The organism is Frankia sp. AgB1.9 (assembly GCF_016786355.1).
Taxonomy (GTDB): Bacteria; Actinomycetota; Actinomycetes; order Frankiales; family Frankiaceae; genus Pseudofrankia.
Genome location: NZ_JADWYX010000074.1, coordinates 1 through 45,610 on the forward strand (window position 1 = coordinate 1; position 45,610 = coordinate 45,610).

General features: G+C 73.7%; 36 protein-coding genes and 1 pseudogene. 15 read left to right on the forward strand and 22 right to left on the reverse strand.

The window, feature by feature from the left end; all coding sequences use genetic code 11:
- Together I6A60_RS26030 and I6A60_RS26035 are read left to right on the forward strand one after the other, a co-directional pair.
- The coding region (locus I6A60_RS26030; RefSeq protein WP_307873876.1) for a SpoIIE family protein phosphatase at nucleotides 1-3,367 on the forward strand (3,367 nt) is incomplete at its 5' end.
- 160 nt (nucleotides 3,368-3,527) lie between these two features.
- Entirely contained in the window at nucleotides 3,528-4,349 is an 822-nt protein-coding gene (locus I6A60_RS26035) for an ABC transporter ATP-binding protein (protein WP_203021822.1), read from the forward strand.
- 55 nt (nucleotides 4,350-4,404) lie between these two features.
- Here the strand turns inward: I6A60_RS26035 and I6A60_RS26040 are convergent, their stop codons facing one another.
- A complete protein-coding gene (locus tag I6A60_RS26040) occupies nucleotides 4,405-4,914 on the reverse strand; it encodes a hypothetical protein (protein ID WP_203021823.1) in 510 nt (169 codons plus the stop codon).
- Between the two features lie 1,036 nt (nucleotides 4,915-5,950).
- On the opposite strand from I6A60_RS26040, the gene I6A60_RS26045 reads away from it, so the two are divergent.
- Entirely contained in the window at nucleotides 5,951-6,295 is a 345-nt protein-coding gene (locus tag I6A60_RS26045; RefSeq protein ID WP_013422363.1) for an Lsr2 family protein, read from the forward strand.
- Nucleotides 6,296-7,240: 945 nt separating this feature from the next.
- Here I6A60_RS26045 and I6A60_RS26050 read toward each other — a convergent pair.
- Nucleotides 7,241-8,653: an aminopeptidase P family protein gene (locus I6A60_RS26050; protein ID WP_203021827.1), complete on the reverse strand. Its 1,413-nt coding sequence runs from the start codon at nucleotides 8,651-8,653 to the stop codon at nucleotides 7,241-7,243.
- Nucleotides 8,654-9,523: 870 nt separating this feature from the next.
- On the opposite strand from I6A60_RS26050, the gene I6A60_RS26055 reads away from it, so the two are divergent.
- Complete coding sequence (locus I6A60_RS26055; RefSeq protein ID WP_307873878.1) at nucleotides 9,524-10,648, forward strand: LCP family protein; 1,125 nt, start codon at nucleotides 9,524-9,526, stop codon at nucleotides 10,646-10,648.
- Here I6A60_RS26055 and I6A60_RS26060 read toward each other — a convergent pair.
- The 4 genes from I6A60_RS26060 to ppgK all read right to left on the reverse strand — a co-directional run bounded on the left by I6A60_RS26060 (nucleotide 10,615) and on the right by ppgK (nucleotide 16,913).
- Nucleotides 10,615-11,970 carry a YihY/virulence factor BrkB family protein gene (locus I6A60_RS26060; protein WP_203021825.1) on the reverse strand — a complete coding sequence of 452 codons (1,356 nt, stop codon included), beginning with the start codon at nucleotides 11,968-11,970 and terminating at the stop codon, nucleotides 10,615-10,617. The genes I6A60_RS26055 and I6A60_RS26060 overlap by 34 nt on opposite strands.
- Before the next feature lie 266 nt (nucleotides 11,971-12,236).
- The gene (locus tag I6A60_RS26065) at nucleotides 12,237-12,440 is read right to left on the reverse strand and encodes a hypothetical protein (protein ID WP_013422367.1); all 204 of its coding nucleotides are present in this window, start codon (nucleotides 12,438-12,440) and stop codon (nucleotides 12,237-12,239) included.
- 316 nt (nucleotides 12,441-12,756) lie between these two features.
- On the reverse strand, nucleotides 12,757-15,612 hold the full coding sequence (gene sepH / locus I6A60_RS42025) for a septation protein SepH (protein WP_238436266.1): 2,856 nt from the start codon (nucleotides 15,610-15,612) through the stop codon (nucleotides 12,757-12,759).
- A 485-nt stretch (nucleotides 15,613-16,097) separates the two neighbouring features.
- Nucleotides 16,098-16,913, reverse strand: a complete 816-nt coding sequence (ppgK, locus tag I6A60_RS26075; RefSeq protein WP_203021899.1) for a polyphosphate--glucose phosphotransferase — start codon at nucleotides 16,911-16,913, stop codon at nucleotides 16,098-16,100.
- Between the two features lie 251 nt (nucleotides 16,914-17,164).
- On the opposite strand from ppgK, the gene moaA reads away from it, so the two are divergent.
- Nucleotides 17,165-18,151: a GTP 3',8-cyclase MoaA gene (gene moaA, locus I6A60_RS26080; RefSeq protein WP_203021900.1), complete on the forward strand. Its 987-nt coding sequence runs from the start codon at nucleotides 17,165-17,167 to the stop codon at nucleotides 18,149-18,151.
- Between the two features lie 39 nt (nucleotides 18,152-18,190).
- Nucleotides 18,191-18,445 (forward strand): DUF6457 domain-containing protein, encoded by a 255-nt coding sequence (locus tag I6A60_RS26085; protein WP_203021901.1) that lies wholly within the window; start codon nucleotides 18,191-18,193, stop codon nucleotides 18,443-18,445.
- 45 nt (nucleotides 18,446-18,490) lie between these two features.
- On the opposite strand, the gene I6A60_RS26090 is transcribed toward I6A60_RS26085, so the two are convergent.
- Nucleotides 18,491-19,663: a hypothetical protein gene (locus tag I6A60_RS26090; RefSeq protein ID WP_203021902.1), complete on the reverse strand. Its 1,173-nt coding sequence runs from the start codon at nucleotides 19,661-19,663 to the stop codon at nucleotides 18,491-18,493.
- Nucleotides 19,664-20,193: 530 nt separating this feature from the next.
- Here I6A60_RS26090 and I6A60_RS26095 point away from each other — a divergent pair.
- Nucleotides 20,194-20,853: a hypothetical protein gene (locus tag I6A60_RS26095; protein WP_203021903.1), complete on the forward strand. Its 660-nt coding sequence runs from the start codon at nucleotides 20,194-20,196 to the stop codon at nucleotides 20,851-20,853.
- A gap of 82 nt (nucleotides 20,854-20,935) precedes the next feature.
- The gene (locus I6A60_RS26100; RefSeq protein WP_203021904.1) at nucleotides 20,936-23,449 is read left to right on the forward strand and encodes an AAA family ATPase; all 2,514 of its coding nucleotides are present in this window, start codon (nucleotides 20,936-20,938) and stop codon (nucleotides 23,447-23,449) included.
- Nucleotides 23,450-23,557: 108 nt separating this feature from the next.
- On the opposite strand, the gene I6A60_RS26105 is transcribed toward I6A60_RS26100, so the two are convergent.
- Entirely contained in the window at nucleotides 23,558-25,021 is a 1,464-nt protein-coding gene (locus tag I6A60_RS26105) for an MFS transporter (RefSeq protein ID WP_203055721.1), read from the reverse strand.
- A 512-nt stretch (nucleotides 25,022-25,533) separates the two neighbouring features.
- On the opposite strand from I6A60_RS26105, the gene I6A60_RS26110 reads away from it, so the two are divergent.
- Nucleotides 25,534-26,220, forward strand: coding sequence for a DUF222 domain-containing protein (locus I6A60_RS26110; RefSeq protein WP_203021905.1), 687 nt, complete (start codon nucleotides 25,534-25,536; stop codon nucleotides 26,218-26,220).
- Between the two features lie 585 nt (nucleotides 26,221-26,805).
- Here I6A60_RS26110 and I6A60_RS26115 read toward each other — a convergent pair.
- The 6 genes from I6A60_RS26115 to I6A60_RS26140 all read right to left on the reverse strand — a co-directional run bounded on the left by I6A60_RS26115 (nucleotide 26,806) and on the right by I6A60_RS26140 (nucleotide 34,089).
- Nucleotides 26,806-28,209 (reverse strand): acyl-CoA carboxylase subunit beta, encoded by a 1,404-nt coding sequence (locus I6A60_RS26115; protein ID WP_203011717.1) that lies wholly within the window; start codon nucleotides 28,207-28,209, stop codon nucleotides 26,806-26,808.
- 403 nt (nucleotides 28,210-28,612) lie between these two features.
- On the reverse strand, nucleotides 28,613-29,842 hold the full coding sequence (fabF, locus tag I6A60_RS26120) for a beta-ketoacyl-ACP synthase II (protein WP_203011723.1): 1,230 nt from the start codon (nucleotides 29,840-29,842) through the stop codon (nucleotides 28,613-28,615).
- Entirely contained in the window at nucleotides 29,839-30,087 is a 249-nt protein-coding gene (locus I6A60_RS26125; RefSeq protein ID WP_013422379.1) for an acyl carrier protein, read from the reverse strand. Before I6A60_RS26125 ends, fabF begins: the two co-directional genes overlap by 4 nt.
- Before the next feature lie 171 nt (nucleotides 30,088-30,258).
- Nucleotides 30,259-31,200, reverse strand: coding sequence for a beta-ketoacyl-ACP synthase III (locus I6A60_RS26130; protein WP_203011725.1), 942 nt, complete (start codon nucleotides 31,198-31,200; stop codon nucleotides 30,259-30,261).
- Nucleotides 31,200-32,198 carry an ACP S-malonyltransferase gene (locus tag I6A60_RS26135; RefSeq protein ID WP_203042732.1) on the reverse strand — a complete coding sequence of 333 codons (999 nt, stop codon included), beginning with the start codon at nucleotides 32,196-32,198 and terminating at the stop codon, nucleotides 31,200-31,202. The genes I6A60_RS26130 and I6A60_RS26135 overlap by 1 nt, the downstream gene beginning before the upstream one ends.
- Nucleotides 32,199-32,502: 304 nt before the next feature.
- Nucleotides 32,503-34,089: a CdaR family transcriptional regulator gene (locus tag I6A60_RS26140; protein WP_203042731.1), complete on the reverse strand. Its 1,587-nt coding sequence runs from the start codon at nucleotides 34,087-34,089 to the stop codon at nucleotides 32,503-32,505.
- Between the two features lie 124 nt (nucleotides 34,090-34,213).
- Between I6A60_RS26140 and I6A60_RS26145 the strand changes: the two genes are divergently transcribed.
- The gene (locus tag I6A60_RS26145; RefSeq protein ID WP_203021945.1) at nucleotides 34,214-34,759 is read left to right on the forward strand and encodes a lytic transglycosylase domain-containing protein; all 546 of its coding nucleotides are present in this window, start codon (nucleotides 34,214-34,216) and stop codon (nucleotides 34,757-34,759) included.
- A gap of 6 nt (nucleotides 34,760-34,765) precedes the next feature.
- Nucleotides 34,766-35,278: a DinB family protein gene (locus I6A60_RS26150; protein ID WP_203021946.1), complete on the forward strand. Its 513-nt coding sequence runs from the start codon at nucleotides 34,766-34,768 to the stop codon at nucleotides 35,276-35,278.
- A 34-nt stretch (nucleotides 35,279-35,312) separates the two neighbouring features.
- Here the strand turns inward: I6A60_RS26150 and I6A60_RS26155 are convergent, their stop codons facing one another.
- The gene (locus I6A60_RS26155) at nucleotides 35,313-35,831 is read right to left on the reverse strand and encodes a DinB family protein (protein WP_238436268.1); all 519 of its coding nucleotides are present in this window, start codon (nucleotides 35,829-35,831) and stop codon (nucleotides 35,313-35,315) included.
- Nucleotides 35,832-35,956: 125 nt separating this feature from the next.
- Between I6A60_RS26155 and bcp the strand changes: the two genes are divergently transcribed.
- The gene (bcp, locus tag I6A60_RS26160) at nucleotides 35,957-36,442 is read left to right on the forward strand and encodes a thioredoxin-dependent thiol peroxidase (RefSeq protein ID WP_203021948.1); all 486 of its coding nucleotides are present in this window, start codon (nucleotides 35,957-35,959) and stop codon (nucleotides 36,440-36,442) included.
- A gap of 50 nt (nucleotides 36,443-36,492) precedes the next feature.
- On the opposite strand, the gene I6A60_RS26165 is transcribed toward bcp, so the two are convergent.
- The 4 genes from I6A60_RS26165 to I6A60_RS26180 all read right to left on the reverse strand — a co-directional run bounded on the left by I6A60_RS26165 (nucleotide 36,493) and on the right by I6A60_RS26180 (nucleotide 39,757).
- The gene (locus I6A60_RS26165) at nucleotides 36,493-37,257 is read right to left on the reverse strand and encodes a dienelactone hydrolase family protein (protein ID WP_307873879.1); all 765 of its coding nucleotides are present in this window, start codon (nucleotides 37,255-37,257) and stop codon (nucleotides 36,493-36,495) included.
- 183 nt (nucleotides 37,258-37,440) lie between these two features.
- Entirely contained in the window at nucleotides 37,441-38,250 is an 810-nt protein-coding gene (locus tag I6A60_RS26170; RefSeq protein ID WP_203021949.1) for a thioredoxin domain-containing protein, read from the reverse strand.
- Complete coding sequence (locus tag I6A60_RS26175; protein ID WP_203021950.1) at nucleotides 38,247-38,999, reverse strand: MauE/DoxX family redox-associated membrane protein; 753 nt, start codon at nucleotides 38,997-38,999, stop codon at nucleotides 38,247-38,249. The genes I6A60_RS26170 and I6A60_RS26175 overlap by 4 nt, the downstream gene beginning before the upstream one ends.
- A complete protein-coding gene (locus tag I6A60_RS26180) occupies nucleotides 38,996-39,757 on the reverse strand; it encodes an SCO family protein (RefSeq protein ID WP_203021951.1) in 762 nt (253 codons plus the stop codon). The genes I6A60_RS26175 and I6A60_RS26180 overlap by 4 nt, the downstream gene beginning before the upstream one ends.
- A 349-nt stretch (nucleotides 39,758-40,106) precedes the next feature.
- On the opposite strand from I6A60_RS26180, the gene I6A60_RS26185 reads away from it, so the two are divergent.
- Complete coding sequence (locus I6A60_RS26185) at nucleotides 40,107-40,466, forward strand: DUF3618 domain-containing protein (RefSeq protein WP_203021952.1); 360 nt, start codon at nucleotides 40,107-40,109, stop codon at nucleotides 40,464-40,466.
- 94 nt (nucleotides 40,467-40,560) lie between these two features.
- A complete protein-coding gene (locus I6A60_RS26190) occupies nucleotides 40,561-41,310 on the forward strand; it encodes a histidine phosphatase family protein (protein ID WP_203021953.1) in 750 nt (249 codons plus the stop codon).
- On the opposite strand, the gene I6A60_RS26195 is transcribed toward I6A60_RS26190, so the two are convergent.
- Nucleotides 41,305-42,711 carry a lysylphosphatidylglycerol synthase transmembrane domain-containing protein gene (locus tag I6A60_RS26195; RefSeq protein WP_238436270.1) on the reverse strand — a complete coding sequence of 469 codons (1,407 nt, stop codon included), beginning with the start codon at nucleotides 42,709-42,711 and terminating at the stop codon, nucleotides 41,305-41,307. The genes I6A60_RS26190 and I6A60_RS26195 overlap by 6 nt on opposite strands.
- A 363-nt stretch (nucleotides 42,712-43,074) precedes the next feature.
- On the opposite strand from I6A60_RS26195, the gene I6A60_RS26200 reads away from it, so the two are divergent.
- Nucleotides 43,075-43,569 carry a glutathione peroxidase gene (locus I6A60_RS26200; protein ID WP_203021954.1) on the forward strand — a complete coding sequence of 165 codons (495 nt, stop codon included), beginning with the start codon at nucleotides 43,075-43,077 and terminating at the stop codon, nucleotides 43,567-43,569.
- 124 nt (nucleotides 43,570-43,693) lie between these two features.
- Here the strand turns inward: I6A60_RS26200 and I6A60_RS26205 are convergent, their stop codons facing one another.
- Both I6A60_RS26205 and I6A60_RS26210 read right to left on the reverse strand, forming a co-directional pair.
- Nucleotides 43,694-44,137 carry an ATP-binding protein gene (locus I6A60_RS26205; protein ID WP_203021955.1) on the reverse strand — a complete coding sequence of 148 codons (444 nt, stop codon included), beginning with the start codon at nucleotides 44,135-44,137 and terminating at the stop codon, nucleotides 43,694-43,696.
- A gap of 182 nt (nucleotides 44,138-44,319) precedes the next feature.
- Nucleotides 44,320-45,610 (reverse strand): annotated as a pseudogene (locus tag I6A60_RS26210) (hypothetical protein); the annotation flags it as partial.

A 45,610-nucleotide genomic window follows, 5' to 3' on the forward strand; every position in this document is an offset into this window, starting at 1 on the left:
GGGGGGGGCGGCCCCCCCCGGCGGCGCGCCCGGGGCAGGCGGGGCGCTGCCGACGTCGGCAGCCGTCGCCGAGACGCTGTTCACCCGGGCGCCGATCGCGCTCGCGTTCCACGACGCCGCCGGCCGGTACGTGCGGGTCAACGACGTGCTGGCCCGGCTGAACGGCCGGGCCGTCGCCGAACACATCGGGCGCACCGCGCCCGAGCTGCTCGGCGAGATCGGCCACGAGCTGGCCAACCTGCTCGGGCGGGCGCTGCGCAGCGGCGAGCCGGTCGGCGACCTCGAGATGAGCGTCGCGACCGGCACCGGCGGTCCGACCCAGACCTGGCAGGCGAGCTGGTACCCGGTGCCGGGTCCCGGTGGCGCTCCGCTGGGCGCGGTGTTCGTCGCGATCGACGTCAGCGCGCGCCGGGACGCGGAGCAGGACGCGGCGCGCGAGCGGGACCGCACCCGGATGCTGGCCGAGGCCGCCGGCGCGGATGTCCTGCGGGCCGGCCCGGATGGCACGTTCGACGCCGACCTGCCGCGCTGGCGGGCGTTCACCGGACAGCGGCGGGCCCAGTCCGACGGCTTCGGCTGGATAGACGCGGTGCACCCCGCCGACCGGGACGCGGTCCGCCGGGCCTGGCAGACCGCGCTGGACCGCGGCGAGAGCTTCGAGGCCGAGTTCCGGGTGCTCGGCCCGGATGGCGCGGAGCGGGTGCTGAGCGCGCGGGCGCTGACCGGCACGACCGGTGGCGAGTGGGTCGGTGCCCTCACCGACGTCACCGACCTGCGGGCCGCCGAGGCGGCGGCCGAGGCCGCGGCTGGGCGGGTCCGGGCCGCCACCGACCGCGTCGAGCAGATCCAGCGAGTGACCAGCGCGCTCGCCCGCGCGGTGACCAGCGAGGACGTCGTCTCCGTGGTCATGGAGGCCGGCCGGGTGCTCGGCGCGTCCGGTCGCGGCGTCGCCCTGATCGACGACGCCCGCGAGACGCTGGTCTTCCGCGCCCTGGCGGGCTACTCGGCCGAACACACCGCGCGGTGGTCGCGGATCGGCCTGGGCGCCGTGCACCCGGCCGCCGAGGTGGTCCGGGGCCGCCGGCCGTTGTTCCTGACCACCCGGGAGGAGCTGACGGCGCGCTGGCCGGTCCCCGATCTCGTCGCGGCCGTCAACGCCGCCGACGACCGGTCCTGGGCGCTGCTGCCGCTGGCCACCGATGACACCCCGGTCGGGGTGCTGCTGTTCGGCTTCCCGACCGCCCGCGAGTTCAGCCTCGACGAGCGTGGCTACCTGGAGCTGCTCGCCGACCAGTGCGCGCTCGCCTTCGAGCGGGCCGAGCTGTTCGAGAGCGCGCTCGCGCAGGCCGCCGCCGGTCGGGTGGCCCAGGAGAACACCGCCGCCGCCCGCGCCGCCGCCGAGCGGGCCGCCCGCCGGCTGGGCGTGCTCGCCACCGTGAGCGCCGCCCTGGCGGCCGGAGCAGGGCCCGCCCCGGCCAGCACGCCGGACCGGGCGTTGCGGGCGCTGTCCGAGGCCGCCGTCGGCGAGCTTGCCGACGCCTGCGTCGTCTACCTGCTCGCCGACCCGACCGCCGAGCAGCCGGCCGCCGCCGACGGGTCGCCCGGACGAGCCGATGGCTCGGGCCCGCGGGACACCGAGCCGGAGGAGGGCGAGGAGTCCGCCCCCGTCGCGGCGGCGCCCGAGCTGGTCCGCGTCGCGGCGACCGTCCCGACGGGTGCCGCCGCGCTGCCCCGGCCGCGGCCGCTGCGCTGGCCGGCCGCCAGCGCCGTCGGCCGTGCGCTCGCCACCGGCCAGCCCCAGCTCGCCGTCCTGCGTGACGGGGCCGCCGACCCGGCGGCGACCGGACCAGGGGACGGTCCGGTTTCCGAGCGGGTCCTGTCGTCGGTACAGACGCTGGCGGCGCCGGCCACGGACGAACTGCGCTGGGCCCGCCGGGCCGGCGCGAGCACGCTCGCCGTAGCCCCGATCCTGCGCGGCGGCCGGGCGGTCGGCGTCATCACGCTGGCCGCGCTCGGCGACCGGCCGCCGCTGGCCGAGGCCGACCTCGCGATGGTCGGTGAGCTGGCGGCCCGCGCCGCGGACGCCGTGGACCGGGCCGAGCTCGCCGCCGCCGCGGCCCCGGCGGCGCTCGCGGCCAGCCGCCGGGCCGCCGCGCGCTCGCTCACGCCGGCCGGGCTCGCCGTGGTCGCCCGCCACCGTCCCGGTGAGGGCGGCGTCAGCTGGGACTGGTTCGACGTGATCGACCTCGGCGCCGGCCGGGCGGCCCTGGCGATCGGCAACATCGCCGGCGGGGACGCCGCGGCCGCCGTGATGGACGCGCTGCGGGCCTCGGTGCGCGCCTGCGCCCGGCTCGACCTGCCGCCGCACGAAGTGATCACCTTGCTGGACGGCGTGCTCGGCGACCTCGCCGTCGAGGGACGCCCGAACGACGGCGCCGGCGAGCCCGATCAGGCCGGCGGTTCGCCCGGCGTCGGCGGGCCGGTCCCGGCTGACCTGCCCGTGCAGCTGGCCACGTGCATCTACGCGATCGTCGAGACCGACTCCGGGCGGGTGACGCTGGCCAGCGCCGGGCACCCGCCGCCCCTCGTGGTGGCGCCCGACGGGCTGGTCTCCCGCCTCTACATGGAGGTCGGTCCCGCGTTGGGCTCGCGACGCGACGACGTCAAGGAGTACGTCGTCCGGCTCGGGCCGGACTGGCTGCTCGCGTTGTTCACCGACGGGCTGGTCGCCGCCGGTGGCCGCGAGCTGGACGCGGGGGTGTCCCAGCTGGCGGGAGCGCTGGCCCGGTCCGGCGTGCCGCTGCCAGAGCTGGCCGACGAGGCGTTCGCGCTGCTCGGTCCGACAGCGGGCGCCACCGTCGAGACCGTCACCCGTGCCGGCGCGGAGCCGGTTGGCAACCAGGCCGACGATCTGCTGACCGTCGACGCGGCCCTGCTGGTCGCCCGGCTGCCCGCGGCCCCGCCGCCCGGCGCGACCGTGGAGATCCCGGTGGACGGCGGCGCGGCCGACCTGGCGACGGCCCGGGCCGCCGCCAGGGCCGCGCTGGCCGACTGGGCGTTGCCCGCCGACGCGCTGGAGACGACCGTCCTCGTGCTGTCGGAGCTGGTCGGCAACGCGGTCGCGCACGGCCGGGCGCCGATCGACGCCCGGGTCCGCCGGCTCGCCGACCGGGTCGTCGTCGAGGTCGCCGACGGCGGCGGGCGGCTGCCGCGGCGCCGGCACGCCGGCGTCGACGACGAGGCCGGCCGCGGCCTGGACCTGGTCGCCACGCTCGCGGACCGCTGGGGTGCCCGACCGTCCGCCGACGGCAAGGTCGTCTGGGCCGAGATCGGCCCGGCAGCGTTCACGGCCGGCCAGTCCGGCTGAGCCGCCGCGTCACCTCGGCCGGGAGCGATCACCTTGCTCCCGGCCCGGTCCGCCGTGTCAGGCCGCCGTCCAGGGGCCGGGCAGGAACGCCGCCCCGGTGGCGGTCTCCGCGGCAAACGCCGCTCCGGTTGCTCGCTTCCCGACCGGTAACGTGAGCGCCATGGCGGACACGATCGTGAGCCTCGACGCGGTCAGCGTCCGGCGAGACGGGGCGGCGTTGCTGTCCGACGTGAGGTGGACGGTCACGGCCGGGCAGCGCTGGGTCGTGCTCGGGCCGAACGGCGCGGGCAAGACGACGCTGCTGCTGGTCGCGGCCGGCCGGCTGTTCCCCACCGCGGGCGCGGTCGACCTGTTCGGCTCCCGGCTGGGCTCCGTCGACATGCGTGAGCTGCGCTACCGGGTCGGGCTGGTCAGCTCGGCGCTCACCGAGACGCCGCCGCCCGAGGAACGGGTGCTGGACGTGGTTCTCACCGCCGCCTGGGCGGTGTTCGGCCGGGGCTATGAGCGGTACGACGAGATCGACGTGGCCAGGGCCGCCGGGCTGTTGCGCCAGTTCGGCTGCGGCGCGCTGGCTGACCGCCGGTTCGGCACCCTGTCCGAGGGCGAGCGCAAGCGGGTCGCGATCGCCCGCGCGCTGATGACCGACCCCGAGCTGCTGCTGCTCGACGAGCCGGCCGCCGGCCTCGACCTCGGTGCGCGGGAGGCCCTGTTGCGCCGGCTCACCCGGTTCGCCGCCGACCCGACCGCGCCCGCGCTGGTGATGGTCAGCCATCACGTCGAGGAGATCCCGGTCGGCGTCACCCACGCCCTGCTGCTGCGCGACGGCCGGGTGGTGGCCGCCGGGCCGGTCCAGGAGACGGTGACCGCCGGGCCGCTGTCCGAGTGCTTCGGCATTCCGTTGGACGTCACGGTCACCGCGGGCCGTTTCGCCGCCCGGCTGGCACCGCGTCCGCCGCGCCCCCGGGTCGTCGCGCCGGCCTGAGCGGGCCGCTGCGGCCGTGTGGACGGCTGTGCCGACAAATCAGGTGCCGTATTGGCTAAACACGGTCCAGAAGGGCCCACAGGCTTCCTGCGCCGTGAACCTGGGCGCCGTTCGCCGTGACGCGGGCGCGCAGGGCCCGATCCGAGGTGAAGACGAGCACGGGTGGTGTCGCGGCGAGCGCCGCCGCCACGATCGCGTCGTCGCCGGAGCCGGGCGCGTGCACCACGGTCAACGACCGCGCTGAATCCGACGGCCGATCGGCATTCTCGGCGAGCCCGGACTGGGTTACGGCAAGCACCGTGCCGGGCTCGACGCCAGCCCTGGCCGCTCCTTCCAGGACGAGCACGACCCACTCCGGCGGGCCGAGCGAGCCGCCGTCCTCCGTGGTGCCGGCTGGCCCCGCGGGCGGCCCCGTCGACGGCTCGGCGGGCGGCTCGGCGTAGGTGAGCAGGCGCAGAATCCGCGCGTGCAGCCGGGCGGCGGCGCCCGGGCGATCACGCCACCAGCCGTCCGGACGTGAACCGACCACGTTTGCCGCGTCTACCACCCAGGTTCGCGCGGTCATCACGGGGTGCCAACCGGGCGGGGCGGAATGACAGCGCTGATCCGCGGGGTCACCGGACGGACGCCGAGCGGCCACCGAAAGACCGGCGGGTGGACCGTTCCGGCGGACCATCGGTCAAGGTTTCCCATTCGTGCTGCCGGCTCGTGCCGGCCTCGCGCTGGCGAAAGGTTGCCCCATACGGGAGACAGCGGCCGCCGGATGCCGACCGTAGCGAGTCCAAAGCCCGCCGACACCGCGTGGCTCTGTTTGCTGAGCAATGGCGCCCCACCGGCCGCTGACCGTCGCGTAGGGCTGGCTCCAGGCCTCGCGGCACCCGTGCGTCGTCGTGGCCCATCTGTCCCCAAGGGCGTGAAGTTCCGGGTCCGGGCGGGTGATTCCGTTGACACGATGGGCCTCCTATCATGCCGGCGGCGGTGGACTCTTTAGGTTCCGCTGACAGATCCACCGGTGCGACACCGTTCCGCGGACGCGGGCATCGCCGGACGGCAACCGGGGCGAACGCGGAAGCCCGCCATCAGGGTTCCGGCCTCGCCCCACCCTTGATGGACATCACACCCATAGGCGAACCAGCAAACCACCGTGCCCGCCGATTCGTCGGGCTGCCGTAGGCTCGGCCCGGTCCGGAGCGGCGGAGGCTGAATCGGCGGGGAACCGCACGAAGCGGCGTGCCACAGCCTTGATCGCGCCATTGTCGCGGCGTCGCTTCACCACTGGCACTCTTGGCACGCGGTAGCTCCAGATGCCGACGGGAGCTCCCGGGCAGACATTGCGGCGCGCCGGAAGCCGAGCCGAAGCGCCATGTGGTCGATTCGGGGATCTCGCCCGTAGGCCCGCGTCCGCGCGTAGCGGAGTCCGCACGGATCTGCGTCGACAGATCTGCGTGCAGCGCTGAATCGTCGGTAGCCAGGCGAACAAGGTCGGCCACCCGGCTCGCCACCTCGAACCAGTCGCGAACGTTCCCCGTGTTCTCGTGGTAATACTAGACGCGTGAGTTCTGGGGTCCGCTGACCTGAACCGCTGACCTGAAGGAGTTGACATGGCCCAGAAGACCATCGTCTCGTTGATTGACGATCTCAGCGGCGAAGAGGCCGACGAGACCGTCCGGTTCGGCCTCGACGGCGCGCAGTATGAGATCGACCTCTCCGAGAAGAACGCGACCAAGCTTCGTGAGTCGCTGGCCCCGTTCGTCGGCGCCGCTCGTCGTTCGGGTGGTCGTGCCTCGGGTGGCCGCCGTGCCGCCGCTCGCGTCACTTCTCGCCGTGGCGGCGGAACGGACCGTACCGCCGACATTCGTGAGTGGGCGCGCAGCAACGGCTACACCGTGAGTGACCGCGGCCGTATCGCCTCCAACATCGTCGAGGCGTACGAGAAGGCCCACTAGTTCGAGGCGGGTTCGCCTGCTCGCCGGTCTTCGGCCGGCTTCGCCGGAGGCGGCGAACGAGAGGTCTGCCACGGGGTCATCTCCCCCGACAATCCGCAAGCGCGGCTTGCCGGGGACCCCGGGTCCACCGGAACCCCCGTTGTCGAGGTTCTCTCGGCCCGGGGGTAGGCAGATTGTTGGCCTTCGGTCGGGCTTCGCCGCCGGCCGCGGACTGGATCGCCACCCGGCGCTCCAGCTCGTGGAACCGGTGCTTCGAGGTGGGGTAGGGGTGGCCGTTCCGGCGTTTTTCGGCCGGCTTCCCGTTGGCCCGCAATGTTCGTCCAGGGGATCTCCCCTGATGGCCCGCCAGCGTGGCTCGCGGGTGATCCTGGTCCCCGGAACCCCGGCAGTCGAGCATCGCTCGACCCCGGGGCAGCCGGATTTTCGCGTTCGGTCGGCTTCGTCGGCGGGACCAGACCAGATGTCCGCCGAACGGGCGGTTCCTCGCTATCCGCGGTGTCCGCCGGCGAGTTCCACCTGGTCGAAGTTTGTCGGCCAGGCGCCGGGCGGGGCGGTCGTTGCGTGCTCGTGGTTGGCCCGGGATTGGTGGCCGGCCGGTCGAGGATTGTCGTCGAGTCAGCGAGGTCCGCGTCGGCGCGGTCTCCCGGTGCCGGCCCGGCGGGGTGTTCGGCTGGTTACGGGATGACCGGTCCGAGTTGTCGTTTTCGCATTTTTCCAGTGACTTCGAGGTCCGGCCGGATTTGGCGACTGCGTCGCGTCAGGCTGGTTGCCCGGACGGTGAGACCGACGGGTACCTTCGTCAGCCTTAGGTGAATCTGTGTCACCGCACGGTGACGGAGAAGGCCGGCTGGCTCCCGAACGGGGAGCCAGCCGGCCTTTTTTGCCGGAAACCAGCGCTTGCGGGCGCCGATGTGCGGGCCGGTCGGGCTGGTGTCGTGCGCTCGATCAGACCGGACGGTGCTGACGCATCCAGGTCTCGATATCTCCGACTGTCCGGGGGAGAGCGGTCGACAGGTTGCGGGAGCCGTCCGAGGTGACGAGGATGTCGTCCTCGATGCGCACGCCGATGCCGCGCAGCTCCGGTGGGACCGTCAGATCGTCGGGCTGGAAGTAAAGCCCGGGCTCCACGGTGAGCACCATGCCGGCGGTCAGATCCGCGTTGCGGTACGTCGCATCCCTCGCCTGCGCACAGTCATGAACATCCAGACCGAGCATGTGCGAGGTGGAGTGCAGGGTGTAGCGCCGGTGTACGCCGGCGCCCGGCGCTTTCGTGTCCTCGGAGAGTGACTGCTCGACACTCGCCGGCAGCAGGCCCCAGTCGTGCAGTGCGGTGGCAATCACCCGCATGGCCGCCCGATGCGGGTCCAGGTACGCCGCTCCGGGCCGGACGGCGTCAATTCCGGCCTGCTGCGCGGCCAGCACCACCTCGTAAACCCTGCGCTGCACGTCGCTGAACTCGCCGCTGATCGGCAGTGTGCGGGTCACGTCCGCGGTGTAAAGCGAGCGGCTTTCCACCCCCATGTCCAGAAGCGCGAGCTCCCCGGGGCGCACCGGGCCGTCGTCGCGCCACCAGTGCAGTGTGGTCGCGTGGTGTCCGCAGGCCACGATCGAGCCGTATCCCACATCGTTGCCGTCGACCCGGGCCCGCCGCCAGAACGTTCCCTCCAGCCAGCGTTCGCCGTTGGGGAGCCTGGCCGCCGTCGGCATCTCGACCACGCATTCGGTGAAGCCACGCACCGTCGCGGCGACCGCCTCCTCCATCCGGGAGATCTCGTAGTCGTCCTTGAGCAGTCGGAGCTCCGACAACGCCTCGGCTAGTTCACCGTCCCGACTCGGCGCATCCGCCCGGGCGGCGCGCCGGCCAGGATAGGTAAGCACCGCCTCGTCGACCTGAGCGTCCAGCCCGCGCAGCACCCGCGTGTTACCGGGGGCGAGCCGGCCCAGCGCGGCCGGGAGTTCCGTGAGCGGTCGGCATTCGATCTCGAGTGCTTCGGAGGTCTCCCGGACACCAGGCCGCGGGCCGACCCACAGCTCGCCGAGACGGTCGGTGTAGAAGGCCGGCGTCGACCGGTCGGACCGGTCGGCCACGTACAGCACGGTGTCGTGCTCGCCGGCTGGATTCGGCAGCAGCAGCAGAACCGCGTCCGGATCATGGCAGCCGGTCAGCCAGAAAAAGTCGCTGCCTGGCCGGAATGGGTAGTCGGTGTCGTTTGCCCGTACCCGCGGCCCACCGGTCGGAATCACCAGGGCCTCGGCCGGGAATCGGGTCCCGAGCAGCGCGCGTCGTTTCGCGGCGTAGGGAGCGACGTCGTCGCGGGTCCCGGAGAGATCCGCCGGCGGCGCCCACCCCGTCGCCATGAACTGCCGGAACGCGGCGTGCGGTTCCTCGTCATGGCTCACCTGCCCGGCGGCGCGGCCACCGGTCGTCTCAGGTTCGTCGGTGGCCTCCGTGGGCGCCGCGGCGTCTTCGGTGGGCTCAGACGTTTCGGTGGTGACGGGTGTTTCGGTGGTCACGGCCGGCCGGTCTCCCGGCACGGTCGGCGAAACGTCGGCTCGGTCGGTGAACGCGCCGCTCCCCGGCGGCGACGGTGAGCTTTCGGCGGGCTGAGCACTCATGCGTCAACGGTAGGCCGAGCGGTTGGGACAGCGCGGCCGGCCGTGAAAGTCGAGGTACCCGGCGTCTGCCGGGCCCGGTGGTTCGCCCCCGCCGGCCGCGCGACACCGCCGCTGAAAAGGCGCGACTGGCTCGAAGGCGCCACCGTCGTACCGGTCTGACCGGGGACGGACGATCTTCGTCCGCCGGTCCGGTCGGGAGTATCGGGCCGCGTCGTCGACCGAAATGTCGAAACGACGCATCGGCCGACCGAGCCGAGCGAAGCAGGAAAATCCGCGAGCGCCCCGCAGTCGGCAGGCCGACGCCGGGGGCGAGGCCCGATCCGTCCCGAATCGTGATACGCAAGGTGGTGGACCCGCCAGTCGGGTCGAACCTCCACGACCGGGATATCTCGGCGCATCCGCGGGGAGGCCTCCAGCATGACGTGGCCAGACGAGCCGCGACCGCGCGGCGGGCAAGAGAGGACACCGCGGCCTCGCGACGAGAGCAGCCCGCGCTACCAGGGGAGCCCTCGTTACCAGGGGAGCCGGGCCGTCGGTCCGGGCGGGTATCCCGACGAGGACCAGCCCGTCCCGGTGCCACCGCGGCGGAGAGCCGATGGCACCCGCCGGCTGGTGACGGCGGTCGCGGCGCTCTGCTCGCTCGGCGTTCTGCTGCTCGCGGCCTGTGGCTGGGGCGTCGTGCGCCATTACAACGGCCGGGTGCATCACGTCGACCTGAGCCTCGCCGCGGCGGGGCGCCCGGCGGCGGCTGCTCGCGGCACGGAGAACATCCTGCTGGTCGGCTCCGACTCGCGCGCCGGCACGGGCGGCCAGTTCGGCGAGGTCGACGGCCAGCGGTCCGACACCACGATCCTGGCCCATCTGGACCGCGACGGCTCGACGACGATGGTCTCGTTCCCCCGCGACCTGTGGGTGACGATCCCGTCGTACAGCTCGGGCGGGGCCACGCACCCCGAGCAGCGGTCCAAGCTCAACGCCGCGTTCGCGCTCGGCGGCCCGGCGCTGCTGGTGCGCACGATCGAGGGACTCACCGGCCTGCGGGTCGACCACTACGTCCAGGTGGACTTCGGCGGCTTTCAGGCGATCACCGATGCGCTGGGCGGGGTGACTGTGTGCGTCAAGGAGCTGCCGGCCTCGCTGCGCGCCCGCGGGTTCGACAACCTCCACGACAAGATGTCGGGCTGGTCGGGCCAGGTCGGCGCGAACCGGCTCGACGGCGCCCAGGCCCTGGCCTTCGTCCGGCAGCGGTACGGCCTGCCCGAGGGCGACCTGGACCGCATCCGCCGCCAGCAGCAGTTCCTCAGCGTGGTGTTCCACGCGATGACCGCGCCGTCGACGCTGGCGAACCCGGTGCGGGTCCGCGACGTCCTGGACGCGACCACGTCCGCGCTGACGGTCGACCAGGGCACCAGCCTCACGGATCTCGAACCGCTGGCGCTGCGGATGCGGACGCTCACCGGTGGCGGCTCCGGGTTCGAGACGGTGCCGGCGACCCCGGCGACCCGCGCGGGCCAGTCGGTGCTGCTCGTCGACCCGGCGAAGCTCGCCGCGTTCCTCGCCCCGCTGCGGCCGGCGGCCACAGCCGCGGCGGCCGACACCCGGGCGCCGGCCGCCGCGGAGTCGACCAGCGTGGCGCGCGCCGGGCAGCCAGCCTCGCTGCTGGCCGGCGGCGCGACGGCCGCGGCCACGCAGCCGGCGACCGGTCAGTCGTCCGGCGGTTCGTCCTGCACGTACTGACTCCGGGCCGCCTCGGCGCCGACATCCGGTGACGCGGCCGGGGCCGGGTCAGGGGTGGTTTCCTCGGCCGCGCAGTCGTCCTGGGGCGCCTCGGGTGTCGGCGCGCCCGGGCGGCGCTGGTCCAGGGCCGCGTTGAGCTCGGCGCCCAGGAGGACCGCGAGCCCGGTGATGTAGAAGAACAGCAGCGCGGCGGCCGGCGCGGCGAGCGAGCCGTAGACCAGCTCGTTGCCGAAGACCCGCTCCAGGTACAGCCGCAGCAGGTAGCTGCCCACCAGCCAACCGACCAGCGCGAACACGGCGCCGGGAAGCGCGCGCCGCCAGGGCCGCCGCTGAGGAAGGGCCTGGTGGTAGAGCGACGTCAGCACCGTCAGCGCCACCACCGCCACCACCGGCCAGAACGCCGACTTGAGGAGCAGTTCGATCGTTGGATGGTGCTTGGCGCGCAGGAGATCGGCCAGCAGGCCCGGCCCGAGTACCAGGGCGGGCAGCAGGACGATGCCGGTGATGACCTGGACGATGAACAACCGCAGGGCGACGATCCGGCTGCGGACCGCGGAACGCAGGTCGCGCTGGCCGTAGGCGATCGTGATCGTGTTGACGAAGGTCGCCATGGCGGTCGAGCCGGTCCACAGCGAGAGCACGAACCCGATCGAGATCACATCAGGGCGCCCGTGCGTCAGGATCTGGTCGACCGTCGGGCGGACCACGTCGTCGACGACGTCGGCGGTCAGCAGGTCGTCCGCGCCGCGCAGCAGGCTGTTGCGGATGCTGTTGACCGCGTCCGAGCCGAGCGCGTCGCCGAGGTAGCCGATCGACCCGAGCAGGGCCAGCAACAGCGGCGGCAACGACAGCAGCTGCCAGAAACCGGCTTCGGCCGCGAGGCCGAGCACCCGGTCCCGCCAGGCGTTCGACATCGCGCGCGCCGCCACTCGTCCCGCGTCCGTCGCGTGCAGCCGCGTCGCCGTGACGACCCGGCGTACCAGCGAGACGGCCGGCGCCTGGCCGGAACCATCGTCGGCCGGGCCGTCGTCGGCCTCCGGGGCCGCCGTTCCGGCTGCCGCCGCCGCGCCACCGTTCGGGGGCCCGGCGACGTCTGACGGAGTGGCGTCGCCGGCCGGACTGCGGCGCTGGTCGGGCCCAGGCCGGCCGTTGCTGCTGGACCGCCGCCGCGCCGACGACGGTCCGGGCGGCTCGCCGGCGGGATGTGACGCCGCGCGATAGACGGACGTGGAGCGGTGCTCAGTGGGAGGCGTCTCGTGGCTTCCGGCCCCCCGTACGGGCGACGGCACCACCACGGGCGCGCGCTCGTTGGCCGTGGTCACGGCCCCAACCGTACGGGGTCGCCGCCCGGCGGTTGTGGACCATCTGTCGATGTGCGCGGTTGGCAGTATCCCCGCCGTGCTCCCGTTCCGCCAGGTGGGCGCCCGGAGGGTCGGCATTGATGGCCGAGGGGACGGTCAGCGATCAGGTTCTGGCTTCTTGGCCACAACGCGACGCGGGCCTGCCGGGAGGCCGCCTGAGGCCGGGCGACCGTGATGGTCGCCCGGCGCAGGCGGCGGACCCGGCAGGCCCGCGCCAGTAACGTTCGTCAGCTGCCGACGGTCAGCTTGTCTGACTCGTCGTGATATTCGACGGCCATCTCGCGGAGCTTGGAGTCGTGGGACTTGGCGTGGTGCCGGCAGAAGAGCAGGTCGCTGCCACCGGGCAGGACGACGCGGACGTACGCCTGAGCGCCGCACCTGTCGCACCTGTCGAGATTGGTCAGCGTCGGCTTCGTGGTAGTACCAGTCACACCCTCTCCAACTGTGTCCGGCGGCCAGAACTTCCGCCCTGGCCGTGTGATCGGTCCCTCACACTTCGCTAGGACCGCCGGCCACGCGATGAGGTTGCATCGCATGGCGTCCGGTCATGCCGGCTGGAGTGGCGCCGTTGCGTCCAGAGCGGCCGTACCGCGTCCCGTTGGGTCTCCTCTGACCGCCGAGACCACCATCTTCGACCCTTCCCGGAGTCTTGCCCCGCGTTTCGCGGTTTCCGGGACTTCAGCCCCCTTTCGGGGGATTGGAGCGCCATGCGCCAAGGGCCGTGCCCCCGCCTACCCACACAGTTCGCTAGGTGCGACGGGCTCCGAAGACGATGTCATCCCATGCTGGCACCGACTTGCGCCCACGTCGACCGCCTCCGGCACGTTCACCAGTTCGGGGGGTGTTCCTCGGGCGGTTCGATGGCGGACTCCCGGCGTCCTTGTCACCGTCCGTAGCGGCCGATCCGGGCGTCCTGTCCTGGTTCTTCCCGGTCGACTTCTCCGGCTTGTCCTGCTTTTCGGCGGCTTTCGCGGCCGCGGCCGCCGCCGCGAGCCGGTTCACGCCGGTAGCCGACGTCTTCTTCGTCACGTCGGCCTTCGGGGAGCCGACCTGGGCACTCGCCTCGGTGGCGGCCGTCACCTCGGTTGTCGCTCCGTCACCGGTCGGTTCGTCAGCGTTCGGATCGTCGGCCGCCGCGTCCATCGGGACGATCTCCTGGTCGTTCGCCCTGGAGTCACCCGGAGTAGGCGTCTCGGTCGCCGACGCGGCCGCGAGGGCCGCTCTGCCGCGTGCGGCGGTCGCCCGCCCCGTCCTGGCCGAGGCCACGGCCGGGAGGGGCTCAGCGACGTCCTGAGACGCCGTCGCGGGCCCTGACGCCGCGGTTGCGGCCGGCGCCGCGCCAGCCGGGACCTGCGCGGCGGGGGCGGGCGTCGGGGCGGGTGTGGTCGGGACGGCAGCCGACGGGCGGTCGGCCTCGGACGCCCTGGCCGCTGGCCGGGCCGGGGACCGGGCGGGCCGGGCCGGGACGACCGCCGGGCCCGCGACGCGTGGCGCGGCGAGAACCGGCTCCGCGGCCGGTGCGACGACCGGCAGGTCGTCCAGCTGGTCGTCCTCCGCCGGATCGGCGGCGGCCGGGAACTCCTCGTGGGAGGGCGCCTCCCACGACGGCCCCTCGTGAGCCGGCGGCGCGGCGGCTGGCCGCGAGGCCGCGCCGAGCTCCGCCGACGGGTCGACCGGCGCCTGCCGCGCCCACTGGTCACCGGAGGCGTCCGTAGCGGACTCGTCCGTGGCGACGACCTCGGCACGCCACCGTGCGTCGGAGGCCGGGACCGCCGACGGAGGAGCGGGCCGCGGGTCGGGCTGCCGGGCCACCTGGGGTGCCGGCGCAGGGGGGGTGGGTCGCGCGATGGGGGTGCCGGGCGTTTCCAGGCCGGGCGGCGGCACCGGGCGCGGCTGGGCCGGTCGAGCCTCGGGCACGGGCCGCTGGGACGGGGCCGGCGGCAGCCCGGTGCGCTGCGTCGACGGCTGGGCCTGGGCGGCCGGCGGCCGGGCGGAGACGGGCGACGGCCGGGCCGGGGGAGCGGGCGTCCCCCGTGGGGGGGCCGTGGCGGGGCGCGGCAGGGGACGGGCGGGAGCGGGCGACGGCGGAGCCAGATGGTCGGCCGGTTCGTCGAACAGATCCGCGTCCAGGGCGAGATCGAGGTCGGCGTCGTCGTGCTCCGGCCACCGGCGGCCGTCGAGCGGCCGGGTCGGCCGTAGGTCCAGCGCCGGCGGCCGGGTCGGGCGGTGCGCCGCGGCCGGGCGGGCCGGGCGGCCCGCCTGCCCGGCGAAGGGCGTCTCAGGCTCGCCCGACGGCGGCGCGATCGGCAGCCCGCCGGTGTGCTCCGGCGCGGGGAGGCGATAGGAGGGGGCGATCGGCGTCGGCCCGGTCGGCGGGCCGGCGGGCGCGCCTCGTCCGGCGTGCGGTGCGGCGTAGGGGTCCGGCGCGTACGGCTCGTCCGCGAACGGGTCCTCGCCGAACAGCGGGCCGCCGGCCGGATCGGCGTCGAACGGCTCTGCGGCGAACTCCGGGAACGGGCGCGAGGCGTCCGCGGCCGGGTAGTGAGTCGGGACCGGCTGGTCCGCCGGCGGGTAGCCGTCCGTCTGGTACCGGGCGTGGCCGACATGCTCAGGCCGCTGCTGGGCCGGCGGGTAGGCGGCGGGGTCCGGGTACTGGCTCGGCCGGGCGGCACCCTGGCCGAGGTCGTCACGGGACGCCTGAGCGGGCTCACCCGGGTACTGGGCGGCGGGGTACTGGTCCGCCGGGAACCGAGCGGCGGGGTGCTGGGCAGCGGGGTGCTGCACGCCAGAGTGCTGGGCCGCCGGGTATTGCTCCTGGGGCGCGGGCTGGAACGGAGCCGCCGGGCCGTGCGCCTCCTGGTAGCCCCCGGCGGGGAACGGCGCCGGCTGGGCGTAACGCGGCCGCTGGTCGCTCGCGTACCCGGGGGCCGGGCGTGACGGGGCTGGCTGCCCGGCCGCCGGCTCGGGCACCAGCGTGAGGGCGGGCGGGCCCTGGCGGGCCGGCGCGGGGGCGGCCGCGGCGGGTGCCGGCGCGGCGTCGAGGGGCTCGGGCGCGACGAGGGCGCGGGCCGCGTCGTCGTGCGGCCGGACCCGGCGGACCACCGGGTCCCAGGTCCAGCGGGCGCAGCGGCTCTCGGAGGTGAGCTGCACCAGCCAGATCCCGTCGACCCGGCGCCAGGCGTCCCACTGGGCGCTGTCCGGGTTGTCCTGCCCGGCCATCAGGCGGGCGTCGACCACCTCGCCGAGCGGCCGGCCGGGCGCGCCACCGGTGTCCTTGGGCAGCAGCGCGGCGCGCGCCTCCTGCACCACCCGGGCTCGTTCGGCGAGCACCGGGCCCTCGTAGCGCTCGACCCGCTCCACCGGAATGCCCGCGGCGCGGGCGACGTCGGCGGCGGTCTCCCCCGCGCGCAGCCTGGCCTGGATCTCGCGTGGGGTCAGCGCGCTCTCGGTCCGGACCTCGCTGCGCCGGGCACCGCGCAGCGCCGCGCGCAGCCGGTCGTCGACAGGGACCCGGAACTGCTCGGCGTCGGACCGGCTGCTCGCGTCGGCGAGCACGAGGTAGCCGCCGTCCTCGCTGAGTGCGACCGCCCGCAACTCGCGCATGACGCCATCTCCTCCCGTCGCCTTGCCCGCGCCCCGCCCGACGGGCCGCGCTTCGTCCCGGCCGGCCGCGGTCCGAAGCCTGGACCGCGCCGCCCGGCAGGCCTTGACCCGCCGGCACCGCCGCACATCGTCCCGCGTCGTCGCCGCGCTGACTCCCGAACCCGCCCGGAAGCCGAGCCGGGCAGCACGCGGGCACGGCCACGATCACGGAGGGTGAGGAATGGCTGGCGACAGACGGGCGACGGTGGGCGGGGAACGACGGTTGGCCTGCGCCGGTAGGCGTCCGACCAGTGGCCTCGGCGGACGTGACCGGAGGCCATGGCACCGTGCTGGGCGCCAATGGCATGGTCGCATCTGCTTTGGCCGGCTGGCCCGTGCCGGGCACCGACACCCATAGTCTGCCGTCCTGACCGGGTCGCGGCGATGTTCACCCGACCGTCCGGGCGTGTCGCACCCGCTCGAAGCGCGCGAAGCGCCCACGTCGGTCAGGGGCGGCGGCCGCCGGGCGGTCGAGTGGCCGGCGGGCGGCGGCGGACCGTGCGGGACGGGATCCTCGGCCGGTTCTGGTCGATGCCGGCGGCCAGCGCGGCACCGACGATCCCCGCGTCGTTGCGCAGCTGCGCCGGGACGACCTTGGTGCGCACCGTCAGCAGGTCGAGGAACTTGTCGGCCCGCTTGCTCACCCCGCCGCCGATGATGATCAGATCGGGCCACAGCAGCGCCTCGACGGTGTTGAGGTACTTGCTGACGCGCTTGGCCCAGTGCTCCCAGCTCAGGTCCTCGCGCTCCCTGGCCGCCTCGGAGGCCTTGGTCTCGGCGTCGTGGCCGCCGATCTCCAGGTGCCCCAGCTCGGTGTTCGGGATGAGCTGCCCGTGCAGGAACAGCGCTGTGCCGATGCCGGTGCCGAAGGTGGTCATCACCACGAGCCCTGGCACGTCCCGCCCGGCGCCGAAGGCCATCTCGGCCACACCGGCGGCGTCCGCGTCGTTGATGACGACGATCTCCCGCCCGCCGAGTGGCTCGGCCAGCGTCGCGGCGACGTCGGTGCCGACCCAGCCCTTGGCGACGTTGGCCGCGGTCTGCGCGACCCCGCCCTGGATCACCGCGGGAAAGGTCACCCCGATCGGGCCCTGCCAGCCGAACTCGCCGACGATCTCGGCGACCACCGCGGCGACGGCCGCGGGCTCCGCCGGGCTCGGGGTGGCCATCCGGACTCTGGGCGCGGCCAGCGTGCCGTCGTCGATCTCCACCGGTGCGCCCTTGATGCCGGACCCGCCGATGTCGACCCCGAAGACGCGCATCCCACTCCCTCCAACGCCGGCTGCTCGCCGGTGACGTCGTCGACCGACTACCCGGGAAGGCCAGCCACCCGGGATGTCCCGGCGCCGCCGTAGTGTCCCAGGCCCGTCAACGAGATCGCGACCGACCGGCGACAACCCGGTTCGCTCCGTCACTGGCGCCGCCAGAGCCGGCCGGGTGGCTCGGCTCCCGGCCTGTCCGCCCTCGCCCGCGTCCTAGCCGCCTGTTCAGCCGTACCCATACCCTGTCAGGTGTGCGCCTCATCGACACCTTCGGGCGGGCGGCCACGGACCTGCGAGTGTCCCTGACCGACCGGTGCACGCTGCGTTGCACGTACTGCATGCCGGCCGAAGGGGTGCCGTGGCTGCCGGGCACGGACATCCTCACCGACGACGAGGTGGTCCGGCTCGTTCGGATCGCCGTGGAGCGGCTCGGTGTCACGGAGGTCCGGCTGACCGGCGGTGAGCCGACGCTGCGCCCCGGCCTCGTCGAGCTGGTCGGCCGGCTGGCCGCGCTGCGGCCTCGGCCGGAGCTCTCGCTGACCACCAACGGCCTGACCCTGGCCCGCTCGGCCGGCGCGCTGCGCGCGGCCGGTCTCGACCGGGTGAATGTCTCGCTGGACACGACCGATCCCGCTCGGTTCCGTGAGATCACCCGCCGGGACCGCTGGTCTGACGTCGTCGCCGGCCTCGCCGCCGCGGCCTCGGCCGGGCTGCGGCCGGTGAAGGTGAACGCGGTGCTGACCCGCGGCGTCAACGAGGACGAGGCGCCAACGCTGCTGCGCTGGTGCCTGGAGCGGGGCTACGAGCCGCGCTTCATCGAACAGATGCCGCTGGACGCGCAGCACGGCTGGGACCGTGCGTCGATGGTCACCGCCGCCGAGATCCTCGCGGCGCTGCGCGCCGAGTTCGCGCTGACCGCGGTGGGCGGCCGCGGCTCCGCGCCGGCCGAGCTGTTCCACGTCGACGGCGGGCCGGCGACGGTGGGGGTGATCGGGTCGGTGACGGCGCCGTTCTGCGCCGCCTGCGACCGGGTCCGGCTGACCGCCGACGGGCACGTGCGCAACTGCCTGTTCGCCCGCGAGGAGGGCGATCTGCGCTCCCCGTTGCGCTCCGGCGAGACTGACGACGACCTGGCGGAGCGCTGGCGGCAGGCGGTCTGGATCAAGCGTCCCGGCCATGGCATCGGCGAGCCGTCGTTCCAGCAGCCGGACCGGCCGATGTCCGCCATCGGTGGCTAGCGAGGGCCCGCGATCGATGGCTAGAGAAGGCGAGAACCGGTGGGCGCACTGGAGGACTGGGTGGCCCGCGCAGGCGACGCCCTGGGCCTGGACCCGGCAGCGGTCGACGTCGCGCAGCTGCTCGACCTGACCCGCGAGGTGGCGCACGGGGTGGCCCGACCCGCCGCTCCGCTGACCGCGTTCCTCGTCGGCCTTGCCGCGGGCCAGGCCGGCGGCGGCCCGGCGGCGGTGGCCGACGCGGTCGCGACGGTCCGGGCCGCGCTCGCGGAGGGGCTCCCCGACGGGGCTTCCTGACGGGTTGACCGCCGTGGCCGTCGTCGAGGATCCGCTGCGGCGTCCCTACGGCATCCGGAAGCTGCCGGTGTCGTCCAGGTAGCCACGCATGTCGAGGGCCATGGTGTGCATCATGTCCTCGTTCGGCTCCGGCTCGGGTTCACCGTCGTCGTCCCAGTCAGGCCGCCGCCAGCCCCGCCAGCGCCTGGTCTCGGCGCCCGAGTCGTCGACGTCCGCCTCATGGTCGTCGCCGTCGTACTCGTTGTACTCGTCGAATTCGTCGTACTCGGCCTGGCGAGGCGGGGCCGGGTAGCCCGATCGCTGGTCGTGGTGCTCGTCGGCCGGGCCGCGCTGGTAGGCGCCGGGCCGCTCGCCGCCGGCGTACGTCTCGTCGACGTATCCCGCCTCGCCGTATCGCGGCGCTCCGGGCCCGGTCCCGCCGGCCGGTGTGCCGCCGGGCCCCGTGCCGGCGTAGCGCTCGTCGGCTGGGTCCCGCCGGTGGCGGGCCGCCGGCCGGGCCACGTCCGGCACTGCCGGGTAGCGGTCGTCCGGGTAGCCGGGCCGTGGCTCGCCGGCCGGCCGGGCGGCCTCGCGGGGGAACGCGCGGCCCTGGTCGTCGCTGTGGCCGCGGGCGGCGGCGCGGCGCGGATCGACGCGGCGCGGATCGTCGTAGGCGGGGTCGCCGTCGAAGCCCGGCGGGGGAGTGGCCCGCCGGGGCTGGGGAGCCTGCTCGTCGCGGCGGCCGCGGGCGTCGTCCCGGCCGTACCGGTCGTCGTCCGGCCGGTACCGACCAGGCGGGGGCGTCGATCGCCGGACCGCGGTGGTGGGCCGCTCGGCTTCCTGGTCGTAGGGCGGCCGGTCGCCGTGACGGCTGGCGGTGGCGGGCCGGCGGGCGGGCGCCGTGCGGGACGGTGGAACCGCGCGGGAGGTCGCGGTCGTGGCCTGGCCGTCCCTGGTCGGGCGACGGGCGGACGTGCCGGCGGCCTTGGCCGCGGCGGGCACCGGCACGGCCCGCCGGACGATCAGGGCGAGCACCGCGATGAGCGGGACCGCGACCAGCGCCGACAACGGCCGCCAGAGGGTGAGCCCGACGAGGGCGAACACCGCGGCCACCGCGACGATGCCGAAGAGGTGCCGTGGGCCGCCGTCGCGGGAGGAACGCCCCGGGGTGCCCGGCAGGTCGTCGCCGGGAACGGCCCGGTACGCGCCGTCGTGCCCGGCTGCCCGCGTACGCGCCATGCGGACCAGTGTGCCTGACCCGTCCAGCCCCGGGAGGGAACTGGCCGAGAGAGCCGGGTGTGGCCGTGATGTCCGGGCGGCGTCGGCAGGATGGCGCGTCGCTGTGTCCCCGGCGGGATCGATGTGATCTGCTCCGAGCGGGAGATCTCCGGACGGCGGGACCGGATCCGTCGAGTGATCCGGTCCGAACGCTCTCGTCGCCGTGCGCGGGCGTGTCCCGCTGCGTCTCCCAGTGGCCTCCGGAGACGTCCAGTGGCGGCACGGTAGGCGGCGTCGCAGGGTGGTGCCGAGAGGTGGTGACGGTGCGTGCGCAGATGGCGCGCGCAGGGTGGACGGAATCACATCTGGTCGGCAGGATGCGGCACGGCGGCCAGTAGCTTTAATGTTGTGTGAAGACGTAGTTTGACCATGGCTCGGTGCCGCACCATGGATTCGGCCTCATATTGGGGAGGTTTGCCGTGGTCGCGCGAGCAGCCGATCGGCGTCGCCGGTCGTGGTCCGTCCTCAGGGCCGCAGTAGCAGGCGCCGTCGTGGGCGTCCTTGTGCTTACTTCCGCGTGTAGTTCCGCGAGTAACAAATACGTTACAAACAAGGCCGCCGGCGTGTACGTGAAGGTGCCCGACGGCTGGAGCCACGTGCAGATCCAGGACCCACAGCTGCTGGGCATCGACGCCCGCCAGATGAGTCCGGACATGTACGTCGCGCTCAGCCAGCGCGAGTGGATGACGAAGCTCGACGCGTCCGGGAGTACCCAGCCGACCTCGGCCCTGGCCCCGGACTCCCAGCAGCCGAACGGATTCCTGCAGGTTCGCCAGCTCCTGCCGGAAGAGGCCAAGACGATTTCCACCGACAGCCTGCGCAACCTGCTCGTCTCGGTCGACGACGCACAGGCCGCGCAGGACGCGGCCATCAAGCAGGACCCGATCGGCGCCCGGCTGCACCCGGCTTTCCTGCTCCTGGCCGACGAGACCGTCAAGAAGGCCGATGGCGTGCACGGCGTGCATCTCATCTACCAGCTCTCGACCTCGGCTGGCCTCGCGGAGATCGACCAGACCAGCCTGCTGGACCAGAACCAGACCGTGCTCTACCAGCTCGTGATCACCTGCACCGCGCTCTGCTACGCGCAGAACAGCCCGGCGGTGGACAAGGTTCTGAGCTCCTTCACGATCAAGCCGACGTCGACGAGCTGACGGCGCGGGCCCCACGCGACCGCACGCAGACGCGACAACCCATCGACGAGACCGACGAACCGACGGACTGAGGGCGATAGTCATGGACCAGACCGACCCGCCGACGCCGGACGTCCTCGCCACCACCGGGGCGAACGGCACGTCCCCGGCGCCGGATGGCGACGGGGGCGCGGCAACCGCGACACCGGGCCCGAGGCGCAAGAAGGTCTCGCTCTGGGACCGGGGGAAGTTCCTGCTTCTGCTGCTCGGTCTGTTCGTGTTCGTGGTCGCCGCGCAGGTCTCCGGGAACCCGCTGATGTCCTGGGGCGACGCGCTGAGCATCGAGGCCCGGTCCAGCTGGTGGCTGTTGGCCCTGGCCGGGGTCGAGGTCGTCCGTCAGGTGCACATGTACATCGGCGAGCGTTCCTCGCCGTACTACGTGTTCTGGACCGACGGGGTGTTCGGCCGGGCCGAGCGCCGGATGCTGCGCTTCAACGACTGGAACCGCTACCGCCTGAGCCGCGCGGCCAAGTGGGTCGTGACGCTGGTCGTGGCGCTCTTCATCTACGCGAAGCTCGAACACGTCTCGCTGTTCGACGCCGTCGTCAAGGTGCCCGACGCGATCTGGGGCGCCATCCCGATGCTGTTCCAGATCGTGCTGTTGCTGCTGCTCGTGGTCGGGCAGTTCGCCGCGATCTTCTGGTTCATGTCGAAGGGTGGCGTCGAGGTCTACTACCCCGACGACGTCAAGACCCGGTTCGCCGACGTCTGGGGGCAGGACCACGTCGTCTCCCGGGTCCGGGAGAACGTCTTCTACCTGGAGCACCCAGAGGAGATCGAGAGCAAGGGTGGGTACGTTCCCGGCGGCATCCTGCTGTGGGGACCGCCCGGAACCGGCAAGACCCTGCTCGCCGAGGCGGTCGCCGGCGAGACCGGCAAGCCCTACGTCTTCATCGACCCGGGCGCCTTCCAGGCGATGTTCATGGGTGTGGGCATTCTGAAGGTGAAGTCGCTGTTCCGCCGGCTGCGCAAGCTCTCCTTGCGCTACGGCGGCGTTATCGCCTTCTTCGACGAGGCGGACAGCCTGGGTAACCGCGGCCAGCTCGCCCAGGGCTTCAACCGCAGCGCCGAGCCGACGCTCTCCCGCAAGGCGACCGTCCTGGGCGCACAGGGCTGGCGCGCGCCGTCGTACGCCGACGGGCTGGACGACCACGCGGGCTGCAACGGTGTCCATTACCTGAGCACCCGGGCGCAGTCGGAGCTCTACGGGCAGCGTGCCTCGGCGGCCAGCGGTCTTGGCTTCGGAGCCGACGGCTCGATCGCGCGCCGAGGTGGCGTCGACCGGGCCGTCATGCCGATGGGTGGGATGGGCGGCGGCGACATGGGCACGCTGCAGGCCCTGCTCGCCGAGATGTCCGGCCTGAAGAAGCCGCGCGGCTTCCTCAACCGGGTGGTGCGGCGCACGCTCGGGATGAAGCCGAAGCCTCCGCCGAAGTACCGCATCCTGATCATGATGGCCACCAACATGCCGAACTCGCTGGACGAGGCGCTGTTGCGACCGGGCCGCATCGACCGTCAGTACGAGGTGGGCTACCCGAGCAAGGAAGGCCGGGTCAAGACCTACAAGGGCTACCTCGCGAAGGTCCGGCACGAGCTCACCGAGGACCAGATCGACCGGCTCGCGATCATGAGCCCGCAGGCCACCGGCGCGACCATCAAGGACACCGTCAACGAGGCGCTCACCCAGGCCATCAAGGACGGCCGCGACATGATCACCTGGCCGGACGTCCTGCGCGCCCGGGTGGTCAAGGAGCACGGGCTGCCTGACGACCACGAGTACATCGAGCGGGAGCGGCACAGCGTCGCCCTGCACGAGGCGTGCCACGCGGTGGCCGCGTACCGGCTGCGTCGCGGCACGGCGATCGACATCGCGACGATCGAGCGGCGCGGCGGCGTGGGCGGCTTCGTCGCCTGGGTCCAGCTCGAGGACTCGATGTTCGAATGGCGGTCCGAGATCGAGGCGCACGTGATGGTCGCGCTCGCCTCGCTCGCCGGCGAACGGATGTTCTTCGACGGAGACAACACCCGCGGCGTCGGCAACGACCTGCAGACGGCCACCCGGCTGGTCGCGGAGAACATCATCGGCGCGGCCATGGGCGACACGATCACGAACTGGGGCTGGATGTCCGGCGTCGGCCTCGGCACCGGCTCCATCGACGCCGACCGGCCGCTGGGCCGGCAGGTCGAGGCCAAGCTGCGGGAGCTCTACGAGCGCACCGAGGATCTGCTCAGCGCCAACCGGCGTGAGGTGCTGGCCCTGACCCACGCGCTGGAGACGCACAAGACCATCACCGGCGAGGACGTCGAAGCGATCATGGAGGGGACCGTCGGCCCGACCGTCGACGGCCGGCGCTACCACGAGGACGAGTTCCTCGAGATCGCCGAGGAGTACCACACCAGCGCCCTGGCGGCGCACCGCGGCGGGGTCGAGGACCAGGTGGCGCTCCCCGAGTTGGACCGGGTCGCCGCCAAGGCCTCGGCCAAGGCGCCGAGCCCGACGGCCAGCCCGTCCCAGACCGCGTCGTCCGCCCAGGCCACGGCGGCCGAGCCCGAGTAGCGGTCCGTCGCCCGAGCGCCCGTCCAGCGAGAACAGCGCGGCCCCCGACCAGTCCGACTGGTCGGGGGCCGCGCTCGCTGTTGGATGAGGTTCGTGGGTGCCGGCCGCTCAGCTCGAGCTGGGCGTCGGCCGGGCCGCCGCCGACACCGAACGGGCGGCGTCGGCGCGGCGCAGCGACGCCAGGCCGATCACCGCGGAGACCAGCGCGGCCACGCCGGCCAGTACCAGTCCCGCCCGTGCTCCCAGAGCCTCCGCGACGGTGCCGGCGATCGGGCCGCCGACCGGCGTGGTGCCGATGAAGGCGATCGACCACAGCGCCATCACCCGGCCGCGCATCCTGGGCTCCGACGACAGCTGCACGGTCGCGTTGCCCGTCGAGATGAAGGCGACGCTGGCGGCACCGGTCAGGACCAGCGCGGCGACCACCAGCGGCAACGACGGAGCCGCGGCCGTGGCGAGGATCAGCACCCCGAACACGGCGGCGATGACGACGAGGCTGCGTACGCCGGTCAGGCGCCGCCGCGCCACCAGCAGGCCGCCGACGACCGCGCCCGCGCCCATCGCGCCGGTCAGCAGGCTGTAGGTCGCCGCCGTGCCGTGGAACGTCTCCCGGGCGATCAGCGGCAGCGTGACCTGGAACTCGTAGGCCAGCGTGCCGGTGATCACCATCATCATCAGCGGGATCCGGATGCCCGCGGTGCGGACCGCGTAGTGGAAGCCCTCCCGGATCTGGCCCGGGGCCTTCGTGACGCGGGGCTTCGGCCGCAGCGCCGCGCGGTCGAGCCGGATCAGGGCGACGATCACCGCGGCGAACGACAGCGCATTGAGCAGGAAACACGTTCCGGTACCGATGAGAGTGATGAGCAGGCCGGCGATCGCCGGGCCGACCACCCGGGCCGCGTTCATCGTGACCGAGTTCAGGGTGACGGCGTTGGGCAGCGTCTCCGGGCCGACCATCTCCTGGACGAAGCTCTGCCTGGCCGGGTTGTCGGCGGCCTGGGTCAGGCCGAGCAGGGCGGCGAAGACGACGACCATCCACAGCGCCACGACGTGGGTGATCACGAGAACGCCGAGGACGGCGGCCAGCGTGGCCTGCAGCGACGCCGTCGTGATCAGCAGCGCGCGGGTGTTGGCGCGGTCGGCCACCAGCCCGCCATAGGCGCCGACCAGCAGGACCGGCAGGAACTGCGCGGCGGTGACGACGCCGAGCATCGTGCCGGACGCGCCGAGGGAGAGCACCAGCCAGCCGAGCGCGATCGTCTGCATCCAGGTGCCGCACATCGAGATGATCTGGCCGGTTATGAACCGCCGGTAGTTCGGCACCCGGAGCGCGGCGAACGTCCCACCGGCCGGGCGGCCGGTCCCCGGCGATCCGGTCGGGGCGACGCTCGTTGCCGGCGTTCCCGCCGAGTGGCTCGCCGTCGTGTCGGTGCCCGGATTGGTGGCGACTGGGTGAGGAGCGCTGGCCGCGGGTGGCTGCCTGGTGGGCGGACCGACGGTTCGCTCGTCCGTGCCGCCCGCGACCGTCGCCTCGCGGTCTGTCTCGAAGTCCGTTTCCAACTCCCGCAACACCCGTCACGCACCTCCGACGGGTGCAACCTCTCCGCCAAGGTCGTTATTTCACATCAGGTAACTATCTGGCCAGGTGACCGGTTGCCGCGGTCCGGGCTGTGGTCTGGGGCTGGCGGTCTGGCTGAGGTGGCGGTCTGGCTGGGGTGGTGGTCTCGGGGTGGCGGTGTGGTCGGGGTCGGGGTCGCGGTCTGGCTCTGGCTGGGTTGGCGGCGTGGCAGGGGTGGCGGCGCGGCTGGGGTCGCGGTCTGGCTGGGGTGGGGCCAGATGCCTGCTCCGCGTTCCGTCGCACGGATGATCTCCGCGTTCCGCGGTGCTCGGCGGATCGGTGGTGATCCGCGGGCTTGTCCAGCAAGCCAACTGATGGACAACTGGACGCTGGCGAACAGCCGTTCGATCGCCTAAAATACGAACATACGTTCGAACTCCAGGCGGTCTCCCCGATCGTGGCGCAGGGCATCTCCCTGGCCACGACGCGGGCGTGCCGTGGTGAGCTGGCGCAGAGGGGTGGCAAGGTGACCGACGTCCCCGACGACCGCGCAGGCGTGTCCGAGCCAGGGATACCGAGGGAGTCCGGCGACGCCTCCGCTCGGCCCGACCGACCCGGGGCCGCGACGTCGGACGGCGACCAGGCCCGACCGAATGAGGAGGCTTCGTCCGAGGGGCGTCTGCCCGGACTCGACGGCGCCGAACTGGCCGAGTCGGCGCTGGCGGCCGGGGGCGGTGACGACCCGACCTATCCTGGCTGGGCGCCGCCGAACCCGCGGCTGCCGACCGAACCAGAACGACTTTCCGACATAGACCTGGCGACCGCCGTGATCGAGGGCCGAACGACGGTCGACGCCACGACCGCCCGTTGGATCCTGCTGCTCGGCGAGTTCGACCGCCGCTCGCTCTGGCTCGCCGACGGGGCCGTCTCGCCCACCGCCTGGCTACGCCGCGAGTGCCGGATCAACGCGCCCACCTCGACGAACCTGATCACCGTCGCCCGCGCCCTGCGAGACCTGCCGGCCACCCGCGCGGCCTTCACCACCGGCACCATCAGCTTCGACCACGTCCGCGCGATCGCCCCGGCCCTCGGCGACGGCCGCCTGGACCTCGCCCGCCGCGCCGACCCGATCTTCGCCCGCGCCGCGGCCTGGATGACCCCCCGCCAGGTAGCCCGCGTGGTCAGCACCTGGACCGACATCGCCGACGCCTAAGGCAGCCGGCCGGAACCGGCGCCTGCGCGCCTTCGGCCGGCTTGCCTGCTGTGACATTTGTTCGCTGCGTCCGGGGACGCCCCTACGGCCCCGATCCTCGCTTCGCTCCGGTCGGGACCTCCGGGGCGTGTCCTCCGCAGCGAACGGGCTTCGCTCCGTCCGTAGGGCCAGTCAGGCCACTTCGCTTCGCTTGTGGCCTGCTGGCCCTACGGACTACGCGAAGCGCCTCGATCCGGCGTCGAGCCCCCTCCGCCTACCTGGTTCGGGGCTGAGGCGGATGCGCTTGTCCGGGGTCGGTGTCTCGGGTCGCGCACCGCCGGCGTTGTGCCCCAAGTCGGATCCGGCAGCTCGTTGTGGCGCGGGCTGATCGCTGTTTCGGCCCTCTCATGGTCGTTCCAAGGCGCAGAACACGACCACCCCAGGGCCAAACCAGCGATCAAGCCGCCGCGAATCGGCTGCGGGATGCGCAACGCGACCAGAGATGGCCTCGAACAAGCACCCACCTGTACGTCGGCATCGCCCCAGGTCACATCGGCGAGAGCGCGCCCGGCCGGGGCGGGGCGGGCCGCGCCAACCGAACAAGTGTTACAGCGGGATGTTGCCGTGGACGTTCTTGTCGGGCCGGCCGGCGGCGAGGGCCTCGGCGATGGCGGCGGCCACCACGGTGCGGGTGTCACCCGGCTCGACGACCGCGTCGACCACACCGAGCTCGACGGCCTTGTCGACGCCGCCGACGGTGACGGCGTGCTCCTCGGCCAGCTCCTTGATCTTGTCGGGCTGGCGCTGCTCGGGGACCGCGGCGATCGTGCGCCGGTGGATGATCTTCACGGCCGCCTCATGGCCCATGACGGCGACCTCGGCGGTCGGCCAGGCGTAGACGGCCGTGGCGCCCAGGGACGCCGAGTTCATCGCGATGTAGGCGCCGCCGTAGGCCTTGCGGGTCATCACCGTCACCCGCGGCACGGTCGCCTCGGCGAAGGCGTAGAGCAGCTTGGCCCCGCGGCGGACGACGCCCTCCCACTCCTGGCCGACGCCGGGCAGGTACCCGGGCGTGTCGACGAGGACGACCAGCGGCACCCCGAAGGAGTCGCACAGCCGCACGAAGCGCGCCGCCTTCTCCGCCGACAGCGAGTCCAGGCAGCCACCGCGGCGCAACGGGTTGTTCGCGATGACGCCGACCGTCCGGCCGCCGAGACGGCCCAGCGCGGTCACGATGTTGCGGGCCCACCGGGGGTGGATCTCGACGAAGCCGTCGTCGACCAGGCCGCCGACCAGCGGGCGCACGTCGTAGGCGCGCCGGGGCGACTCGGGCAGGAACTGGGCGAGCTCGCGTGGCTCGACCTCGCCGATGTCACCCTGGTCGGCCAGCAGACCGACGACGTGGCGCGTCGTCTCGAACGCCTGGTCGTCGGAGTCGCAGGTCATGTGGACGACGCCACTCTTGGTGGAGTGGACGCCCGGGCCGCCGAGGCTGTCGAACGTGCAGTCCTCACCGGTCACCGAGCGGACGACGTCCGGACCGGTGACGAAGACTTTTCCGTCCGGGCCCATGATGACCAGGTCGGTCAGCGCCGGGCCGTAGGCGGCGCCACCGGCGGCCGCGCCCAGCACCAGCGAGATCTGGGGGATGCGGCCCGACGCCCGCACGATCGCCGAGAAGACGCGTCCCATGCCGTCGAGCGACGAGACACCCTCCTGCAGCCGCGCGCCGCCCGAGTGCCAGATGCCGACCACCGGGACGCCCATCCGGGCCGCCGACTCGATGGCGTGCACGATGCGCGCACAGCCGTCGCGGCCCATCGCCCCACCCTGCACGGTCCCGTCGCTGGCGAACGCGACCACCTCGTTGCCGTCGACCAGTCCCTGCCCGGCGACGACACCCGAACTGTCGGGCGCGGCGAACAGGTTGACGCTGTCGGCATCGAAGAAGCGGTTCAGCCGGGCGACGGGGGAGCGAGGGTCGACGAGTTCCAACGTGGACAGACTCACCGGTAATCTCCTTGCCTGAACGGCGAACAGTCTGCTCCTGCACCCAGCCGCGGCAGCGGTGGGTGTGTTGCACATCCGTGTTACGCGGGGCGAGTCGCGACTACGAGGGGCGATACGCAGTTCCTCAGCCAGTGCGCCCTCTCCGGATCCGCTCACGCGGGTCGCGGGGACGTACGGCGCCTCGCTGAGGCCCGGCCCGTCGGCCGTGGCGGGTGGCACGGGTTCTCCGGTTGGCCCGCTCGGCCATCGGCGCCGTCGTTGGCGCCACCAACATCACGAGAGCTACTGGGTGTCCGGGTCCGGACCCGGACACCCAGCGCGTTCCCATGTCTCCGGGGACGGGCCCCGGAACGCGCACCCGCTCGCCGGCATTCTCGCCCGGCGGGCGGGGTTCTCGCCGCCGCTAGGCGGGCGTGAACGCGAGGCAGACGTCGTGTCCGCCGAACCCGAAGGAGTTCGACAGGGCGGCGCCTGACTTGATCTTCCGGTTGTCGATCCGCACCACGTCGAGCTCGACCTCGTCATCGAGAGCGTCGAGGTTGCGGGTCGCCGGGACGATGCGCTGCTGCATCGTCATGACCGTCACCACGGCCTCGACGGCGCCAGCCGCTCCGAGCAGGTGCCCGGTCATCGACTTGGTAGCCGTCACCGCCGTCGAGCCGGCCGCTGCTCCGAGTGCAAGGTACAGCGCCTTCGCTTCGGCAAGGTCACCGACTGGTGTCGACGTCGCGTGCGCGTTGACGTGAGCGACATCACCGGCCACGAGCTCGCCGGTCTCCAGTGCCTCGGTGACCGCCCGGGCCGCGCCGGCACCGGTCGGCTCCGGAGCAGCCACGTGGTAGGCGTCGGCGCTGATCCCGGCACCGGCCAGGTAGCCGTAGATCCGGGCGCCGCGGGCCTTCGCGTGCTCCTCGGCCTCCAGCACCAGGATTCCGGCGCCCTCGCCCAGCACGAACCCGTCACGGCCCTTGTCGAACGGCCGGGACGCGGCCGCCGGGTCGTCGGACCGCCGCGACAGCGCCTGCATCTGCGAGAACCCGGCGATCGGCAGCGGATGAATCGCCGCCTCCGTACCGCCCGCGATGATGACGTCGGCGCGGCCGAACTTGATCAGGTCGTACGCGAGCGCGATCGCCTCGGTGCCCGACGCGCAGGCACTGACCGGGGCACGCACCCCGCCCTTCGCGCCGAAGGCCAGGCCCACGGTCGCGGCCGGCCCGTTCGGCATCAGCATCGGGACGACGTGCGGGGTGACCTTGCGGAAACCCTGCTCGCGCAGCACATCGTGCTGGGAGAGCAGCGTCAGCACGCCGCCGATGCCGGAGCCGACACAGACCTGTAGGCGCAGCGGGTCGATCTCAGGCGAGCCGGCGTCGGCCCACGCCTCCCGGGACGCGACCAGAGCCATCTGCTGGGTCCGGTCGAGCTTGCGGGCCTCGACGCGGCCGAGCGGAAGCTCGGCCGCCAGCGGGGCGGCGATGTGGACCGGCACCGTCTCGATCCAGTCCTCGGTGAGAGCGCGAACGCCGGACCGGCCGGCGAGCAGGCCCTCCCACGTGGACGCCACATCGCCCCCGAGCGGAGTGGTCGCCCCGAGGCCGGTGACGACAACCCGCCTAGGGGACCGGGTCACGCCGCGATACCAGCCTTCTGGATGTACGAGACCGCGTCACCGACGGTCTTCAGGGTCTTCACGTCGTCGTCCGGGATCTTGACGCCGAACTTCTCCTCGGCCGCGACCACGACCTCGACCATCGACAGCGAGTCGACGTCCAGGTCGTCAATGAAGGTCTTCTCGGGGGTGACGTCGGAGGGCTCGACGCCGGCCACCTCCTCGAGGATCTCGGCGAGACCGGCGAGGACATCAGTCTGGGACATCGGGGACCTTTCTTGATCGGGCAGGAGATTCAGGTGCGGTTCTTGTAGCTGCCACCCGCGGGCGGGGGCCCTGCGCCGGTTCGGACCCGGCAGATGGAGGGTTCCAGGGGACCCGCCCCCCGAGTGGATGCCGTGGGTGGGGCTCCGGCGGAGCCACCCGTGACGCCCGGCCTAGGGGCAGCGGATGACCTGGCCACAGTAGGTCAAGCCGGCACCGAAGCCGAACAGGAGGACCGGGTCGCCGCGCCGCAGTTCCCCGGCGTCGAGCAGCCGGGCCAGGCCCAGCGGGATGCTGGCCGCCGAGGTGTTGCCCGCGTCGACCACGTCGCGGGCGATGACGGCGTTCGTGGCGCCGAGGCCGTTCACGAGCGCCTCGATGATCCTCAGGTTGGCCTGGTGCGGGACGACGCCGGCGAGCTCGTCGGGGGTGACCCCGGCTCGCTCACAGATCTTCTTCAGCGCCGGCACCAGGGTGATCGCCCAGCGGAAGACCGCCTGGCCCTCCATCCGGAACAGGTTGTCGCCGTAACCGGGCACCCTGATGACGTCCGGCCGGGAGCCGTCGTGGCCCCAGACCGCCGGGCCGATCTCGTCGACGTCACTCGGGCCGACCACCGCGGCGCCGGCGCCGTCCGCGAGCAGGATGCAGGTCGTCCGGTCCTCCCAGTCGACGTAGTCCGACAGCCGCTCCGTCGCCACGACGAGCACGTGGCGGGCCGAACCGGCGCGGACCGTGTCGGCCGCCTGGGACAGCGAGTAGCAGAACCCGGCGCAGCCCGCGTTGATGTCCAGCGCGCCGGCCGAGAGGGCACCGATCCGATGCGCGATCTGCGGGCTGGCGCCCGGGATCTGCGACGGGCTGGTGCAGCTCGCCGCGATCACCAGGTCGATGTCGGCGCCGGTGAGGCCGGCGGCGGCGAGCGCCTTCTCGGCGGCGGCGGCGCCCATCATCACGGTGGTCTCGTCGGCGTCGGCGATCCGCCGGGTGGCGATGCCGGTCCGGGTGCGAATCCATTCGTCGGACGTCTCGACTCGTTGGGCGAGATCGTCGTTGGTGACGACGCGGACCGGTCGGTAGGTACCGAATCCGAGCACGCGTGCTCCGGTGGTCATCAAGCCTCCCCGGCGTGGGCGGTGGCAGGAACCAGCTCCCTGGCGGGAGCGGGGATCACGACCGAGGGCTGCTCGGCGCCGACGTGCTCGGCGAGGAGCTCGCGAGCGGCGGCCAGGTCGTCGGGGCTCTTCACCGCGAGGATCCGGACGCCGGGAAGTTCTCTGCGGGCGATGCCGGCCAGCGTGCCCGCCGGCGGCAGCTCGATGACGGCCTTGACGCCCAGCTCGCGCAGCGTCGCCATGCACAGGTCCCAGCGGACCGGGTTGGCGACCTGGCTGACCAGCCGGGCCACGACCTCGGCCCCGTCGGTGACGACGGCGCCGTCCGCGTTCGACACCTGGCCGAGGCGCGGGGCGCCGGGTACGACGCCGGGCGCGACCGCGGCGAGCGTGTCGCGGGCCGAAGCCATGAAGTGGGTGTGGAACGCGCCCGCGACCGTGAGCGGCCGGACGCGGGCTCCGGCCGGCGGCTCGTCGGCGAGCCGTGCGAGCGCCGCCAGGTCACCGGCGGCGACGATCTGGCCGGCGCCGTTGCGGTTCGCGGGCGTCAGGCCGAGGCCTTCCAGGTGCGCGACGACCGCGTCCGGGTCGCCGCCGAGCAGCGCGGACATGCCGGTCGGCGTCACGGCGGCGGCCGCGGCCATCGCCCGGCCGCGCAGCGCCACGAGGACCAGCGCGGTCTCCGGCGTGAGTGCGCCGGTGAGCGCCGCTGCGGTGATCTCACCGACGCTGTGGCCGGCCACCCGCAGATCCGTCCCCGCGAGTCCGGGCAGGCCGAGCTGTTCGGCGGCGAGGAGGCCGGACGCCACGATGAGCGGCTGCGCCACCGCGGTGTCCTTGATTGTCTCCGCCGTCGCCTCAGTGCCGAGCTCGACGAGGTCCAGGCCGGTCGCCGCCGAGAACCAGCGCAGCCGCTCCGTGACGCCGGGGAGGCCGAGCCACGGATGCAGCATGCCTGGGGTCTGGGCGCCCTGGCCTGGCGCGAGGATGGCGAGCACCTATTTACCTAACCCTTCGCGGTGGTGGTCTGTCGCTGGCGGCCACTCACCGATGTGCCGACGGCTCGTTGTAGCAGACCTACAAAACGCGGAGCCCGGGTGCGTACGTTAGTCGTGTCGCTGGACTACGGCCGACAAGCGTGTGACAGGGCTGTTAAGTCGGTCGATGTGACCGGTGTCGCACCGGTAACCTGCGGTCAGCTGACCATGCTCGCATTCTCGCAGCTGTAGGTCACGCACGAGGCGCGTGCCGTGTTCTCGTGCCGACCTCGACAGTCGGTGGTCGGCGATCTACAACCGTCGTCTACGCAGGCGAGCTGTCGAGACGGCCCAGAAGAAGAGCTATGTGCAGGGTGAAACGCTGCCGGTGGTCGGCGGTGTCAAGGCCGCAGATCTCGGACGCCTTCCGCAGCCGGTAACGGACCGTGTTCGGATGCAGGTAGAGCGCCTTCGCGGTCGCCTCCAGCGAGGCGCCGAAGTCGAGGTAGGTGCCCGCGGTCTCCAGGAGCGGCGCGCCAGCGTCCCGCAGCGGGATGTAGACCTCGTCGATGAGCGCCCGGCGGGCCCCCTCGTCGCCGGCCAGGGCCCGCTCCGGCAGCAGCGCGCGGGCCGTCACCGGTCGCGGCGCCGCGGGCCACGCCGCCACCACGTCGGCGGCTGCGATCGCCGCCCGCGCCGACTCGGCGGCACCCGCCAGGTCGGCCGCGACGGGCCCGACCACGACGGGGCCCGGCCCGCAGGCCGACATCAACACCTCGGCGGCCGCCAGCGCCGACTCGACGCTCGTCGCGAGCTCGCCCTCGGCGCGCCGCCGGCTGTTCGGCCGGTTCGGGTCGCCCGTCGCCGCCGCCACGGCGCGGGCCGCCGCCTCGCGCGGCACGGCGCCGCCACCGGGCGCCACCGCCACGGCCGCCGCCCCGCCGGCGTGTGGCTCCGCCGCCGGCCCGTCGCCTGGACCGTCGGTCGTCCGGAACCGGCCGCCCACGATCATGACGAGCCGCTGGTTGTGCACGCTGGTCAGCACCTCGAGACCGCCGGAGCGGGCCAGCCGGTGGACCTCGTCCACGACCGCCTCCGGGGCCTGCGGCGGCGCCGCGCCGACCACGACCGTCACCGCGGGCGGGTTGCGCCAGCCGACCGCCGCCGCGCGCGAGGACAGCGCCCGGTCCTGGTCGCCGCGCACGACGTGGTCGACGACGAGCGCCTCCAGACGGGCGTCCCACGCGCCGCGCTCCTCGGCGACCCGCGCGTAGACCACCGCTCCGGCGAACGCGATGTCCCGGGAGTAGCGCAGCACGTCGTTGAGTACCCGCTGCTCGTGCTCCGGGTCGACGATGTTCGAGACCTCGGCCTCGATCGTCTCGACCGCCACCCGGACCAGGTCGACGAGGCGGCGGAAGGTCACCGCCCGGACCAGCTCGCGCGGCGCCACCCGGAACACGTCGCTGGACAGCTCACGGGCGTGTTCCGGGCGCCGGCACCACTCGACGAACGACGCGATGCCCGCCTGCACGACCAGCTGGATGTCGGCCCGGTACCGCGCCGACATGCCGGGGTACCACGGCAGCTGGTCGGACATCCTGGCCACGGCCTTGTTCGCCAGCAGCCCGCTGGCCCGCTCGATCCGCCGGATGACGGCGTCGTTCGTGGCGGCGTCGTTGCGGCCGGCAGAGTCGTTGCGGCTGGCAGGGTCGTTGCGGCCGGCAGAGTCTCGTGGCGCGGCGACCGGGTCGACTCCCGCGGCCTGGGCCGGTACCGGGGTCGGCGGGTCGGCGGGGGAGCCGGGCGGCGGCGACGTCACCTCGGCGGGCTGCCTCCGGGCGGACGGCGCAGGCCCGTCTCCGCGCGCGGAGGCCGGTTTGGCCGGAGGCTGGGTCACGGCGTCCAGCATGCCTCACCGCGACCGCCCGCCGCGCCGTCCGGGCCGGACACCGCGGGTGCCCCGCCGCCCGCGGCTCGCGACGTGCCGTCGGAGATGCCGGACACGGCCGTGTCCAGGCGGCCACAATGAGGCGATGTCCCGTCAGCGAACACGCCAGGCGCCTGTTCTCGCGGCTGGCCTGGTCACCGTCCTCGTGGCTTTGCTGGGAGCCTGCTCGCAGGTGTTGCCGATGAGGTCGAGCAGCCTGATCCCGACGGACCTGATACCCGCTTTCCGAGCCGCCGCCACCACGTATGGGCTGCTGTCGGCCGCCCAGCTCGCGGCCCAGGCGCGGGTGGAGAGCCGCTTCGACTCGTCGGTGGTGTCCCGCGCGGGCGCCGTCGGGATGATGCAGTTCCTGCCGAAGACCTGGGCCGAGTTCGGCATCGACGGCGACGGCGACGGCGTGGCCGACCCGCTCGACCCGCTCGACGCGATCCCGTCCGCCGCACGCTACGAGCAGCATCTCGCCGGGCTGGTCGGCCACCTGCCCGGGGACCGGGTCGCCCTCGTGCTCGCCGCCTACAACGCCGGGCCGTCGGCCGTCCAGGCGGCCGGCGGCGTCCCCGACTACGCCGAGACCAGGACCTACATCGCGCGGGTCAACGAGTGGGCCGCCACGTTCGCGACGGAGGTCTGAGCCGCGATGGTGACCACCGCTGACCTTCTGACGGATGGCTTCGGACGGGTTCAGGAGGCGGTCCACGAGGCCGTGGCGGGGCTGACCGCCGAGCAGCTGAACCACCGCCCGCAGCGGCGGCTCAACTCGATCACCTGGCTGGTCTGGCACCTGGCCCGGGTGCAGGACGATCACGTGGCCGGCGTCGCCGGCACCGAGCAGGTCTGGACCGCGGCCGGCTGGGTGGACCGGTTCGGCCTCCCGCTGCCGCCGGAGTCGCACGGCTTCGGCCACACGTCGGACCAGGTCGACAGGGTCCGTGTCGGCGACCCCGGCCTGCTGACCGCCTACTACGACGCCGTCCACGACGAGACCCTGCGCTACGTCGCCAGGCTTGGTGACCAGGACCTCGACCGCGTCGTCGACACCCGGTGGGACCCTCCGGTCACCCTCGCCGTCCGCCTCGTCAGCGTGATCGCCGACGATCTCCAGCACGCCGGCCAGGCCGCCATCCTGCGGGGGCTGCTGCCCCCCGGCTGACCGCGTCGAGCGCGGCTCGACCGGCGGCCGGCCGTCAGTCGCCGACGGAGCCGTCGATGCGCTCGCGGAGCAGGTCGGCGTGGCCGTTGTGGCGGGCGTACTCCTCGATCAGGTGGACGTAGACCCAGCGCAGGCTGAGCCGCACGCCGCGCTGGTCCAGGAACGTGTCGTCCAGGCCGTGGGTGGCCGCCACGGCGCGGCAGGTCTCGACCTCCGTGGTGAACGCCGTGAACGCCTCGTCGGGGTCCGCCGTGTCGACGTCGTCGAAGTCGGAGTTCTCGTTGTCCTCCCTGACGAAGAGGTACGGGATGTCCTGCTGGTCGAGCCGGCGGCGGATCCAGGAACGTTCCACGTCGACCAGGTGCCGGACGAGGCCCAGCAGCGAAAGCGAGGACGGAGGTATCGCCCGCTCGCGCAGCTGCTCGGCGGTGAGGCCGGCGCACTTGAGCAGCAGCGTCTCGCGGTGGTAGTCGAGCCAGCTCTCCAGCATCTCGCGCTCGTCCGCGATGCCTGGCTCGTCCCGGCGGTTGACCTTGGGGGCAGTCCACGTCATGTCTGGCATGGTCGCGCCGACCTGTGACAGTTTCGAGCCGTTTCTCGCCGGGTGGCGCCGCGCACCAGGCCGGTCCGGGCGACGCGGTTTGGTGGTTGCGGCGACACGGCGCTAGGTTTCCGACCATGACCGACTCCTCGGCTCGCCTGGCCGCGGGCGACGTTGCCCCCGACTTCACGCTCCCGGACGCCGACGGCAAGGACGTGTCGCTCGCCTCCTACCGGGGCCGGCGGGTCGTCGTCTACTTCTATCCGCGCGCGAGCACACCCGGCTGCACCAAGCAGGCCTGCGACTTCCGCGACAGCCTGGCCCAGCTGAACGACGCCGGCGTCGACGTGCTGGGGATCTCGCCGGACAAGCCCGCGGCGCTGGTGAAGTTCCGCGACAACGAGGGCCTGACGTTCCCGCTGCTGTCCGACCCCGACCGCGCGGTGCTGACCGCGTACGCCGCCTACGGCGAGAAGATGATGTACGGCAAGGTGACCACCGGGGTGATCCGCTCGACCTTCGTCGTCGCCGCCGACGGCACCCTCGAGAAGGTGCTCTACAACGTGAAGGCCACCGGTCACGTCGCGAAGCTGATCCGCGAGCTGGGACTGGCGGAGGCCTGATCCACCGACCGGGCCGGCGGCGCCACAGCCGGCCCGGACAGGGGCCGGTGCTACGCCTTCAGGACGGCGTCGAACAGCTCGGCGGTGCGCTCCCAGTGGAGCTCGGCGGCCTTCTCGTCGTAGACGCCGGGGTGGTCCGTGACCGCGAACCCATGCCGGGCGCCGGGGTAGAGCTCCAGCCGGTAGTCGACCTTCGCCTGGTCCAGCGCGGCCGCGAGCCGGGCCTGGTCCTCGGGGGTGCAGGAACCGTCCTCGTCCGCCACACCGAAGTACAGCCTCGCCTGGATCTCGCCCGCGTGGGTGTGCGGGCTCGCCGGGTCGTCCGCGACGGCGAGCCGGCCGCCGTGGAACGACGCGGCGGCGGCGACCCGGTCGGGGAACGTGCCGGCCGCGAGGAACGACAGCCGCCCACCCATGCAGTAGCCGGTGGTGCCGACCTTCTCGGCGTTCGCCGCCGGGACGTCGGCCAGCGCCGTCAGCAGCGCGCCGGTGGCGGCCATGGCGCCCTCGTTGGCCACCGTCATGACCTGCCCCAGCTTGGCCCGCTCGGCCGGGTCGGAGAACGCGGTCTTCGGGTCGAACGGCAGGGCGTCCGGAGTGCGGAAATGGACGTTCGGCAGCGCCACGGCGTAGCCGAGATCCGCCAGCCGTTGGGCCATGTCGTCCGTCGCCGGCCGAACGCCGAACGCGTCCGGGTACATGATCACCGTGGGCAGGGCGGGGCCGCTGTCGGCCGGATGCCCAGCCGGAAGGTGCAGGTGGACGTCCATCACACCGTCGTCGGTGGGCACATCGAGCCTGGTTACGGACAACACGAACTCCTCGGCGTCTGCCGACCGGCCGTGCCGGCTCGGGCGGCGAACAGCATCTCTCATCGCGGCAGCTCGGCCACGGTCGAGGCCCGGCCCGCCCGGCATCGTTTGGGCCCCGTGGTGGACGTCTTCAGGACGTTTTCAGGACCGCCGGCCGGGCCTGATCGCCGATCGTGCGCGACGTCGTCAGCCGGCGGCGTTGACCGCGGCCTTGAACGGGTCGGGGAGCAGCTGGTCCTGGGAGAGCGTCTTGCCGTCCACCATCACCGTCGGGGTACCGGTCACCCCGCGCTTGGACGCGCTGTCCGCGACCTTGGCGACGTAGCCGTCGTACCGGCCCGACTTCACCGCGCTGGTGAAGGCCGGCGAGGTCAGGCCGACCTGCGAGCCGAGCTGGATGAGCCGGTCGTTGCTGAAGCCCCCGGAGTTCTCCGCCGGCTGGTTGGCGAACAGCACCTGGTGGTACTGCTCGAACTTGTTGTCGTTGGCCGCGGCGGCACCCGCGTTCGCGGCGCGGACCGAGTCAGGCCCGATGAACGACATCATGTGGTAGACGGCCTTGATCTTGCCCGCGTCGATCAGCGAGCGCACGGTCGAGCCGGTGGTGGTCTCGAACTGCCGGCAGATCGGGCACTGGAAGTCCTCGTAGAAGTCGACCGTGACCGGGGCGGTCGCCTTGCCGACGACGATGCCGTTGTCCTGGCCGGTCGCCGTGGCCGGGAGGACGACCGGCTTGGAGTGCTGGCGGGTGTTCTGCACGACGATGCCGATGACGGCGGCGAGGATGATCACGCCGAGCACCGAGGCGAGCACGATCATCTGTTTGCGTCGCCGCTCCCTGGCCGCGGCCTGCGCTCGGGCCGCCGCGGCCCGTTCGCGCCGCACCGCCCCGCGCGGGTCCCGGTCCGGCCGGGGACCGGTGTCAACGCCGCCGCCTGAGCGGCCACCACCCGGGCCGTTGCCCCGGCCCGATCCGCGTCCCGCGCCCGCGCTCATCGCTCGCGCCTCATTCGTCCCGCCCTGTCCCCGGGCCGCGGCTGGTCGCCCGTCCGCACCCGGTACCCGTCGTGCCAGTCCCCGCCGTCGCGGCTGTCGTCGGTTTCGTGCTCGTCGGCTTCGTCGTCAGCGCAGTGCTCGTCGTGAGCCCAGTGCTCGTCGGCAGCCCAGTGCTCGTTGGAAGCCCAGTGCTCGTCGTCCCGGTCGTCGTCGAGGTCGCCGGACCCCTCGGGCCGGCGGTCGGGGGCCGGGCCGAACAGCAGGCGGTCCAGCGTCAGGTAGCCGTGGGGCCAGACCGCCAGCAGCGCGCTGGCCAGCAGCAGCAGACTGTCACGGACTAGTTCCGATGTGTAATGGGTGGGCGCGTTCTTCGCGAGGTCGCCGCCCTTCGAGAAGCAGCCGCACTCGATGCGCAGGCCGCGGGCGGCCGCGGACGCGATCGCCCCGATGTAGACCGCCAGCAGCAGGCACGACAGCAGCGCGCCGGCCCGGACGGCCAGGCCCAGCAGGAGCAGGACCCCGAGCGCGATCTCCACGAACGGCACCGCGTACGCGACGGGATGGACCAGCGCCTCCGGCAGGACGCGGAACGCCCGCACGGAGCGGACCATCCCGTCCGCGTCGCCGACCTTCAGGCACCCGGCGACCAGCCACAGCACGCCCAGCCCGAGACGCAGCAGCGTCGAGGCCACCCGCGCCCAGGGCCGCCGGCGTCCCAGCGCGCCGCCTGTCGCCGGATGGTGGCTCATCGCGGCGCTCCCGCCCGCACCAGGACCGGAAGGTCATGGATGTAGTCGGTGATCTGGGTGCCTGGCGGGTAGCGCAGCACCAGATCGCCGTCGCGGCCGAACGCGAGCACCTCGGCGCCGTGGTTCTGCGTCATCGCGCCGTCCGCGCGCGCCGTCGGCGGCGGGACGTCGACGCCCAGCGTGCGCGCCGTCGCCTGGATCCGCGTGAACGGGCCGGTCAGGCCGTAGAAGCCGAACCCGGGGTCGAAATGGTGCAGCCAGCTGGCGAGCACGGCTGGCGTGTCGCGCGCCGGATCGGTGCTGACGAAGACGACGCGGACCTGGCCGCGAACCGCCGGGTCGAGCGCGCCCAGCGCGGCGGCGAGATCGGCCATCGTCGTCGGGCAGACGTCCGGGCAGTGCGTGTAGCCGAAGTACAGCAGTGTCACCAGGCCGGCGGTGCGGGCGCGCAGGTCGAACGCGAGCCCGTCGGTGGCGGTCAGGTCGAGCGCCGGCATCGGCAGCCGCGTCGCCGGGCTGATCCCGTGCAGGCCGTCGCCGCGCCGGTCGTCGACGATCGCCGCCTGCATGCCAGGCGTGTGGTCGGCGCAGGCCGTCGTCCCCGCGAACAGCGCCGTCAACACGATCGCCGCGACCGGCACCGTGCGAGTGGCCGGCACCGTGCGAGTGGCCGGCACCGCGCGGGCGACCGGCACCGCGCTCGCGACCGGCGCCGTGGGCCGAGTCGTGGCGACGGCGGCCGGTGAGGTGGTGGCCATGGTCCTCCGCGTTGAGAACATGGGCAGACGAACGGACGGCTCCGGGTGAGCATCGGCGCGCCGATCGGGAGTAATTGAACAATCACTTGGAGTGACGAGACGGTGTCACGTTAACCGCAACCGACGACGGGCGGCGTGAGGTGCGGCCCAGCCGCCGCCCGGGCCGGGTGTGACCCTTCGGTCGGACCACCGTTTCCGCTCGTCAGGCGTTGGCTCCTCTGGCACTCTTGGTGACGGACCCGTCTGGCACTCCTCGTGACGGACCCGTCAACGCATCACCGACCGTTGGCCCGGGTTGCGCGTCCGAGTGCGCGCGGACCGTGGTCTGGCGAGACGAGAGGTCACACCCGTGCCGCAGGACCCGGCGACCATCCAGAGCCAGATCGAGGAGACACGCGCCGAGCTGGCGGAGACCATCGACGCGATCGCGGAGCTGGTCCACCCCCGCCGGGTCGCCGAGCGAGCGGGCGAGCAGGCCCGCGCCAAGCTCGCCGAACTGCGCGCCCGTGCCGGCCACCACGGCGGCCAGCCGCTCGAGCTCGCGGCCGACGCGCCCGGCGCGGGCATGGTCGCGGCGGAGCCGTCCGGCGCGCGTGGTCCGGCCGGAGGGTCCCGCAGCGTCCGGTGGGGCCGGGTCGCGCTCGCGGTCGGCGCGACGATGCTGCTGGTGGTGGGTACCACCAGACGCCGCCGCCGGCACCGGGGCTGAGGCCGTCGCGGCCCAGGCGCGGCGACTACTGTCCCGTTGGGGAAGCCTGGACGCGGACTGAGCCTGTGCACGCTAGTGAGCCTGGGGACGCCGAGTGAGTCTTGACAGCCACGGCCGCGTACCTGCCGGCCGAATCGTGCTGATCCGGCACGGAGAGACGGAGTGGAGCAGGTCGGGCCGCCATACCGGCCGTACCGACATTCCGCTGACCATCGACGGCGAACGGCGCGCGGCCGCGCTGCTGCTGGCGCTGCGGGCCTTCCGGTTCGCGCTGGTCGCCACCAGCCCGCGCACCCGCGCCGTCCACACCGCCGACCTGGCCGGCCTGTTCGCGGCGCCCGTAGGTGGTGGGCCGGCGAACCAGCGCCAGGGCGGCCCCGACGGGCTGCGCCCGGCCGTGGCCGACGTGGCCGCGCGCGAGGTCTGGCCCGACCTGGCCGAGTGGGACTACGGCGACTTGGAGGGCCTGACCACGCCGACGATCCGCGAGACCCAGCCAGGCTGGACGATCTGGACCGGCCGAGTGCCCGGCGGGGAGAACGCCGGCCAGGTCGCCGTCCGGGCCGACGCGGTGCTGGCGCGGGCGCTGCCGCTGCTGCGCGACGGCGACGTCGCACTGGTCGGCCACGGGCACATGTCGCGGGTGCTGATCGCGCGCTGGCTCGGGCTGGACCCGGCCCGTGGCGCGTCGTTCCTGGTGGAGCCGGCGAGCCTGACCATCCTCGAGCACGAGCGGGAGACCCGCGTCCTCGGCTCGCTCAACCTGCGGCCGTCCCCGTCCCAGTCCCCTTCAGCGGCCAGGCTGGATGCCGTCCAGCCTGGCGCCTCCGCGTCCGCGCTATAGGTCGCCTCGCCTGCGCAACGCCGTCAGGGCGATCACCCCTGGCACGACGGGCAACCAGTAGGTGATCAGCCGGAAGACCAGGACGGCGGTGACCATCGCGGCGGCCGGGCCGCCGGCGGCGGTCAGGCCGATCGCGAGCGCGGGCTCGATCGCGCCGACGTTGCCGGCCGTCGGCGCGGCGCCCGCCACCGCCGAGCCGACCAGATACACGGCCGCGACCGACAGCACGCTGACGTTGCCGCCGAACGCCCGTTCGCTGGCCGTCAGCGCGATCACCTGAGCGACCTTCGTCCCGGCCAGCGAACCGCTGAGCGCGGCGGCCCGGCCGGGGGAGTGGACGAGCCCGCTCAGGTGCGCCCGGAACGTCGTCAGTGGGCCGCGCAGCCGGTCGCGCACCCGTCGGCGGGTCAGCACCACCGCGAGGACGGCGACGACGGCGCCCGCCACGATGCACACCGGCCCGAGGCCGAGGCTGGACATCGTGTCGCGCAGCGGCCCGGTCAGCCCGGCGGTCATCCGTGAGTCGCCGAGCAGCGCCGCCACGCAGGCGAGTGCCGCCAGGTGCACCAGGCCGCAGACGACCCGGATGGACGCGATCGTGGCGACCCCGGCCGGCCGGGGGAGTCCACGGCGTTCCAGGAACCGCAGGTTGACGGCGATCGCGCCGAGGCCGGCGGGGATGATCCGGTTCGCGGCGGCCGCGGCGAACTGCACCCCCGTCGCGACCCGAACCCCCACCGGCAGCCCGCTGCCCGCCCGCAGCGCGATCCCGTTGGAGACGTAGTAGAGAACGGTGCCGACGCCGCACAGCGGCAGCCACGGCCAGCTCGGCGCCGGGATGTCGGCCAGCTGGTGCTCGACCTCGGCGCGGAACTGGACGGCGAGCACCGCGAGCGGCACCCCGAGGACGACGGCGAGCAGGACCGTGCGCCGCCGGGGCGGCCGCAGCGCCGGGCGGGCCCCGAAGTCCAGCTCGCTCGCGGCGAGAGCCCGGGCCCCCAGCCCCGTGTTACCGGCGCCGGCGCGCCTGCCGGGTGCCGGCAGCGCGACGGCGTCCGCGCAGCCCGCCACGCCGGCGACAGCGGGCAGGCTGATGGCGAAGGCCGGGCCGGCCTGCCGGGACCGGTCCGGCCCGGCGCTCAGCATCGGGACCGCCGGCGAGCCCGGGACGACCGGTATGGCTGCCGGCCCGGCCAGCGTCGACGTGCGCCGCACCAGCACCCGGAGGTTCAACGGCGTCACCAGCGACCGCGACCGCCTGGCCGACCGGCTCGTGCCGATGGTCGGGGCTCGGTCGCGCGCGGCCTCGCCGGCGTCGCGTGAGCCTCGACCCAGTAGTGGCAGCCCGGCCGGTGACGAGGGGAGCGTCGTCGCTCCGGTCGCGTCCGCTGCCAACAACATCGGAGTCTCGATGACTGGGGCTCCCCTCGGGCAGGGCGGTTCGGGCGGAGTCGCTCGATTACTATCCGGGACTACCCGCTCCGCCCGTCATCATTGTGCGCACGGCCATGCGCGTTCGGCCATCGACGCGACCGGTGCCGCCGACCGGGCGACCGGCGTTCGGCGTTACCGGTCGTGACGGGTCCGAACTGCCGGCCACGACTGGCGATACAACGGTCAGTGTGGGTGTGCCGTGCGACGGAACTCCCCGCTGGCGGATGTCCGTTGGCGGTCTGACGGAAGAAGGAACGGTGTGGCACGGATCGCCCCATGCCCGACGGTCATGACGATATGTGGCGCCGACGCCTGACGGAAGGAAGCTCGATGTCAGACCTTTTGGATCTTTCGGTGAACACGCTGGGTGGCGAAGCGGCGACCCTTGGCGGGTTGACCGGCGGGCGCGTGACCCTCGTCGTCAACGTCGCCAGCCGCTGCGGGCTCACCCCGCAGTACACCGGGCTCGAGGCACTGCACGAGGAGCTCGCCGGTCGGGGCTTCACGGTGCTCGGCTTTCCCTGCAACCAGTTCATGGGCCAGGAACCGGGTACGGCGGACGAGATCGCCGAGTTCTGCTCGGCGACCTACGGCGTGACCTTCCCGCTGACCGAGAAGATCGAGGTGAACGGGCCCGGCCGGCACCCGATCTACCAGGTGCTGACCGAGACTGCGGACTCGGCCGGAACCGCGGGCGACATCGCCTGGAACTTCGAGAAGTTCGTCGTCGGCGCAGACGGCCGCGTGCTGGGCCGTTTCCGTCCCGGAGTCGAGCCGGCCGACCCGGAGCTGCGCGCGACCATCGAGCAGGCGCTGACCACCTGACCGGCGCGCAACCGAACGGACCGGGACGCCTGAACAACGAGCGCTGACCGACCAAAGTGCCTGAACCGCGAGTGCTCGGACGACGAGGTGCCTGAGCGGCGGCCGTGCCCCGGCACGGCGCCGGTCAGGCCCTCTGGCTGGCCGCGAGGCCGGTCAGACCGGCCCCCGGCCCGCCGGCACAGAGCTCGAACCAGACCTGCTTGCCGTGGCCCTCCTCGGGCGGCGGGTCCACCACGCCCCAGGCGCTCGCCAACGTCGCGACCAGGTGGATGCCGCGGCCCGACTCGTCGGACGGGCGGACCGTGCGCAGCACCGGATGCAGCGGGCTTCCGTCGCCGACGAAGAACCGGATCCGATCCGGATGCGCGACCAGGGCCAGTTGCAGCGCCGTGAGCCGCCCGGCGAACCGCACGGCGTTGGTCACCACCTCGCTGATCAGCAGCCGGGCCACCTCCACGTCCTCGGCGCGGTTCCAGGCCGTCAGCAGGTTGGACACCAGCCGCCTCGCCTGGCCGGCGGCACTCGTGTCCGCGAGAAGGTCGAACCGAGCGGTCAGATCGTCGGCCACGCCTCACCCTCCCGCCGCGAACCGGTCCGGCCGCGGTCTCCAGGGCCAGGTGCGGGCCCAGGCTCCTGCTGGTTGCCTGCCACTGCTGCCTGTGCCGCAAACCTTGGCAACCGGGCGCCGGTCAGACCGTTGCCCTGGATGACGTACGCCCTAGATGACGCAAGCCCTAGACGACGTAGGCCCTAGATGACGTCGATGCCGTCGAGGATCGGGTCGCGACGCGTCATCCACTCCGGGGTGATGTCGTCGGTGAGGGGCGGTTGGCCCGGGCGGCGCGCCATCGGGTCGAGCGGGCGGCCGGTGGCCGGGTCGACGCTGTCGCTGTGGATCGAGCGGTGCGGCGGTGGCGGCGCCGCGATCGAGCGACTCTGCCCGCGCGGCGGGCCGGCATGGGGCCGCAGCCGCGGGTCGATCGACCCCGGCAGCCCGTCGAGGCCAAGCACCCCGAACTGGTCGGCCACGCCGTTCGGCTCGCCAGGCCTCGACCCAACTGGCGGCGACCCAACTGGCGGTGGCCCGACCGGCGGTGGGCCGGCCGGTCGGCCCTGCGCGTCGCCGGGGTAGCCGGCGCCCGGGCGCCCATCCGTCGGCCGCGGTGGCTGCCTTGGCGGGTAGGAGGCGGGCCCACGGCTCTGGCCAGGCTGACCGCCCGGTCCGCCCTGGTCGGGCCTGGCCGCTGCCGGGCGTGCCGGTCCTGGCTGTGCTCCCGGCGGGTAGCCCGGCTGGCCGTTCGAGGCGCCGGGGTAGCCGCCGCGGGCCGCCGCCGGCCGCGGACCCGACTGGCTGGGCGGTAGCTGCTGCTGGCCGGGCAGATGCTGGTGGCCGGGCGGCTGTTGCTGGCCGGGCGGTAGCTGCTGGCCCGGGGGTAGCTGCTGGCCGTGCGACGCGGCGACGCCGGGCAGCCCTGACAGGCCGCCGGGCCCACCTGGATGGCTGGACGGTCCCCCGGGCCCGGAGCCGCCGGGCCGCTGGCCACCCTGTCGCGGGTTGGGCTCGGGATAACGGGCGCCCGACGGCCCGGACGGCGGCGCCGGCGGGCGTTGCGGACCGCCGGCCTGGTGTCGCTGCTGCTGCGGGGCCGGTCCGGGGGGCGGGGTGGTAGGACGGCCCGGCGGCCCGAAGCCCTGGGTGGCGGGGCCTCGCCCCTGCTGCGCGCCGGGGCTGAGGAACGGGTCGTCGTCGGTGCGCGCCGGCGGTGCGACCGGGACGCCGCCCGTCAGGCCGGGCGGCGGAAGGATCGGGTTCCCCCCGGTCATGCCGGGCGGCGGGAAGCCGAGGCTCGCCGCCGTCGTTCCCCGCGCCGCGCCCGCCGCGTGGGCGCGCGCCGCCCCGCGCGCGGCGGGCCGCCGGGGCGGGCCGGGTGGCGCGGGGGCGCGGACGAGCCGGGCCGGGGGGGGCTGCTCGTCGAGCAGCACGTCTCGCTCGCACTGCGGGTCGCCGACCGGGCCTACGTGCTCGACCGGGGGCGGATCG

What these genes read in the sequence shown, in the direction of transcription:
- I6A60_RS26035 (WP_203021822.1), top strand. Translation starts at nt 3,528, where the DNA reads ATGGCGGACACGATCGTGAGCCTCGACGCGGTCAGCGTCCGGCGAGAC.
- I6A60_RS26040 (WP_203021823.1), bottom strand. Translation starts at nt 4,914, where the DNA reads ATGACCGCGCGAACCTGGGTGGTAGACGCGGCAAACGTGGTCGGTTCA.
- I6A60_RS26045 (WP_013422363.1), top strand. Translation starts at nt 5,951, where the DNA reads ATGGCCCAGAAGACCATCGTCTCGTTGATTGACGATCTCAGCGGCGAA.
- I6A60_RS26050 (WP_203021827.1), bottom strand. Translation starts at nt 8,653, where the DNA reads ATGGCGACGGGGTGGGCGCCGCCGGCGGATCTCTCCGGGACCCGCGAC.
- sepH (WP_238436266.1), bottom strand. Translation starts at nt 15,612, where the DNA reads ATGCGCGAGTTGCGGGCGGTCGCACTCAGCGAGGACGGCGGCTACCTC.
- ppgK (WP_203021899.1), bottom strand. Translation starts at nt 16,913, where the DNA reads ATGCGCGTCTTCGGGGTCGACATCGGCGGGTCCGGCATCAAGGGCGCA.
- I6A60_RS26090 (WP_203021902.1), bottom strand. Translation starts at nt 19,663, where the DNA reads ATGGCGCGTACGCGGGCAGCCGGGCACGACGGCGCGTACCGGGCCGTT.
- I6A60_RS26100 (WP_203021904.1), top strand. Translation starts at nt 20,936, where the DNA reads ATGGACCAGACCGACCCGCCGACGCCGGACGTCCTCGCCACCACCGGG.
- I6A60_RS26125 (WP_013422379.1), bottom strand. Translation starts at nt 30,087, where the DNA reads ATGTCCCAGACTGATGTCCTCGCCGGTCTCGCCGAGATCCTCGAGGAG.
- I6A60_RS26130 (WP_203011725.1), bottom strand. Translation starts at nt 31,200, where the DNA reads ATGACCACCGGAGCACGCGTGCTCGGATTCGGTACCTACCGACCGGTC.
- I6A60_RS26140 (WP_203042731.1), bottom strand. Translation starts at nt 34,089, where the DNA reads ATGCTGGACGCCGTGACCCAGCCTCCGGCCAAACCGGCCTCCGCGCGC.
- I6A60_RS26145 (WP_203021945.1), top strand. Translation starts at nt 34,214, where the DNA reads ATGTCCCGTCAGCGAACACGCCAGGCGCCTGTTCTCGCGGCTGGCCTG.
- I6A60_RS26150 (WP_203021946.1), top strand. Translation starts at nt 34,766, where the DNA reads ATGGTGACCACCGCTGACCTTCTGACGGATGGCTTCGGACGGGTTCAG.
- I6A60_RS26155 (WP_238436268.1), bottom strand. Translation starts at nt 35,831, where the DNA reads ATGACGTGGACTGCCCCCAAGGTCAACCGCCGGGACGAGCCAGGCATC.
- bcp (WP_203021948.1), top strand. Translation starts at nt 35,957, where the DNA reads ATGACCGACTCCTCGGCTCGCCTGGCCGCGGGCGACGTTGCCCCCGAC.
- I6A60_RS26170 (WP_203021949.1), bottom strand. Translation starts at nt 38,250, where the DNA reads ATGAGCGCGGGCGCGGGACGCGGATCGGGCCGGGGCAACGGCCCGGGT.
- I6A60_RS26175 (WP_203021950.1), bottom strand. Translation starts at nt 38,999, where the DNA reads ATGAGCCACCATCCGGCGACAGGCGGCGCGCTGGGACGCCGGCGGCCC.
- I6A60_RS26180 (WP_203021951.1), bottom strand. Translation starts at nt 39,757, where the DNA reads ATGGCCACCACCTCACCGGCCGCCGTCGCCACGACTCGGCCCACGGCG.
- I6A60_RS26195 (WP_238436270.1), bottom strand. Translation starts at nt 42,711, where the DNA reads ATGTTGTTGGCAGCGGACGCGACCGGAGCGACGACGCTCCCCTCGTCA.
- I6A60_RS26200 (WP_203021954.1), top strand. Translation starts at nt 43,075, where the DNA reads ATGTCAGACCTTTTGGATCTTTCGGTGAACACGCTGGGTGGCGAAGCG.